This window comes from Rathayibacter sp. AY1F9 (assembly GCF_002932155.1).
GTDB lineage: Bacteria > Actinomycetota > Actinomycetes > Actinomycetales > Microbacteriaceae > Rathayibacter.
In genome coordinates this window covers 111,047-153,483 of the sequence record NZ_PSVA01000006.1, presented here as the reverse complement: position 1 = coordinate 153,483, position 42,437 = coordinate 111,047, and the positions used below count along the sequence as shown (strand labels likewise).

Here is a 42,437-nt window from a genome sequence, read left to right as displayed (position 1 = left end):
ACGTAGCCGGGGTTGGAGTCGGTGGGCTCCGGGGAGGCGGCGGGCGCGCCGGCCCCCGCTGCCGCCGCGCCCGCCGCCTCCCCGGAGCCCACCGACTCCAACCCCGGCTACGTCACCCCGCTCGTGCGCAAGCTCGCCGGCGAGAACGGCATCGACCTCTCCACCCTCACGGGAACCGGAGTCGGCGGCCGCATCCGCAAGCAGGACGTCCTCGACGCGGTCGAGGCCGCCAAGTCGGCTCCGGCCGCCCCGGTCTCGGCGCCCGCCGCCGCAGCCGCCAAGGCCGCGCGCACCCCGCTCGAGACGTCGCCCCTCCGCGGCACCACGCAGCCGATGTCTCGCCTGCGCAAGGTCCTCGCGCAGCGCGCCGTCGAGTCGATGCAGACGAGCGCCCAGCTCACCTCGGTCATCGAGGTCGACGTCACGGCGGTCGCCCGCTTCCGCGACTCGGTCAAGAAGAGCTTCCAGGAGAAGACCGGCGCCAAGCTGTCCTTCCTCCCGTTCTTCGCCCTCGCGGCGGCCGAGGCGCTCAAGGCCTACCCGGTGATCAACTCGACCCTCGACGGCGAGTCGATTGTCTACCCGGACCACGAGAACATCAGCATCGCTGTCGACACCGAGCGCGGCCTGCTGACCCCGGTCCTCAAGAACGCGTCCGAGCTGAACCTCGCGCAGATCGCCTCCACCATCGGAGACCTGGCCGAGCGCACCCGCAACAACAAGCTGAAGCCCGACGAGCTCGCCGGCGGCACCTTCACGCTGACCAACACCGGTTCGCGCGGGGCCCTGTTCGACACTCCCGTCGTGTTCCTGCCGCAGACCGCGATCCTCGGCACCGGCATCGTCACCAAGAAGCCGGCCGTCGTGCAGGTGGACGGTGCTGACGCCATCGCGATCCGCTCGACCGTCTTCCTCGCGCTCTCGTACGACCACCGCACGGTCGACGGAGCCGACGCGGCGCGCTTCCTGGTCGCGATCAAGGAGCGCCTCGAGGAGGGCTCGTTCGAGAACGACCTCGGCATCTGACACGCTCCCCCTGAGCGCGCCTCTCACGAGGTCGCTCCGGTGTAGACGTCGCGGATGAGCCAGCCGGCCTCCGTCCTGATGATCAGGACGGAGGCCGCTGTCGTCCCCGGGGCCGTCCGGAGGTGCACGACCGCCGATGCCCCGTTCACGTCGACGAGGACGGCCGACGCCTCCCCCGTCGCCGGGACAGCGGAGGCGGGGCCGTCCGCTGCGTCGCCGAGCGGCGAGTCCGCCGTGACCAGACCGCGGGCGCACTCCCGGTCCCCGCACGCGCGAACCGCGTCGATCAGCACCTCCGCCGCCTGCTCGGCGTCGAGTGAGGTCGCCGCGACCGGAGCCGGCGGTGCCGCGGTCGCCACCGCCGGCGGAGCCGACCGAGCCGGAACGGGCGCGGCTGCGGTCGACGCCTCCGCATCCTGCACCTGCCGATCGGGCCCGCCCGCGAGCGAACCGGCGAGCACCGCTCCCAGCACGATCGCCGTCCCGACCGAGAGCGGTCCCCGACGCCGGACGACGAACGCCCGGAGGCGGTCCTGCCAGCCGTCGAGCGGATGGACCCGCCGGTGCCGGGCAGTCGGAGCAGGCACCGCCTCCCGACCCCGTGCATCCGCGCCGGACGTCGGCAGCGCCCGCACCGCCTCGCCTATCCCCTGCGGATCCGCGAGTCCGTAGAGGTTGCCCTCCAGCGCCAGCAGGTCGCGGTGCCGCGCGAGGGCGGCGACCGGCAGCTCCGGGCAGAGCATCCCGAGGCGCTCCAGGACCCGCTGCAGCGCGTCGCGCGCCGCACGCGGGGTGTCGACGGCGGGCGTCGTCAGCAGCAGCAGGGGCCGACCCTTCTCCGTCAAGCCGATGTCGTCCGTCGTCGGAGCCAGCCATGCTCCCTCGAGCGCGGCCGAGCGGACCGCGCCCACCACGGGGGCGAGGAGGGTGACCGCGGCGCCGAGTCCGATCCCCCGCTCGACCCGCAGGAACCACTCGAGCGTGGCGACGACGGGAGGGGCGGTCGACACGATGCACCTCCTCGGAGACGACTCCACCCGGACGATGCTCTCGCGGTGGCGGTGCTCGGCGAGCCGAGCCACCGGCGACGCCTGCAGCGCCTCGGCCTCCCGCGGCCGCATCGTCCGCTCGGCCGACGGTGCGGCGTCCGGCGCAGGCGTCCACCGCCTCCCCGTCCGCGCTCCGCCGATCCTCCGGCCCTGGACCGTCCCGCTGCTCGTCATGAGGCGAGCCTGACCGCAGGCCGAGGCGGAGGACGCCCGCCGATCCCGATCGGTGGAGGGATCGGCGCACGTGCCCTCTGTGGAGGAGTCGGATCCGCGTCCGGGGTCCGCCGCCGCGCTCCCGCTCGGTATCCTTGACGTCATGGCACGCAGCACGGAACCGTCGACGAAGGCGGTCAAGGAACCCGGACGTCTCAAGCAGATGTGGCAGGTGTTCCAGATGACCCGCCGCTACGACAGCAGCGCCGTCTGGATCATCCTCCTCGCGCTCCTGCTCCCGATCCTGCTCGGCGTGCTCCTCGGCATCCTGCTCGGCAACGGCAACGGCTTCGTGATCGCGCTGTGGATCATCGTGGGCGTGATGGCCGGCCTGGTCGCCGGACTCGCCGTGCTCTCGCGCCGCGCCGAGCGCGCCGCCTACGGGCAGATCGCCGGGCAGCCCGGCGCGGTCGGCGCCGTCCTGCGCAGCGGACTGCGCGGCACCTGGACCGGCGGGGAGATGCCCGTCGCCGTCAACGGCAAGACCCAGGACGCCGTCTACCGCGCCGTCGGCCGCGGAGGCGTCGTGCTGATCGCGGAGGGCCCCGCCTCCCGGACCAAGCGCATGCTCGAGGACGAGCGGCGCAAGGTGTCGCGGATCCTGCCGAACGTCCCCGTCACCTTCGTGCACGTCGGCTCCGACGCCGATGCGACTCCGCTGCACAAGGTGCCGAGCCGCCTCTCGAAGACGAAGAAGGTCCTCACCAAGGCCGAGGTCCTCGCGGTGAAGAACCGGCTCTCCTCGCTCAACACGTCGCTGCCCATCCCGAAGGGCGTCGACCCCTTCAAGGTGCGCCCTCAGCGATCGCGCTGACGCACGACGCGACAGGCCGGTCGGGATCTCTCCCGGCTGGCCTGTCGCGTCTGCGGCGCGAGTCAGTAGCGGACGAGAACCGTCCCGGCCACCTTGTCGTGGAAGCCGCGCTGGTCCGAGTCCCAGACGAGCGCCGGCACCAGCACGGCCAGCAGCACAGAGCGCACGATCGGGCGCCACACGCCGACCCAGCCCCCGCCGAGACGGATGACGCGCATCCCGAGCAGGCGGTGCCCGATGCTGCCGCCGATGGTGGGGATGAAGACGACCTGCAGCAGGACGAACAGCAGCAGGCTCGCCCAGCGGTCGTAGTCGAAGAACGCGAGCGACAGCAGAGCGGCGACGGCGAAGTCGACGGCCAGGGCGGCGATGCGGCGGCCGGACCGTCCGACCGAGAGGCGGCCCTCTCGGGGGAGGCCGAGACGCTCCCCCGGGTACGAGCTCGGGGCGGCGTCGGCGAAGGTCCTGCGGTCGGCGGCTGGCATCCTCCGATCCTATCCGCGGCGTCTCGGAGCGGACCGAGGAGCGGGTGGTCCGGCAGACGACGTGGAGCCCGACCCCGGACCGGCCCCGTAACATGTCGGAAACAACAGGGACACGGTGGGGAAACCCCCCGTCACTACCCTGGAACGGCTGCGCTCTGCAGCACCCCGTCACGCCATTGGAGACCTTTGCATGTTTAAAGATTCTTCCGAGGTGCTCTCGTTCATCAAGGACACGGACGTCAAGTTCCTCGACATCCGGTTCACCGATCTCCCCGGTGTCCAGCAGCACTTCAACATCCCCGCCTCGACTGTCGATGAGGAGTTCTTCTCCGTCGGTCAGCTCTTCGACGGGTCCTCGATCCGCGGATTCGCGAACATCCACGAATCGGACATGCAGCTGATCCCTGACGTGACCACCGCCTACGTGGACCCGTTCCGCGTCGAGCGCACGCTGATCCTCGTCTTCGACATCTACAACCCGCGCAACGGCGAGATCTACTCCAAGGACCCGCGTCAGGTCGCGAAGAAGGCCGAGAAGTACCTCGCGTCGACCGGCATCGCCGACACCGCGTTCTTCGCCCCCGAGGCGGAGTTCTACATCTTCGACGACGTCCGCTACGAGATCACGCAGAACTCCGCGTTCCACTCCGTCGACTCGGTCGAGGGCGCCTGGAACTCGGGACGCGTCGAGGAGGGCGGCAACCTCGGCAACAAGACGCCCTACAAGGGCGGCTACTTCCCGGTGAGCCCCGTCGACAAGCAGGCCGACCTCCGCGACGACATCTGCCTCAAGCTGATCGACGCCGGCCTCATCCTCGAGCGCTCGCACCACGAGGTGGGCACCGGCGGCCAGGCCGAGATCAACTACCGCTTCGACACGATGGTCCACGCGGCGGACGACATCCTGAAGTTCAAGTACATCGTCAAGAACACGGCCGAGCAGTGGGGCAAGACCGCCACGTTCATGCCGAAGCCGCTCTTCGGCGACAACGGCTCGGGCATGCACACCCACCAGTCGCTGTGGAACGACGGCACGCCGCTCTTCTACGACGAGAACGGCTACGGCGGTCTCTCGGACCTCGCGCGCTGGTACATCGGCGGACTGCTCAAGCACGCCCCCGCCGTCCTCGCGTTCACGAACCCGACGGTCAACTCGTACCACCGCCTGATCCCGGGCTTCGAGGCGCCGGTCAACCTGGTCTACTCGGCCGGCAACCGCTCCGCGTCCATCCGCATCCCGATCACGGGCACGAACCCGAAGGCCAAGCGCATCGAGTTCCGTGCGCCCGACGCCTCCGGCAACCCGTACCTCGCGTTCGCCGCCCAGCTGATGGCGGGCCTCGACGGCATCAAGAACCGCATCGAGCCGCACGAGCCGGTCGACAAGGACCTCTACGAGCTGCCCCCCGAGGAGGCGAAGCTCATCCCGCAGGTCCCCGCGACCCTGGGCGAGGCGCTCGACGCCCTCGAGGCCGACCACGACTTCCTCCTCCAGGGCGGCGTGTTCACTCAGGAGCTCATCGACACCTGGATCGAGTACAAGCGCGAGAAGGAGATCAAGCCCCTCGCGCAGCGTCCTCACCCGTTCGAGTTCGAGCTGTACTACGGGGTCTGATCCCGCAGCACTGCCGAAGGGCCGTTCCTCCTCGGAGGGGCGGTCCTTCGCCGTCCGCGGCGCGCGGGCGTCAGCGGTAGGAGGGAGCGTCTCCCGCGGCCGGCCCGTAGAACAGGCGCTCGAAGACCGCGCGGGAGCGGCGGGTCACGCCGAGGTAGTCGTCCTCTAGTGCCGTCGCGGACCCGGCCGGATACTCGAGCAGGCGCGCGACGCCCTCGAGCTGCCGGCGGTCGGTCGGGAGGACGTCGCTGGTGCGGTTGCCCCAGAGCGTGGTGCCCGAGCGGACACGGGACGCGAGGATCCACGCGGCGCGCAGCCGATCCGCGTCCTGCGGGCCGATCATGCCCTCCTCCTCCGCGACCGCGAGGGCGGTGAGGGTCGAGGTCGTCCGGAGCGCCGGGGTCCGCCGCGCGTGCTGCAGCTGGAGGAGCTGCACCAGCCACTCGACGTCGCTCAGCGATCCGCGGCCGAGCTTGAGGTGACGGCGCGGGTCGGCGCCCTGCGGCAGACGCTCGCTCTCGACCCGTGCCTTGATCCGCTTCACCTCGCGGATGTCACGGTCGGAGACCGCTCCCGGGTAGCGGACCCCGTCGGCCAGCTCCTCGAAGTCCTCGATGAGCGCCTGGTCCCCCGCTACTCCCCGCGCCCGGAGCAGCGCCTGCGCCTCCCACGTCAGCGACCAGCGGGCGTAGTAGGCGCGGTAGGAGTCGAGGGAGCGCACGAGGGGCCCGTTCTTGCCCTCGGGCCGCAGGTCGGCGTCGAGGTCGAGTGGCAGGCGGGAGTCCTCCGTGAGCCGGACCAGCTCGGCGACGACGAACTGCGAGTAGAGCTGGGCCTGGTGCGGCTCGGCGGTGCCGGGTCGCTGGACGTACATCACGTCGGCGTCGGAGCCGAACCCCAGCTCCGCCCCTCCGTACCGGCCCATGCCGATGATCGCGAACTCCGCGTCGGCGCCGGGCCGGGTCGCACTGCCGCGCCGGATGGCGGCGAGCACGCCGCCCAGCAGTGCGCTGATGATGTCGGTGAGGCTGGTCGCGATCTCCTCGATCGAGCTGAGGCCGAGCACGCCACCCATGGCGGTCCGCAGCACCTCGCGCCGGCGCATCGAGCGGAGGACCGAGGCGACCGCGTCGGGCGTCTCGTGCCGGGCGAGCACGGCGCGCACCTCCTCGGCGAGCTGGGCGGCGCTGCGGGGGCGGAGGGCGTCGTCGTCCTCGAGCCAGGCCGCCGACTCCGGGATGCGGTCGAGCAGCTCGCCGACGAAGCGCGATCCGGAGAGCACCGTGGTGAGCCGCTTGGCGGCTCCGGACGAGTCGCGCAGCATCCGGAGGAACCAGGGCGTCCCGCCCAGTGCGTCGCTGAGGCGCCGGAACGCGAGCAGGCCGTAGTCGGGGTCCGGTCCGTCGGCGAACCACTGCAGCATCACCGGCACGAGGTGGCGCTGGATGCTCGCGCGGCGCGAGACGCCCGAGGTCATCGCGGCGATGTGACCGAGCGCCCCGCGGGCGTCCGCGAAGCCGATGGCGGCGAGGCGCGCCTCCGCCTGGCCGGTGGACAGCTCGGCACCGCCGTCGGAGAGCGCGGCGACCGCGGAGAGCAGCGGACGGTAGAACAGGCGCTCGTGCAGGCCCCGGACGCGGTGCTTGATCCCGTTCCAGACGCTCAGCAGCTCCTCCGCCGTGCGGGCGAGCCCGCTGGAGCGGGCGAGGGTCCGCAGCTCGTGCTCGTCCCGCGGCATCAGGTGCGTACGCCGAAGGCGCCGCAGCTGGAGGCGGTGCTCGAGCAGCCGGAGTGCCCGGTAGTCCTGCGCGAACTCCTCGGCGGCGGAGCGGCCGATGTACCCGCGGTCGGCGAGGGCGCCCAGGGCGAGGAGAGTCCCGGGCATGCGGATCTCGTCGTCGGTCTGCCCGTGGACGAGCTGAAGCAGCTGCACCGTGAACTCGATGTCGCGCAGGCCGCCGGGCCCGAGCTTGATCTGGTAGTGGACGTCGTTCTGCGGGATGTTCTCGGTGACCCGCTCCCGCATCCGCTGCACCGACTCGACGAAGTTCTCGCGGGAGGCGCTCGACCAGACCTTGGGCGCGACCGCGTCGACGTACGCCCGCCCCAGCTCCTGGTCGCCGGCGAGCGGACGCGCCTTGAGCAGCGCCTGGAACTCCCAGCTCTTCGCCCACCGGTCGTAGTAGGTGATGTGCGACTCGAGGGTGCGCACGAGCGCGCCCTGCTTGCCCTCCGGGCGCAGGTTCGGGTCGACCTCCCAGAGCTCCGGCTCCATCGCCAGCGCGGAGGTCCCGCGCATGAGGAGCACGGCGAGCCGGGTGGCGACGTCGATCGCACGGGCGTTCGTCAGCTCCTTCTCCGGGTCGCCCTCGGCGACGAAGATCACGTCGACGTCGCTGACGTAGTTGAGCTCGGACGCTCCTGCCTTGCCCATGCCGATGACGGCGAAGCGGGTGGCGGCGACCTCGTCCCGGCCGAAGCGGCCTGGGCCCGTGCCCTCGACCAGCTCGGTCCGCGCCACGGCGAGGGACGCCTCCAGCGCGGCTCCGGCGAGGTCGGCCAGCGCCCTCGTCACCCGGTCGATCGCCGCGACGGGGTCGGCTTGGCTCAGATCGTGGACGACGATCCTGGTGAGGAGGCGGCGGTACCGGACGCGCAGCGCCGTCCAGCCCGCCTCCTCCCGGAGCGACGAGAAGCCGTCGACGGCGCCGACCGACTCGAGCAGCTCGGCCTTCATCTCGGCGCGCCCGGGGAGCGTGCGCACCGGCTCGAGCACGCTGGCCAGCTCGTCGGGCCGGCGCTGGAGGAAGTCGGCGAGGCCGGAGGAGGCCCCCACCACCAGAAGCAGCCGGGTCAGTGCCTCGTCGTCGGCGAGGACCGCGTCCATGCGGTCGCGGTGCCGCCGCAGCAGGTCGATCAGAGCGAGCAGCGCCTCGTCCGGGTCCGCCACCCGGGCGAAGGAGGGCAGCACCGACTCGAGCTGCCGCCCGGCGAGCTCCTCCGCCTCGGCCAGCCGCGCCCCGGTCTCGCCGAGCGCGGCGAAGCCGAGGCGTGCGACATCGCGGAGGGAGCGTTCACGGGGCATGGCCGAGGCGTCAGAGCATCTCGAGATTGCTGCGCAGCTCGTACGGCGTGACCTGGGCGCGGTACTCGGCCCAATCCTTCCGCTTGTTGAGCAGCACGAAGTTGAACACCTGCTCGCCCAGCGTCTCGGCCACGAGCTCGGACTCCTCCATCAGCGAGATGGCGCGGTCGAGGCTGGCGGGCAGAGCGCCGTAGCCGAGCGCCCGGCGCTCCGCGTCCGAGAGGGCCCACACGTTGTCCTCGGCCTCGGCCGGGAGCTCGTAGCCCTCCTCGATGCCCTTGAGCCCGGCCGCCAGGAGCAGCGAGTACGCCAGGTAGGGGTTCGCCGCGGAGTCCAGCGCCCGGTACTCGATGCGCGACGACTGCCCCTTGTTGGGCTTGTAGAGCGGAACGCGCACGAGGGCGGACCGGTTGTTGTGGCCCCACGAGACGTAGCTGGGCGCCTCGTCGCCGCCCCAGAGCCGCTTGTAGGAGTTGACGAACTGGTTCGTCACGGCGGTGATCTCGGGGGCGTGCTTGAGCAGGCCCGCGATGAACTGACGGCCGAGCTTCGAGAGCTGGTACTGGGCGCCCTGCTCGTAGAACACGTTCACGTCGCCCTCGAAGAGCGAGAGATGCGTGTGCATGCCCGAGCCGGGGTGCCCGGAGAGCGGCTTCGGCATGAACGTCGCGTAGACGCCCTGCTCGATCGCCACCTCCTTGATCACGGTGCGGAAGGTCATGATGTTGTCGGCCGTGGTGAGCGCGTCCGCGTAGCGGAGGTCGATCTCGTTCTGGCCGGGGCCCGCCTCGTGGTGGCTGAACTCGACCGAGATGCCCAGATCCTCCAGCATGCGCACGGAGCGGCGGCGGAAGTCGTGCGCCGTGCCTCCGGGGACGTTGTCGAAGTACCCGGCGGAGTCGACCGGCTCCGGACCCTCGGCGCCGAAGGACGACGACTTGAGGAGGTAGAACTCGATCTCGGGGTGCGTGTAGAAGGTGAACCCGCGCTCGGCCGCCTTCGCCAGCGTGCGCTTGAGCACGTTGCGCGGGTCGGCGACGGCGGGCTGGCCGTCGGGCGTCGTGATGTCGCAGAACATCCGCGCCGTCGGGTCGATCTCTCCGCGCCACGGGAGGATCTGGAAGGTCGACGGGTCCGGATGCGCGAGGACGTCGGCCTCGAAGGAGCGGGTGAGGCCCTCGATGGCGGAGCCGTCGAAGCCGAGCCCCTCCGCGAACGCGCCCTCCACCTCGGCCGGCGCGATCGCGACCGACTTCAGCGTGCCGACGACGTCGGTGAACCAGAGGCGAACGAATTTGATCCCTCGCTCTTCAATGGTGCGAAGAACGAAGTCCCGTTGCTTGTCCATCCAGACCCCTCCTGTTTCGACCCTCAGGCTACTGCCTCCGACCGGGGCCCGCGGGGCGCCCGAGGCGCGCCGTAGACTGGCGCCCATGTCAGCGCAGCCCGTGAAACGCGTTCGAACCCGCCACTTCCAGAACGCGAAGGACTCCGGTGTCCGCATCACCGGGCTGACCAGCTACGACCAGCTCACGGCGAAGATCTTCGACGACGCCGGGATCGACTTCCTCCTCGTGGGCGACTCCGCCGGCAACACGGTGCTCGGCTACGACACCACTCTGCCCGTCACCGTCGACGAGCTCATCCCGCTGGCGCGTGCCGTCGCCGGAGCCGTCGAGCGCGCCTTCGTCGTCGCCGACATGCCCTTCGGCTCCTACGAGTCGGGTGCCGACGACGCGCTGCACACGGCGTTCCGCTTCATGAAGGAGACGCACGCGCACGCGGTGAAGCTCGAGGGCGGGGTCCGCTCCGCCGAGCAGATCCGGCGCATCGTCGAGGCGGGCATCCCCGTGATGGCGCACATCGGCTTCACGCCGCAGAGCGAGCACGGGCTCGGCGGCCACATGGTCCAGGGGCGCGGCGAGGGCATCGAGCAGCTGCTCGCCGACGCGCGAGCCGTCCAGGAGGCCGGGGCGTTCGCCGTCGTCCTCGAGATGGTGCCCGCGGACGCGGCACGTCAGGTGACGGAGGAGCTGCGCATCCCGACGATCGGAGTCGGAGCGGGACCGCACGTCGACGGACAGCTGCTCGTGTGGACGGATTTCGCCGGATTCACCACCGGCCGCATCCCCCGCTTCGTGAAGCAGTACGCGGATCTGCGCGGCGTGCTCACCGGAGCGGTCACCGCGTACCGGGACGACGTGGAGTCCGGCGCCTACCCCGGCGCCGAGCACAGCTACGAGTAGCCGCGGTCAGCGGTCCTCGGCGGCGTCCTCCTCGGCCCACTTGCGGCTGTTCTCGTGCAGCCGCTCGAGGGCGTGCTCCGCCTCCTCGCGAGAGGAGAAGGGTCCCACCCGGTCGACGGAGGGGGACACGAATCCCTGCTCCACCGTGCCGGCCTTGAGGTTGTACCACCAGGAGTTCGCGTCGCCGTCAGCCATGCCGCGATCCTACGCCGCAGCCCGCGTCGGTCCGCACCCCCGCCCTTCGCTAGCATGGCCGCTATGACTGCTGCGGCGACCGCCATCGGAATCGACATCGGGGGAACGGGCATCAAGGGGGCCTCGGTGGACCTGGCCGCGGGCACTCTGCTCAGCGACCGGATGAAGCTCGCCACTCCCCCGGGCGGCACGCCGAAGGACATCGTCGCCACCGTCCAGCAGATCCTCGAGAGGATCCCGGACCTGCCCTCGGACACCCCGGTCGGCATCTGCTTCCCCGCCGTCGTCGTCCACGGACGGACGATGTCGGCGGCGAACGTGTCGGACGAGTGGATCGGCCTCGAGGCCGAGAAGCTGTTCGAGGACGCGATCGGCCGGAACATCTTCTTCGTCAACGACGCCGATGCGGCGGGCTACGCCGAGTCGCGCTTCGGAGCGGCGAAGGACAAGGAGGGCCTGGTCATCATGACCACCCTCGGCACCGGCATCGGGACGGCGCAGATCCACGACGGGATCCTCATCCCCAACGCTGAGCTCGGCCACCTCGAGATCCACGGCGGCGACTACGAGAAGAAGGCCTCGTTCGCCGCCAAGGAGCGCGACGACCTCGACTACAAGCACTGGGCGAAGCGCCTGCAGCGCTACTACTCCCACCTCGAGGCGCTGCTCTGGCCCGATCTCTTCATCGTCGGCGGCGGCATCTCCAAGCACCACGACGAGTTCCTCCCGCTGCTCGACCTGCGCACCCCGATCATCCCGGCGGCGCTCCGCAACAACGCCGGCATCCTCGGCGCGGCCGCGCTCGCAGGACGGGGCTGAGTCTTTTTCCTCGGCGGTCCCCGCCCGCCGAGGCGCGGTCGGCCTCGGGAGGTGACGCGTTCCGGGGAGCGGGGTGCGGACGGCTACTACGAAACGCTGGCACGCGTTTCGCCGGTTCGCCTGGTGCGTGGCGCCATGGCGGACGGACGTGATCAGACTTTCAGGGTTCAGCGGTCGCGGTGAGCCAGGACGGGGGCGGGGGCACCTGGTCCTCGGCGGTCGATCCGCAGCGGCGTCTCAGGACCGTCCTCCGGGACCGTCGCCTGCCGGACGCCGTGCTGCGCCGCGCCGTCCGCAGGAGGCAGCGCGAGAGATGGACTGCGCCAGTCTTGACGAGTAGCCGCGCAAGGGTGTGTCGAGACCCCGGAACCGCCACGGCAGGCCGTCGCGCTGCCTGCGGGCGGGAGCGCGAGCTCGGCGACCGGCGGAGACGCGAGATGCCCCGCCGGGGCGGGGCATCTCGTGGCGAAGGGGTCGGCTGATACGCCGGGTTCTGTTCACGCCGCGCCTCTCGGCGGGCGCTGGACGGCCATCTCTCTCGGAGCCACGTCGCCGTGACCCTCCAGCGGTCTACCCGAGGACCCGACGAGCAGCCGCATCGTCCTCTGTCTGACCTTGCTCCGGGCGAGGTTTACCGAGCGGACCGGATCACTCCGGCCCCTGGTGGTCTCTTACACCACCGTTTCACCCTTACCGCCGGCCGGAGCCGACGGCGGTCTGTTCTCTGTGGCACTGTCTCGCGGGTCGCCCCGGGTGGGTGTTGCCCACCGCCCTGCTCTGCGGAGCCCGGACGTTCCTCGGCACCACGGCTCTCGCCGCGGTGACGCGACCGTCTTGCCGGCCCGTTCGCCCGTCCAGTGTACGGCTCAGGCGAGCGTGGACTCCTCGCCGCGCACCAGGATGCAGCCGCTGTCGGGGCAGAGGACGACCTCGTCCGGAGCGGAGGCGCGGATCCAGGAGAGGTCCGACTCGGTGAGGGCCACGCCGCTCCCCTCCGACACCTTCCCGCGGAGGAGGGCCGCGCCGACTCCGTAGCGGGCGCGCTGCTTCTCGTACAGCTCGACCAGGTCCTCCGGAAGGGTCGTCACCAGGTCGGCGCGGTCCCGGGCGAGCGCCTCCTGCTTGTCGCGGAGCTTCTCGGCCTGCGCGTCGCGCTCCTCGGCGAGGGTCCCGAGCGAGGCGACGACCTCGTCGCGCTCGGCCTGAGCCGCGGCGACCTCGGACTCGATGCCCTCGATCCGCTCCATCAGGGTCAGCTCGATGTCCTCGAGGTCTCCCCGTCGCTTCACGAGGGAGGTGATCTCGCTCTCGAGCGCGGCGATGTCCTTGGCCGCGGATGCGGTCTGCAGGCGGTCGCGATCGCGGGTGAGCCGCTTCTCGACCACGCTGACGTCGGACTCGATGCGCCCGAGCTCGGTGCGCACGTCCTCGAGGCGCCCTGTGCGCTCGGCGAGGGAGCGGCGGGTCTCGTTGTCGCGGGCCTGCATCGCCTGGATCCGCGCGATCTGCGGGAGCGTCGCGAGGGCGTGGCGCAGCTGCGCGCCCCTCGTGTCCAGACTCGCCAGAGTCAGGAGTTCGCGCTGGTGTGCGGGGCTGGCTTTCACGTGGCGGTCCTCGTTCCCGGCGCGCAGTACGGGCGCGCCGCGTCCATTCTCCCGTGCCCGCGGCAGGTCAGTGCACGATCGCGAAATCCCACGGGTCGGTGCGGGTCTCGCTCACCTCGACGGTGACCGTGGGCAGGGCGTCCCGCAGCGCGGTCGCGGCGACGTCGAGCCACAGCCACTCGCTCGCCCAGTGCGAGACGTCGATGAGGGCGGGGCCGGTGCCGTGCAGGGCCTTCTCGCGCGCCTCGGAGGCCGGGTGGTGCCGGAGGTCGGCGGTGATGAAGACGTCGCTCGTGCGGACGGCGGGGGCGTCCAGGAGGGAGTCCCCCGCTCCCCCGCAGAGCGACACGCGGCGCACGGGTGTCTCGTAGGCGCCCGCGACCCGCACTCCCCCCGCGGTGGCCGGCAGGAGCTCGGCCACGGCTCCGGCCAGGCGTCCGAGCGTCACCTCCTCGGGCAGATCGCCCACCCGGCCGAGCCCGACCGACGGGTCGGCGCCCGGGACGATCGGAGTCGTGCCGGTCAGGCCGAGGCGGGTCGCGATCACGTCCGAGACGCCGTCCGCGACGATGTCGGCGTTCGTGTGGGCCGAGATCAGTGCGCAGCCGCCCCGGACGAGGTCCGCGAGCAGGCGGCCCTTGTAGCCGTCCTCGGCGATCGAGGTGACGCCGCGCAGCAGCAGCGGGTGGTGCGCGACCAGGAGCTGGTATCCGCCGTCGACGGCCTCCGCGACGGTGTCGGAGACCACGTCGACCGTGAGCAGGATCCGCTCCACCGCGGCGTCGGGGTCGCCGGTGACCAGGCCGGGCGCGTCCCAGCTCTCGGCGGCCGCCTCGGGCCAGAGACGGTCGATGACGGCGTGGACGTCGCGCAGTGAGGGCATGCGTCCAGGGTAGGGCCGCTCAGGGCGGGTGGTCGGTCTCCACGGCGCGGATCCCGGCGTCGGCCGCCGCGTCCAAGTCGGCTCGCGGGTGGTCGTCCGACTCCAGCAGGAGGAGGGTGATGCCGCCGTACCGCTCGATCTCGATCAGGCCCGCGACTCCGGAGGCGGCGAGCACGTGGCCGCCGATCCCGCCGGTGGTGTCGACGACGTGCGTGTGCAGGCCGGCGACGCTGATCCCCTGGAACGGCTGCGGGCCGACGAAGCCCAGCAGCGTGCCCTCGACGCCGGTCAGCCGGACCTCGTGCTGGTCGCGCATCGCGTCCGCCAGGCGGCGGTAGGGCTCCGCCTGCGCGATCGGCCGGCGCAGGGTCGGCGTCTCCACCGCGCGCGCAGGCGGACGCCGACGAAGACGTCCGGACAGGGCACGAGCGAGCGCACCGCGGCCGGTCCGCCGAGCGGCGCGATCGGGAGCCGTCGCGGCGCACGGTCGGTGGTCCGTGCTTGCCTGGGGACCATGAACGAGTACCTCCCCTGGGCCGTCGCGGCCGCCCTGCTCCTGGCCCTTCTCATCACGGTCGTCGCCGGCCGCCGACGGCGCACTGCGGCGAGAGCGGCGGCGGAGCAGGCCGCGGAGGAGGCCTCGGAGGAGCACCAGCGCACGATCGCCGAGCGCGACCGGAGCCACGAGGCGGCGCTCAAGGCATTGACGCGCGCGCGCGACGCCGAGCGCGACCTCAGTCGGACCGAGCTCGAGACGGCGCAGGAGGAGGTCGAGCAGACCCGTGACGCGCTCGCCAGGACCTGGAGCAGCGAGGCCGTCTCGCACACCCTGATCCGGGAGGCGTGCGCCTCGGCGGGGCTGTCCGGCGTCCTCGCCACGAACGTCGTCTTCGTACCGGTCGAGGCGCGCACGACGCGCCGCTTCCTCGCGCAGATCGACCATCTGCTGCTCACCCGGCACGGCGCGCTCATCATCGAGGCCAAGTACTGGCAGGGGGTCGTCTTCGACGGCGTGCGACCCGGTACCGTCCACCCCTCCTACGGCGTCCTCCTCGACGAGGACGCCCTGCCCGAGGCCTTCGCGGTTCAGATCGCACCGGGGACGGTGTCGCGGTGGACGGTGCGCACGCATGTCGAGCAGCACGTCCCCGCCCGGCAGGTCCGGATCCAGGCCGCGAGACTCAAGGAGCACCTGGCCCTGAACGGTCTGCCCACGCCGTGGTTCGAGACGGCCGTGCTCTACAGCCACCCCGACGTCAGGACGTACGCGCCCGGATGGCAGGGCACGGGAGCGGCACGGACGAGGATCCTGACGGGAGTCGACGAGCTGACGGACGCTCTGGCCGATCTCGCACGGCGCCCGGGCACCACGATCGGGGAGGACGCCTGGGGCGAGCTCTCCGGATTCCTCGCCGGATGCGGCGGCCATGTGGAGCCGGTCGGGCCGACCCGTGCGTGACCAGCAGGGGGACCCGGTGGCCGGACGGGCACGGTCATGGCTGGCCGCGCCGGCCTGAGCCGGACAGGACGGCGCCGGACAGGACGACGCCGGACCCTGTAACGCCGGGAACGACAAAGGTCCGCACTCCCGGAGGAGTGCGGACCTGTTCGGTGGATCCGAGGGGATTCGAACCCCTGACCCCCTGCATGCCATGCAGGTGCGCTACCAGCTGCGCCACGGACCCATGTTCTGTTCTGTCTTGCTTCGTGCTGTCCTGCGCTGTCTCCGCCCGGCGGAAGCAACTCGAATAAACTACAACACGATTCGCGTGAAGTGAAATCGAGCGCTGTCGCCGGGCGTGTTCGTCAGTTCGAGGACGTCGACGAGTCGACGGCGACAGGCTGCTCGAGGGTGAACGGCACCGTTGGGCAGTCCTTCCAGAGGCGCTCGAGCGAGTAGTACATGCGGTCCTCCTCGTGGAAGACGTGCACGACGAGGTCGCCGAAGTCGAGGAGGATCCAGCGGCCCTCCGCACGGCCCTCGCGGCGCAGCAGCTTGGCGCCGGAGTCGTTCAGGCGGTCCTCCACCTCGTTCGCGATCGCGACCACGTTGCGCTCGGAGCGGCCGGTGGCGAGGAGGAAGATGTCGACCAGCGGCAGCGGACCCGAGACGTCGAGGGCGACGAGGTCCTCACCGCCCTTGGAGTCGGCGGCGGTGGCCGCGAGCTGGAGCAGGGCGCGGGCGGAATCGGTCGCAGTCATGAAGCCTTCAGTGTCGGTGGTGGAGATCAGAAGATGTTGAGCACGAAGCCGCCGATGAACAGCGCGATCGCGCCGACCAGCAGGACGGCCGCGGTGATCGCGAGGACCACCGGGACGCTCACGCCGGCGCGCTTCTGCGGCGCGATCATCGAGGTGCCGGCGGCGTGCGTGGAGACGGCGCTGGACGCCCGGACCGGCTCGGACTCGCCGGCGGGCTGCTCGCGGTCGATGCGGTCGACATAGCGGTCCACATCGGGCGAGTCGTAGAGGTTCGGGTGCTGGCCCGTGGAGCCGAGGCTGCGCGGGAGGTCGAACGAGCCGGTGACGAGGATCTCCCCCGTGTCCGTGCCGACGGTCGCGCCGGGGCCCGTGGTCGGCAGGATCAGCGCGTTGGTGGTGGTGACGGCACCGGTGGCGGCGACTCCGCTCGCGATGAGGGAGTCGAACGAGGCGTCCACCTCCTCCTTCGACTTGCTGTCGAGCTCCTCGGTGATGGCGAGGTGCTCGATCGGCGGCTCGAAGCTCCCGGTGATCTCGGTGGCCTTCTCGTCGGCGATGTCGAGGGATCCGCCCACCGACGCGAAGAGCGCGGTGTTCAGGTGCGGCTGCTCGGGCTGCTCGCCGGCCGTCGGCTGCTCGTCGTCCGCGTCCCGCTCGTCGGAGGCGTCCGCGGACGGCGTCTCGTCGTCGGAGGAGGAGCTCTCGATCTCGGCCTCGTGCACCTCGGCCGCGTCGGCCTCGTCGGCGTCCGCGGTCGCATCGGTGGCGGACTCGTCCGCCTCCTCCTCGGACGCCTCGGGGGCGTCCTCGGTGACGACGTCCTCGTCGCCCTCCGGCTCCTGCTCCGCTGCGCCCTCGGGCACCGGCTCCGCATCACGGGACTCGTCGGCCGCCTCGATCACGGGGACCGCCCCGGTCGGCGGGAGCGCCGAGGCGCGCTCGAGGGCGCCCTCGACGTAGTCGGAGCGCTCGTCGTCGGACCGCTCCTCGTCGGCGGGCGGCTCCGCCTCCGGTGCGGCGGCGACCTTCTCCGCCTGCTGCTGCGCCAGCAGTGCGCGCAGCTCCCGACGGGTCAGCTGGCGGCCCGTGGCGTTCTCGGTGGCGACGATCTCCATCGAGGAGGTGCGCAGGTCGGGCTCGCTCGCGGGGCTCGGCTCGACGGGAGTGATCCGCAGGGCCTGGGTGGGGGTCAGCACCGGCATGTCGCCGGCGGTGGTGGCGGTCGCGGTGGCAGCTCGGCGGGACGTCGTCGGAACGGCGGCGGTCGTGGCCGCACCGGCCTCGCGCCTCTCGCGCTCGCGGATCTCGCGCCGGGTGAGCGGCTTCTCCTCGGGCTGAACTGTCATGACGTGCTCCGATACAGGTGGTGCTTCGAGATGTACTGGACGACACCGTCGGGAACCAGGTACCAGACCGGATGACCCCGGTTGACGCGGCTCCGACAGTCGGTCGAGGAGATCGCCAGTGCCGGAATCTCCAACAAGGATACGTCCTGGGCCGGCAATCCCGAAACGTTGAGGACGTGCCCCGGCCGGCTGACGGCGACGAAGTGGGCCAGCTCCCACAGCTCGTCGTAGTCCTTCCAGCTCAGGATCTGAGCGACCGCGTCCGCGCCGGTGATGAAGAACAGCTCGGCGTCGGGGTGCGCGGCGTGGATGTCCCGCAGGGTGTCGATCGTGTAGGTCGTGCCGATCCGGTCCACGTCGACGCGGCTGACGGTGAAGCGCGGGTTCGACGCCGTCGCGATCACCGTCATCAGGTACCGGTGCTCGGCGGAGGTCACCGTCTTCTTGTGCCACGGCTGGCCGGTGGGCACGAAGACGACCTCGTCCAGGTCGAACGACTGGGCCACCTCGGAGGCGGCGACCAGGTGACCGTGGTGGATCGGGTCGAAGGTGCCGCCCATCACGCCGATGCGCGGACGCCGCGGGCCTCCGCTCGCGGCGGACGTCACGATCGCTGGGCTCCCCGCCTAGTGTCCGTGACCGTGCTGGTCGTGGGAGCCGGCGCCGGTCTTGTGCGAGTGGCGGTTCGCCACGTCGCGGTAGCTCCAGGTGACGAAGCCGAGGGCCGTGAAGGCGACGGCGGCAATCAGGCCGAAGACGATCGGGGGGAACGGCAGCTCCGTGTGGGCCGCTGCTTCGGCGAGGACGGTCGTCGCGAGGGACATGCAGTGCTCCTTGGAGGTCGTGGTCGCCCCGGCGGGGCTCCGACGAGTCTACCCGGACGCCGCTCGACGGCGGATCGCCGGTCCGGGCGCTAGGCGCGGACCTGTCCCGCGCCGCGCAGCAGCCACTTCGTGCTGGTCAGCTCGGGAAGGCCCATGGGGCCCCGAGCGTGCAGCTTCTGCGTCGAGATGCCGACCTCGGCGCCGAACCCGAACTCCCCGCCGTCGGTGAAGCGGGTGGAGGCGTTGACCATCACGACCGCGGAGTCGACCTCGGCGAGGAAGCGCTCGGCGCTCCGGAGGTCGTTCGTCACGATCGACTCGGTGTGGTGGGTGGAGTACCGGTCGATGTGGGCCATCGCGGCGTCGAGGTCGTCGACGATAGCGACGGCGACGTCGAGCGAGTAGTACTCCGCGGACCAGTCCTCATCGGTGGCGGGCACCGCGTCGGGCCAGAGCGCCGCGACGCGCTCGTCGCCGTGCACGGTCACTCCCGCTTCCGCGAGCCGGCCGAGCACGGGCGGGAGGAGGCGCTCGGCGGCGTCGCGGTGGACGAGGAGGGTCTCGAGGGCGTTGCAGGTGCTCGGACGCTGCACCTTGGCGTTGTGGACGATGTCCACGGCCCACTGCTCGTCGGCACTGGCGTCGAGGAAGACGTGGACGACTCCGGCGCCCGTCTCGATGACGGGGACCGTCGACTCCGTCACGACCGACTCGATGAGGCCGGCGCTCCCCCGCGGCACCAGGACGTCGACGTAGCCGCGCGCTCGCATGAGGGCCTTCGCGCCCTCGCGGCCGTGGTCGTCGACCGTCTGCACCAGCTCGGCGGGCAGGCCGACGGAGGCGACGGCCTCCTGCAGCAGCTCCACCAGGACGCGGTTCGTGTTCTCCGCGGCCGTGCCTCCACGCAGGATCACGGCGTTCCCGCTCTTGAGGGCGAGCGCCGCGATGTCGATGGTGACGTTCGGGCGCGCCTCGTAGATCGCTCCGACGACGCCGAACGGGACCCGCACCTGGGTGAGGGAGGCGCCGTTGGGCAGGTTCGATCCCCGCACCGTCTGCCCGACCGGATCGGTGAGCCCGACGACCGCGACGACGGCGTCGGCGAGGGACCCCAGGCGCGCCGCATCGAGGCGGAGGCGGTCCTGCAGGCCCGCGCTCATCCCGCTCTCGCGACCCCGCTGGAGGTCGAGCTCGTTCGCCGGGACGACGCGCGCGGCGCTCGAGCGCACCGCGTCGGCGATGGCGAGCAGAGCCCGGTTCTTGAGGTCGGTGGTCGCACTGCGGAGGGAGCGCGACGCGGCACGGGAAGCGGCGAACCGCTCGGTCAGCGCACTGCTGTCGGGGGTCGTCTGCGGCATCCGGCCAGTGTAGAGGCAGACGACCCCGGCGGCGGGAGTCAGCTCTCCTCGCCGGCCTCCGTGCCGTCGCCCTCGTCGGCGACGCGCCAGACGCCGCCCTGGCGCTCGCGCTCGAGCTCCGCGCGGGCCTCGGCCTTGGCGTCCATCCGCTCGAAGTAGTCCTCGCGACGCTCGTTGCGGGTCTTGCGCCGGTTGTCCTCGAGGCGGAGGTCCGTTCCGCGGGGCGCGGTGATGAGCTCGGCCGTCGAGGTGAGGGTCGGTTCCCAGTCGAAGACGACGCCGTCGCCGGGGCCGATGACGACGGTGGAGCCGGCGACCGCTCCAGCCGAGAACAGGCCGTTCTCGACTCCGAGCTTGGCCAGGCGGTCGGCGAGGAAGCCGACGGCCTCGTCGTTCGTGAAGTCGGTCTGCGCGACCCAGCGCACGGGCTTGGTGCCCAGGACCCGGTACACGTTGCCGTACGAGCCGCCCTCGACCCGGATCTCGAAGTCCTTCTCGTCCACGGCGCGGGGGCGGATGGTGATGCGCTCCACCCGCGGCACGGCGGCGAGCTCGAGGCGGTGCTTCTCGACGATCTCGGCGAGGGCGAACGTCAGCTGGCGGAGTCCCGAGTGGCTGACCGTCGAGATCTCGAACACGCGGTAGCCGCGGCCCTCGAGGTCGGCCCGGACGAAGTCGGCCAGCTCCTGGGCCTCGGGCACGTCGACCTTGTTGAGCGCGATCAGCTGCGGCCGCTCGATCAGCGGCACCTGTCCGTCGCCGACGGGGTACGCCGCCAGCTCCCCGAGGATGATGTCGAGGTCGGTCAGCGGGTCGCGGCCGGGCTCGAGCGTGGCGCAGTCGAGCACGTGGACGAGCGCGGTGCAGCGCTCGACGTGGCGGAGGAACTCCAGACCCAGGCCCTTGCCCTCGCTCGCGCCCTCGATGAGACCGGGCACGTCGGCGACGGTGAAGCGCGATTCCCCCGCCTGCACGACGCCGAGGTTGGGCGCGAGGGTCGTGAACGGGTAGTCCGCGATCTTCGGCTTGGCCGCCGAGATCGCCGCGACGAGGCTCGACTTGCCCGCCGAGGGGAATCCGACGAGCGCGACGTCCGCGACGGTCTTCAGCTCGAGGACGACGTCGCCCTCCCAGCCCGGCGTGCCGAGCAGCGCGAAGCCGGGCGCCTTGCGCTTCGTGGTGGCGAGCGAGGCGTTGCCGAGCCCGCCCTGCCCGCCCGGAGCGATGACGAACCGGAGGCCGGGCTCGTCCATGTCGATCAGCTGGTCGCCGTCCGGCGACTTGACGACCGTGCCGACCGGGACGGGGAGCTCCATGAGCTCGCCGTTCCCGCCCGCGCGGTGGTCGCCCATGCCGGGACCGCCGTTCTCGGAGCTGCGGTGCGGGTGGCGGTGGTAGGCGAGCAGCGTCGTCGTCTGCGGGTCGGCGACGAGGACGATGTCGCCCCCGTGCCCGCCGTTGCCGCCGTCGGGGCCGGCGAGCGGCTTGAACTTCTCGCGACGGACGGAGACGCAGCCGTTGCCGCCGTGGCCGGCACGCAGATGCAGCGTGACGTTGTCGACGAAGGTGACCATGGTGTGAATCCGTCCGTGAGTGCGTGCGGCGCCGGGATGCCGGCGCCGGGGGGCTGTGCCCCGGTAAACGCGCAAGGGGCGAGCCGAAGCCCGCCCCTTGCGTCCTGTGCCTGTGCGGCCGAGGAGGTCGACCCTACTGGGCGGCCGCCACGATGTTGACGACCTTGCGGCCGCCCTTGCTGCCGAACTCGACAGCGCCCGCCGAGAGGGCGAACAGGGTGTCGTCGCCACCGCGTCCGACGTTCGCGCCGGGGTGGAAGTGGGTGCCGCGCTGGCGGACGATGATCTCGCCCGCGTTCACGACCTGGCCGCCGAAGCGCTTGACGCCGAGACGCTGCGCGTTCGAGTCGCGACCGTTGCGAGTGGAGCTCGCGCCCTTCTTGTGTGCCATTTCTCATCTCCTCGAGACCGGGGGGCCGTAGCCCCGTGCTGTTGCCCTGCAGGGCGATGGCTCGCTCCGCAGGTCAGCTCAATTCCTTTGCAGGACTACTTGATGCCAGTGACCTTGACGCGCGTGAGGTCCTGACGGTGCCCCTGGCGCTTCTTGTAACCGGTCTTGTTCTTGAACTTCTGGATGATGATCTTCGGACCACGGAGGTCCTCGAGCACCTCGGCGGTGACGGTGACGCCCGCGAGGGTCGCCGCGTCCGAGGTGATCGACTCACCGTCGACGAGCAGCACGGCAGGAAGCTGCACGGTGCCGTTCTCGTCGGCCTTGACGCGGTCCATCGTCACGATGGTGCCGACCTCGACCTTCTCCTGCCGACCGCCGGCGCGCACAACTGCGTAAACCACTTCTCGTACCTGTTTCTCGTCTGGACGGAGCGGAGGCCTCGTCCGGGGCTTGTAGGGACGGGGCTGAGCCCCGGTCTTCCGGTTCGTACCCGTCTCCTCACGACACGAGGGAACCGGCACCGCGGCCCGCGCCCCGTGAGGGGCGGAGCGACAACGGAAATCTGCGTGAGCACATGGATCGCGCCACACCAACGGTCAAGAGTACGGGATCCGCGCTCCACGGTCAAACGCACACGACTGCGAAGCCGTGTCCACCCGACCGGCGACCCCGTCACGATAGTCGAGGAGGAGGCACGTGGACGGACGGCGCGCCGCCTACGATCGGGGAATGGCCATCCTCGTCGACGCCGCGCGCTGGCCGGCGCACGGCCGGCTGTGGGCGCACCTCGTGAGCGACGTCTCGCTCGAGGAGCTCCACGACTTCGCGCGCCGTCTCGGCGTGCCCGAGCGCGGCTTCGACCTGGACCACTACGACGTGCCCGACGAGCGGATCGACGAGCTCGTCGCCGCGGGCGCGGTCCCCGTCGGCGCGCGGGAGCTGGTCGAGCGGCTGAGGCGGAGCGGGCTCCGCGTCCGCGGGCGCGACCGGGACGCCGAGAGGGCCCGGCGCCGGCTCTCGCCGGGCACCGGGCCCTCCTGACACCGGGTCGCGCTACTGGTCGGCGCGGCGCGGGGTCTGCTCGGGGATGACCGCGACTCCGGTGAGCGCGGCCGTCGTGACGCGACGGCTCTTCGCACGGCCCTGGCCGGGCTGCTTCGGGGCCGGCAGAGCGTCGAGCACGGAGTCGAGCAGGTGCTCGGCGACCTCGCTGCGGACGCGGCGCGGAGGCGTGACCGGCGCGATCGGGATGTCGAGGATCGGCGCGGCAGCGGCCGGCTCGATCTCCTTCTCGACCGGGGTCTCAACGGGAGCCGGCTCGACGGTCGCCGTCTCGGCGGCCTCCTGGCGCGGCTCGCGGTCGCGGCTGCGACGACGGCGCTCGCCCCGGGCGGGACGCTCGCCGCGACGGCTCGGCGCGGACGGCTGCTCCTCGGGTGCCGTGGCGGACTCCTCCGGCGCCATGGCCTCGACGGTCTCGGCGGCGTCCTCGACCAGCGCGGCCGCCTCCTCCGCCGCCTGGCGCACGGCCTGGGGGTGGATGGTGCTGGCGGCGATCTGCGCGAGCGCGTTCTTCGCGTCGTCCGTGATGGCGTGGGTGCTGACCGGCTTGGTCGCCGGCGCGCCCTGCCCGTTCTGCCCGCCGTTCGAGCGCCCGGAGGCGGCGGGCTGCTGCTCGCCGCCCTTGCCCCGGCGGCGCTGCTCCTGCTGCGGAGCGGCGGTCGACCGGTGCTTGAGCACGGGGTCGTGGTGGACGATGACGCCGCGTCCGGCGCAGATCTCGCAGTTCTCGCTGAAGGTCTCGAGCAGTCCCAGGCCCAGCTTCTTGCGGGTCATCTGCACGAGGCCGAGCGAGGTGACCTCGGCGACCTGGTGCTTCGTCCGGTCGCGGCTCAGGCACTCGACCAGGCGGCGGAGCACGAGGTCGCGGTTGGACTCGAGCACCATGTCGATGAAGTCGACGACGATGATGCCGCCGATGTCGCGCAGGCGCAGCTGGCGGACGATCTCCTCGGCCGCCTCCAGGTTGTTCTTCGTGACCGTCTCCTCGAGGTTCCCGCCCGAGCCGACGAACTTGCCGGTGTTGACGTCGACCACCGTCATCGCCTCGGTGCGGTCGATCACGAGCGAGCCGCCGCTGGGCAGCCACACCTTGCGCTCCAGCGCCTTCTCGATCTGCTCCGTGATGCGGAACTCGTCGAACGCGTCCTTCTCACCCGTGTAGACCTCGACGCGCTCGAGCAGATCGGGTGCGACCTGACTGAGGTAGAGCTCGATGGTCTCGCGGGCGTCGTCGCCGGCGATGACCATCTTCTCGAAGTCCTCGTTGAAGACGTCGCGGACGATCTTGATCAGCAGGTCCGGCTCGCTGTGCAGGAGAGCGGGAGCCTGCCCGGTCGCGGCCTTCGCGCTGAGAGCCGTCCACTGCGCGGTCAGGCGCTCGACGTCGACGGTCAGCTGCTCCTCCGTGGCGCCCTCGGCCGCGGTCCGGACGATGACGCCCACGTTCTCGGGCAGCACCTCCTTGAGGATCTTCTTCAGGCGGGCGCGCTCGGTGTCCGGGAGCTTCCGCGAGATGCCGTTCATCGAGCCGTTGGGCACGTAGACGAGGTAGCGGCCGGGGAGCGAGATCTGGCTCGTGAGACGGGCGCCCTTGTGGCCGACGGGGTCCTTCGTGACCTGGACGAGGACCCGGTCGCCGGGCTTGAGCGCGAGCTCGATCCGGCGGGGGCCCCCGGCGTTGTTCGCGGCGTCCCAGTCGACCTCGCCGGAGTAGAGCACGGCGTTGCGCCCGCGTCCGATGTCGACGAAGGCGGCCTCCATGCTCGGGAGGACGTTCTGCACGCGGCCGAGGTAGACGTTGCCGATGAGCGACGCCTCCTGCGAGCGGGCGACGTAGTGCTCGGCGAGGACGCCGTCCTCGAGCACGCCGATGCGGATGCTGTCCTCCTTGGAGCGGACGACCATGACGCGGTCGACGGCCTCCCGGCGGGCGAGGAACTCGGACTCGGTGACGACCGTGCGGCGCCGGCCGGCGTCGCGGCCGTCGCGGCGGCGCTGCTTCTTGGCCTCGAGGCGGGTCGAGCCCTTGATGCGCTGCGGCTCGGTGATGAGCTCGGGCTCGCGGGCCTCGCGCTGCTCGCGCGGCTGGCGGACCCGGACGACGGTGTTCTCGGGGTCGTCGGAGCCGGACCTCTCGCTCTCGCCGCTGCGGCGGCGCGAGCGGCGGCGGACGGAGCCCTGCTCCTCGGCCGGGCTCTCGCGCTCCTCCTGGACGCCCAGCGGCGCACCGCGGGGAGGCAGCGGAGCCAGCTCGACGTAGTCGGGCAGGACCGGCGCCTGGAACAGCAGCGACGGGCTCGGCAGTGCGGGCCGTCGCGGCTCCTCCTGGTCGGCGCCCGGGGTCTGCGGGAGGGCGTTGAAGAACACCGCGCCCGTCGACGTCGACGGCTCGGCCGCCTCCGCGGCGCTCCCGGTCTCGGGCAGCTCGGTGCCCTCGGCTCCGGTCTGGTCGGTCTCGTTGCTGTCGATGATCGTCTCCCCTGTCGCTGGCGCGCTCGACTCGGTCCGCCGGCTCGCCCGGCGGCCACCGAAGAGGCGGCTGATCTTCCTGGCCCCGCTGCGGGGCCCGTCGCGGTCCGGATCGGATCCGCTCGTACTGTTGTCTTCCACCATTCCTGGTGCACTCCTCGGCCGGGTCGTCCGCCGCGTCGTCTTCCCGGATGCTTCTCTCGTGCGAGGGGCCTCGGCCCGCCGCGAATCCTTCCGCTCCCCCGGTCCCGTCGCGCTCGTGGCGCGGGACTCCGGTTGCAGCTGCACTCTCGGAACTGACTATCCGACACGCGCTCCTCCGCGGTGCGACCTGCGGTCGACTCCCGGCGGAGCGGAGATCCGGCGCGTCCATTCGCGGAACGCTGTCGATCTCCTGTGGCCCGGTGCTCGCCCGGTAAACCTTCTTCGCGTCGATGCGGGGTCCCCCGGACCGACGGCTCCGATTATCGCACGCATTCCCAGAGGCGCCGATCCGGCGCGTGCCATAATCCCCCGGTGTCCAGCGATCCCGGGGTGCGCGACGCCCCCATGCAGCAGCGCCCCGTCCTCTTCGCCGTCCTGCTGATCGTCCTCGGCGTGATCGGCTGGACCGCCGCCTTCGCCCTCACGAACGACAAGTTCGCCGCTCTCGAGAACCCCGATGCGGGCCTCGGCTGCGACTTCAGCCTGCTCGTGCAGTGCAGTGCGAACCTGAACTCGGCGCAGGGCGCGGTCTTCGGCTTCCCGAACCCCCTCATCGGCCTGGCGGCCTGGATCGCGCCGATCGTGGTGGGGCTGGGCCTGCTCGCGGGCGCCCGGTTCGACCGGTGGTTCTGGGCGGCCTTCAACGTCGGCTTCCTGCTGGCCCTGGTGTTCGTGGGCTGGCTCATCGCGACGAGCGTCTTCGCGCTCGGAACGCTCTGCCCCTGGTGCATGGTCACCTGGGCCGTCGTCATCCCGGGCTTCTGGCTGGTGACGCTCCGCAACCTCCGTGAGGGCGTGTTCCCCGTCCGCGCCGGGGTGCGCCGCTTCGCCGGTGCCGCCTACGGCTGGGTCCCGTTCATCACGCTGCTCTGCTACCTGCTGATCGCGGTGATCGCGCAGGTGAGGCTGAACGTGCTCGCCTACCTCTGACGGACGTCGTCAGAGGCAGGCGGCCGAGCGGCTCAGGCGAACCAGAGGCCGAGCTCGCGCGCGGCCGACTCCTCGGAGTCGGACCCGTGCACGAGGTTCTGCTGGACCTTGAGGCCCCAGTCGCGGCCGAGGTCGCCGCGGATGGTGCCGGGAGCGGCCGTGGTCGGGTCGGTGGTGCCGGCGAGGGCGCGGAAGCCCTCGATCACGCGGTCGCCCGCGATGCGCAGGGCGATGATCGGGCCGCTCTCCATGAACTCGACGAGCGGCTCGTAGAAGGGCTTGCCCTCGTGCTCGGCGTAGTGGGCGGCGAGCAGCTCGCGGTCGGCCTCGACGAGCTTCACGTCGACGAGGGAGTAGCCCTTCGCCTCGATGCGGCGGAGGATCTCGCCGGTGAGGTTGCGGGCGACGCCGTCGGGCTTGACGAGGACGAGGGTCTCCTGGGTGGCCATGGTTCAGCGGTCTCCTTCGGTGGGGTCGGTGGGCTCCGCCGCCCGGCGCGTCTGAGCGTCGAGGCGGGTGCCGGTCACCATGCAGTACGTCCACAGCGCCACGAAGGCGGCGCCGATCACGTACATGATCGGGACCAGCAGGCCCGAGGCCACGATAACGAACTGGAGCACCCAGCCGATGCGGAAGCCGACCGGCCGGTTCAGCAGGCCCAGAGTGGCGACGAGCGCGAGGCAGACCACCGCTCCCCCGACCAGCACGACCACGGGGTCGGCCGCCTTCAGCCCGAAGGCCACCAGGGTGGCGAGGAAGACGATGACCGCCTCGAAGCCGAGCACGATCGAGCCGAGGCTCTCCCGGACGGTCCGCGAGCGCCGCGGGCGTCCGGCCCTCACGCGCCCAGCCAGTTCTCGTCGCGGGCCGCGGTGATCGTGCGGCCGACGAGGGTGATCGAGCCCGTGACCAGCAGGGCGCCCTTGTCGGTGCGCGCCGCGAGGACGCGACCGGCCGTGAGAGCACCGAGCGGGTCGTCGGCGACGCGGACCGCCTCCTCCGGGAACACGGTGCGGGCGAGTGCGGCGAGCTCCTCGGCGGGCATCGCCCGATCGCTCGGCGCCGTGGTCACGATCAGCTCGTCCACCACGGGGCGGAGCTCCCGGAGGATCCCCTCGGCGTCCTTCTCGGCCAGCACGCCGAGGACGGCCGTCACGCGGTCGAAGTCGAAGTAGCGGCCGAGAGCGGCGGCGAGGGACGCGGCACCGTGCGGGTTGTGCGCCGCGTCGACGACGGTGCGCGGAGCGAGTCCGACGAGCTGCAGGCGGCCCGGGGAGGTCGCGGCGGCGAAGCCCTCGTCGAGGACGTCGCCGGTGAGCTCCTGCGTCCCGCCTCCCAGGAACGTCTCGACCGCGGCGACGGCCACGGCGGCGTTCTCGGCCTGGTGGTCGCCGAAGAACGGCAGCAGCAGCTGCTCGTACGTGGTGACGAGTCCCCGGACGGTGACGACCTGGCCGCCGACGGCGACGGTCGTCGACTCGACGTCGAACTCCGCCCCCTCGACGACGATCGTCGACTCGGTGGCCTCGGCCGCGTGCCGCAGCACCGCCTCCGCCTCCGGGACCTGCCTCGCGGAGACCACCGAGGCGAGCGGCTTGACGATGCCCGACTTGGTGCGCGCGATCTCCTCGATCGTCGAGCCGAGGCGGTCGATGTGGTCGAGGGCGATCGGCGTGAAGACGGCGACCTGCGCGTCGGCGACGTTCGTCGAGTCCCACTCGCCGCCCATCCCGACCTCGACGACGGCCACATCGACCGGCGCGTCGGCGAAGGCCGCGTAGGCCAGGACGGTGATCGCCTCGAAGAAGGACAGCGGCGCCTCGCCCTGCTCGGCCAGCTCGGCGTCGGTCATCCGCAGGTACGGCTCGACGTCCTGCCAGTTGTCGGCGAGGCTCCGGTCCGAGATCGGCTCTCCGTCGATGACGATGCGCTCGTTGAAGCGCTCGAGGTGCGGACTGGTGAACAGGCCCACCCGCAGCCCGTGGGCGCGCAGCAGGCTCTCGATCATCCGGCTGGTCGAGGTCTTGCCGTTGGTTCCGGCGATCTGGATCACCGGGTAGGCGCGCTGCGGGTCGCCGAGGATCTCGACGGCGCGCCGGGTCGGAGCGAGGCGCGGGCGGACGCTCGCCTCGCCCAGGCGCTCCAGCAGCGCGGCGTAGACGGCGTCGGCGGCCGCGCGGTCGGCGTCGTCCGGCTCGAACGGATCAGACATCGGCGGCCTCGACCTTCTCGACGCGGATGATGGCGGTGCCCGCGGGGCCGAAGGCGATCGCGCCCTCGCCGCCCTCGAGAGCCGTGGTGAGCGGAGTGAACGCGCATCCGGTCGCGAGGGTCTCCTCCGCGATCCAGAGCGCGTGCGGCTCGAGCGCCTGCAGGCTCGGCTCGTCGAGCACGACCTCCAGGACGATCCGGTCGCTGACCTCGAACCCGGCCGCCTTGCGGGCGTCCTGCACCGCGCGGATGAGGTCGCGGGCGAGCCCCTCCGCTTCGAGCTCGGGGGTGGTCGCCGTGTCGAGGAGCACGAAGCCCCCGCGCGGGAGCAGGGCGATGGCGCGGTCGTCGCCGGCCGAGCCGCCGACCTCGAGCGTGAGCTCGTACTCGCCCTCGACCAGCTCGACGCCGCCGGCGGTGACGACGCCGTCCGTCTCGCTCCAGTCGCCGGCCTTGGCGGCCCTGATCACGGTCTGCACGCCCTTGCCGAGCCGGGGCCCGGCGGCGCGCGCGTTGACCGCGAGACGGGAGGTGACGCCGTAGTCGGCGGCGCTGGAGTCGACCAGCGGCACCAGCGACACCTCCTTCACGTTCAGCTCGTCGCGGAGGATCGCCTCGAACGGCGCGAGCTCGGCGGCGTCGGCGACCACCACGGTCAGGCGCGCGAGCGGCAGGCGGACGCGGAGCCCGGCCTGCTTGCGGAGGGAGAGCGCGGTGGACGAGATGCCGCGGACCGCGTCCATCGCATGCACGAGCGCCGGGTCGGCGGGGAACTCGTCCGCCTCCGGCCAGTCGGTGAGGTGGACGCTGCGGCCGCCGGTCAGGCCCTGCCAGATCTGCTCCGTGACGAGAGGCAGGAGCGGGGCGGCGACGCGGCACACGGTCTCGAGGACCGTGTAGAGCGTGTCGAACGCCTCCGATCCGCGGCCGTCCTCGTCGACGCCCTGCCAGAAGCGGTCGCGGGAGCGGCGCACGTACCAGTTCGTGAGCACGTCGCTGAAGTCGCGGAGCGCGGCGGCCGCGAGCGTGGAGTCCAGCGCCTCGAGCCGGCCGGTCACGTTCTCGACCAGATCGCGGGTCTTGGCCAGCAGGTAGCGGTCGAGGACGTCCTCGGAGCCGGTGCGCCTGGTCGCCTCGTAGCCGCCGCCCGCCGAGGCGTTGGCGTAGAGGGAGAAGAAGTACCAGGTGCTCCACAGCGGCAGCAGCACCTGGCGGACGCCCTCGCGGATGCCCTCCTCCGTCACGACGAGGTTGCCGCCCCGGAGGACCGGGCTCGACATCAGGAACCAGCGCATGGCGTCGGAGCCGTCGCGGTCGAAGACCTCGGCCACGTCCGGGTAGTTGCGCAGCGACTTGGACATCTTCTGCCCGTCGTTGCCCAGCACGATGCCGTGGCTGACCACGTTGCGGAACGCCGGGCGGTCGAAGAGCGCGGTGGAGAGCACGTGCAGCGTGTAGAACCAGCCGCGCGTCTGCCCGATGTACTCGACGATGAAGTCCGCCGGGTTGTGGGTGTCGAACCAGTCCGCGTTCTCGAACGGGTAGTGCACCTGGGCGAAGGGCATCGATCCGGAGTCGAACCAGACGTCGAGGACGTCGCTGATCCGGCGCATCGTCGAGCGCCCGGTCGGGTCGTCGGGGTTCGGGCGGGTCAGCTCGTCGATGAACGGCCGGTGCAGGTCGTCCGGGCGCACGCCGAAGTCGCGCTCCAGCTCGTCCAGCGAGCCGTAGACGTCGATCCGCGGGTACTCCGGGTCGTCGCTCTTCCACACCGGGATCGGCGAGCCGAAGTAGCGGTTGCGGCTGATGGACCAGTCGCGCGCGCCCGAGAGCCACTTGCCGAACTGGCCGTCCTTGACGTTCTCGGGGACCCAGGTGATCTCCTGGTTGAGCTCCTCCATGCGGTCGCGGATCGCGGTGACGCGGACGAACCAGCTCGAGACCGCCTTGTAGATCAGCGGGTTGCGGCAGCGCCAGCAGTGCGGGTACGAGTGCTCGTAGCTCGCCTGGCGGAGCAGCCGGTGGCCCGCGCGCAGGAGCTGCGTGAGGGGCTTGTTCGCGTCGAAGACCTGGAGGCCGGCGACCTCGCTGATCTGCGGCAGGAAGCGGCCGCCGTCGTCGACCGAGATGATGACGGGGATGCCCGCCGCCTCGCAGACCTTCTGGTCGTCCTCGCCGTAGGCGGGCGCCTGGTGCACGATGCCGGTGCCCTCGCTGGTCGTCACGTAGTCGGCGACGAGGATGCGCCACGCGTTCTGCGTGCCCCAGGCCTCGGTGTCCGCGTAGTGGTCCCAGAGGCGGTCGTAGCTGATCCCCTCGAGCTCGGAGCCGCGGTGCGTGCGCGAGACGGCGGCCAGGGCCGACTCCGCGTCCGGATAGCCGAGGTCCTTCGCGTAGGCGCCGACCTGGTCGATGGCGAGCAGGTACTCGGCCGAGAGCTCGCGCTCCTCGGGCTCGCCCCTGCCGTCGGCCGCGCCGTTCGGGCCGGCGGGGACGACCGCGTACTCGATGTCGGGCCCGACGGCGAGCGCGAGGTTCGTCGGCAGCGTCCACGGCGTCGTCGTCCACGCGAGAGCGCGGACCGCCGTCAGCTGGAGCGCCTCCGCCGTCTCGCCGACCAGCGGGAAGGTGACGGTGACCGTCTGGTCCTGGCGCATCTTGTAGACGTCGTCGTCCATCCGCAGCTCGTGGTTCGAGAGCGGCGTCTGGTCGCGCCAGCAGTACGGCAGCACGCGGTGGCCCTCGTAGGCGAGGCCCTTGTCGTAGAGCTGCTTGAACGCCCAGATCACCGACTCCATGAAGGTGGGGTCGAGCGTCTTGTAGTCGTCGTCGAAGTCGACCCAGCGCGCCTGGCGGGTGACGTAGTCCTGCCACTCCCCGGTGTAGCGCAGCACCGACTCCTTCGCGGCGGCGTTGAAGGCCGCGACGCCCATCTCCTCGATCTGGGACTTGTCGGTGATGCCGAGCTGCCGCTCCGCCTCGAGCTCGGCGGGCAGGCCGTGGGTGTCCCAGCCGAAGCGGCGGTGCACCTGCCGTCCGCGCATGGTCTCGAAGCGGGGGAAGACGTCCTTGGCGTAGCCGGTGAGGAGGTGCCCGTAGTGCGGCAGGCCGTTGGCGAACGGCGGGCCGTCGTAGAAGACCCACTCCGGCGCTCCCTCGCGCTGCCGGATCGACTCCTGGAAGGTGTCGTCCGCCTTCCAGTACGCGAGCACGCGCTCCTCGATCTCGGGGAAGCGCGGCGACGGGGACACGCCCCGGCCGAACGCGGAGCCCTCGGCGGGCTCGGCTCCGTGCGGGGTGGGCGGGGTCAGGGGGTAGGTCACGTGCGGTCTCCTGGCAGTGCTGCTGGTCTGCACGAGGACGGCCCGCCCGGATCTCAGACCCCGGGCCGGGTCGCGGTACCACCTCGCTTGGACCGGTCGGCCGGTCGCTCCCGGAGGAGTGCCCGCTGACGCGTTCCCACTCGATCGGCTGTCACGGGCCGCACCCGTCCGGGTCTACTGGGCGCAGGCCGGAGCCGGCGCCGTTCTTCCGGAGACTCACCGGTGATGGCCGGGTCGAAGTCGTCCGGCGCTATCCTAGCGCGTCGGGGGAAGCGGAGCAGGAGCGGTTCATGGTGCGAGGAGTGCAGCGCGGACGGCCCCGCGCGTCGTCGCGCTCCATGCTCGAGGACGCTGCACTGGACCTCTTCGTCGAGCAGAGCTACGCGGGCACGACGATCGAGCAGATCGCCCAGCGGGCGGGGGTCTCGCGCAACACCTTCTTCAACTACTTCGAGTCCAAGAGCGACGTCTTCTGGGTGCTGGTCGACGACCGGCTGGCCGAGCTCCCGGAGGCGCTGGCCGAGACGGCGGCAGAGGCGCCGGTGATGGACGCGCTCGGCGACGCACTGCTCGCGATCGGCTCCGGCTTCGGACCCGCGACGGTGCCGTGGGTGCTCACCCAGTCCGAGATGATCGGCAGCGTCCACGAGCTGCAGGCGTCGGCCCTCGGCCGCCTCGCCCGGCAGGCGGCCGTGATCGCCCGCTTCGTGGAGGAGCGGAGCGCGCGCCCGCTGCCCTCGCACCTCTCGCGCGCCATCGCCTACGCGAGCGTCGGAGCCGCGGTGGCGGCCGTGCAGGCGTGGGCCGCGGCGGGCCCCACCCGCGGCGAGCTCGTGCCCTATCTCGACGAGGCGCTCGCGCCCGTCCGCGCCGGCTTCACCTCCGTCGTCGACTGACCCGGCTCCCGCCGCTCCGGTAGAATCGTCGCGGCCGGCGGGCGACTCGCCCCGGAGCCCCCATCCAGGCACCATCACCACCGACACGGTGCCGCCCATAGCGAACCGGAGCATCATGACCCTCGCCGACCGCCTCCCCGCGAAGCCCGCCCTCGAGGGCCTGGAGGGCACGTGGGGCCTCCGCTGGCAGACCGACGGGACCTACCGGTTCGACCGCACCGGCCTCACCCGCGCCGACGTCTACTCGATCGACACCCCGCCGCCCACCGCGTCCGGGTCGCTGCACATCGGGCACGTCTTCTCCTACACGCACACCGACGTCGTCGCGCGGTTCCAGCGGATGCGCGGCAAGAGCGTCTTCTACCCGATGGGCTGGGACGACAACGGCCTGCCCACCGAGCGCCGCGTGCAGAACTACTACGGTGTGCGCTGCGACCCGACGCTCCCCTACGAGCCCGGCTTCACGCCTCCGTTCGAGGGCGGCGACAACAAGAGCAGCAAGGCCGCCGACCAGAAGCCGATCTCGCGCCGCAACTTCGTCGAGCTGTGCGAGCGCCTCACCGTCGAGGACGAGAAGCAGTTCGAGGACGTCTGGCGGACCCTCGGCCTGTCCGTCGACTGGTCGCAGAGCTACCGGACCATCGGCGACGAGTCGCAGGCCGCCTCGCAGCGCGCCTTCCTCCGCAACCTCGCCCGAGGCGAGGCCTACCAGGCGCAGGCCCCGACGCTCTGGGACATCACCTTCCGGACCGCCGTCGCCCAGGCGGAGCTCGAGGACAAGGACCAGCCCGGCGCCTACCACCGCCTCGGCTTCCACCGCGAGGGCGGCGAGGACGTCTTCATCGAGACGACCCGTCCCGAGCTGCTGCCGGCCTGCGTCGCCCTCGTCGCGCACCCCGACGACGAGCGCTACCAGGCGCTGTTCGGCACCACCGTCCGCACGCCGCTCTTCGACGTCGAGGTCCCGGTGCTCGCGCACCACCTCGCGCAGAAGGACAAGGGCTCGGGCATCGCGATGATCTGCACCTTCGGCGACATCACGGACGTGGTCTGGTGGCGCGAGCTCGACCTGCCCAACCGCGCGATCATCGGCTTCGACGGCCGCCTGATCTCGGAGGCGCCCGCCGCGATCACGAGCGACGGGGGCCGCGCCGCGTACGAGCAGCTCGCCGGCAAGACCGTCTTCTCCGCGAAGCAGGCCGTCGTGGCGCTGCTGAAGGAGTCCGGCGAGATGGTCGGCGACCCGCGCCCCATCACCCACCAGGTCAAGTTCTTCGAGAAGGGCGACAAGCCGCTCGAGATCGTGTCGACCCGCCAGTGGTACATCGGCAACGGCGCTCGCGACGCGGTGCTCAAGGAGCGCCTGCTGGAGCTCGGCCGCGACGTGCGCTTCGTGCCGGAGTTCATGCGCGTCCGCTACGAGAACTGGGTGAACGGCCTCTCCGGCGACTGGCTGATCTCGCGCCAGCGCTTCTTCGGCGTGCCGATCCCGGTGTGGTACCCGCTCGACGGCGACGGCAACCCCGTCTTCGACTCCCCGATCGTGCCGGACGAGGCGGCGCTGCCGGTGGATCCCTCCAGCGACCCGGCCCCCGGCTACTCGGAGGACCAGCGCGGAGCGGCGGGCGGCTTCCAGGGCGAGCTCGACGTGATGGACACCTGGGCGACCTCCTCGCTGACCCCGCAGCTCGCGGGCGGCTGGGAGCGCGACGACGAGCTCTGGCAGCTGGTCGCTCCCTACGACCTGCGCCCGCAGGGCCAGGACATCATCCGCACCTGGCTCTTCTCTACCCTCCTGCGCTCGCAGCTCGAGGACGGCCGCGCCCCGTGGAGCACGGCGACCGTGTCCGGCTTCATCGTCGACCCCGACCGCAAGAAGATGTCGAAGTCGAAGGGCAACGTGGTCACTCCCGCCGCGATGCTCGAGCAGCACGGCTCGGACGCGGTCCGCTACTGGGCCGCCTCCTCGCGCCTGGGCACCGACGCGGCCTTCGACCCGCAGAACCCGACGCAGATCAAGATCGGCCGCCGACTGGCGATCAAGATCCTCAACGCGGCGAAGTTCATCCACGGCTTCCCTCTCGCCGAGGGCGCCGAGGTCACCGACCCGCTCGACCTCAGCATGCTGGCCACCCTCGACACCGTGGTCGCCGACGCGACGACGGCGCTCGAGAACTACGACCACGCCCGCGCCCTCGAGACGACGGAGGCGTTCTTCTGGACGTTCTGCGACGACTACCTGGAGCTGGTGAAGGAGCGCGCGTACAGCGAGGACGGCGCGTCCGCCGCGGCCGCCCTGCACCGGGCGCTCGACGTCCTCCAGCGCCTGTTCGCGCCGTTCCTGCCGTTCGCGACGGAGGAGACCTGGTCGTGGTCGCACGACGACTCGGTGCACCTGCGCCCCTGGCCGACCGTCGAGGGCCTGGGCGGCGACCCCGCCGTCCTGGCCGCGGCGAGCTCGGTCCTCACGGCCATCCGGCGCGCGAAGACCGATGCGAAGGCCTCGCAGAAGACGCCGGCCCGCTCCGCCCTGGTGACGGCGCCCGCCGAGCTCGTCGCGTCCCTCCGGCTCGCCGCGGGAGACCTCGCGGCCGTCGGCAGGATCGCGGCGCTCGACTTCGCCGAGGGCGACGCCCTCACAGTCGGCATCGAGCTCGAGACCGAGGCGTAGCGCCGCCCCCGGGAGGCGGGAACCGTCCCGCCTCCCTCCCCACCGTCGAGAGGACCCCTCCCATGCAGCTCGGAACCCGCTGGTCGGTAGGCAAAGTGCCGCCGCAGACCCTCCCCGAGATCGTCGTCACCGCCATCGGCGACGTCGAGGGCGAGCTCGCCGCGGCCGGCACGGCGACCGCCGACTGGCGCTGGACGCTCACCTGGCTCGAGGGCAGGCCCGTCCTCGAACTCGACGACGGCACGACGATCACCCACCGTCCCGACGAGGACGCTGCCTACATCACGCAGCCGCAGGGCCGCGTGGAGGGGGAGGACGACGACGACGACTGGGGCTGACGCCCCTTCGCGGCGCGGTCGCCGAGCCCGGTGAGCGCGCGTCCTGCGATCCTGAGCCGGAGCCCGCTCCCCCGCTCGAGCTCTAGGCTCGCAGGATGAGCGCTCCCGATCCCGTCGCCGTCTTGCTCGAGCCGAGCGGACTCCCCCACGGGCTCCCCGACTTCGCCGCCGTCGACCCCGAGGCCTACCGCCCGGCGTTCCTCGAGGCCCTCCGCCGGCACCGCGCCGAGATCGACGCGATCGCCGGCGCCTCCGAGCCGCCGACCGTCGAGAACACCCTCGTCGCCCTCGAGCGGGCGGGGCGCGAGCTGCGCCGGGTGAGCGCCGTCTTCTTCACCGTCGCCGCCTCCGACCGCACTCCGCTCACCGACGCTCTGAAGGCCGAGCTCGCTCCGCTGCTCTCGGCCCACAGCGATGCGATCAGCCTCGACCCGCGCCTCTTCGCGCGGCTCCGCGCTCTCGCCGAGCAGTCGACGGAGCTCGACCTCGACGCCGAGACGGCCTACCTCCTCGAGCGGAGGATCACCGGGTTCGAGCGCTCCGGTGCGCTCCTCGACGACGTGGGGAAGGCACGGCTCGGCGAGCTGAACGAGCAGCTCTCGACCCTGACCACGCGTTTCGAGAAGGACCTGCTCGCCGAGTCGAACGACCGGGCGGTCCTCCTCGAGGACGTCGCCGGCCTCGACGGGCTCGACGAGTCCGACGTCTCGGCCGCCGCGCGCGCCGCCGCCGACCGCGGCGTCGACGGCTGGCTGATCACCCTGCCCCTCTACTCCGGCCACCCCTGGCTCGCGCGTCTGCGCGACCGCGGCGTCCGCGAGCGCGTCCTGCGCGCCTCTGTCGGCCGCGGTGCGGAAGGCGGGCCGCACGACACCACCGCGACTCTGCAGCAGATCGTCGCGCTGCGGGCCGAGCGCGCAGCTCTGCTGGGCGCGGCCTCGCATGCCGATTTCGTGATCTCGGGCCAGACCGCGGGCTCGCCGGAGCGCGTCCTGTCGCTGCTGCGCGAGCTCGCCGCTCCCGCCGCCCGGAACGCGAGGATCGAGCTCGAGCGGATGCAGGCCTCCGCCGACGCCGAGCAGGACGCCGCCGGAGCGCCGCGCTTCACGATCGAGGCGTGGGATCGCGCCTACTACGAGGAGCGCGTGCGGTCGGAGAGCTACTCCGTCGACTCCAGCGCACTGCGTCCCTTCTTCGAGCTGGAGCGGGTGCTCCGCCGCGGCGTGTTCGCCGCCGCCACCGGTCTCTACGGCGTCCGCTTCTCGGAGCGGAGCGACCTGGCCGGCTACAGCGAGCACGTCCGCGTGTTCGAGGTGCACGAGGAGGACGGGACCCCGCTGGGCCTGTTCCTGCTCGATCCCTTCACCCGCGACTCGAAGCGCGGCGGGGCGTGGATGAACTCCCTCTCCAGCCGCACGTCGCTGCTCGGTGACTCCGCCGTCGTCGTGAACAACCTGAACCTGTCGGCTCCGGGCCCGGGCGAGCCCGCCCTTCTCAGCCTCGACGAGGTGGAGACGCTGTTCCACGAGTTCGGGCACGCCCTGCACGGCCTGTTCGCGAGCACGCGGTACCCGCGCTTCGCCGGTACCGCGGTGTTCCGGGACTTCGTCGAGTTCCCGAGCCAGGTGAACGAGACGTGGGTGCGCCGCCCCGGGCTCCTCGCCGAGTACGCCCGCCACGTCGAGACCGGCGAGGCCCTGCCCGCGGGGACCGTCGAGCGCCTCGAGGCGTCCGCGCTGTGGGGCGAGGGCTTCGCGACGAGCGAGTACCTGGCGTCCGCCCTGCTCGACCTCGCCTGGCACTCCCTGGCGGCCCCGGTCGAGCCGCGCGACGCAGCCGCCTTCGAGCGCGACGTGCTCGACGGCGCGGGCCTCCTCCTTCCCGCCGTGCCGCCCCGCTACCGCAGCACGTACTTCGCGCACGTCTTCTCCGGCGGCTACTCCGCGGGCTACTACTCCTACATCTGGAGCGAGATCCTCGACGCGGACACGGTCGAGTGGTTCGAGGAGAACGGCGGCCTCGACCGCTCGGCGGGCGAGCGCTTCCGCCGCGGGGTGCTCGAGCTCGGCGGCTCCCGCGATCCGCTCGACGCGTACCGCGCGTTCCGCGGGCGGGATGCGCGGACCGAGCCGCTGCTCGCGCGCCGCGGCCTCCTCTAGCGGCGCCGGGGGACGAGCCAGGCGAGGAGGACGAGTCCCACGACCAGGCCCCAGAACGCCGATCCGATCCCCGCGATGGTCGTGCCGGAGGCGGTGACCAGGAGCGTCGCCGCCGCCGGCAGCCGCAGCCGCGCGTCCTCCACAGCGGCCTGCACCGCCGACACGAACACCCCCAGCAGCGCCAGACCGGCGACCGCCTCGATCAGCAGCGGGCTCGCGGAGGACACCAGCGCGGCGGCCGCTCCGGCGAACACGCCCAGCACGAGGTAGGAGGCGCCCGCCGAGACCGAGGCGACCCAGCGCTGCTCCGGCCGCGGCGAGGCCTCGGGACCCGCGGTCAGCGCGGCGCTGAGCGCGGCGTAGTTGATCGGCACTCCGCCGAAGACCGCCGAGACCCCGGAGAGAGCGCCGGTCGAGACGATCCCGGGACGCGAGTGGGCCGCGAAGCCGAAGCTCGACAGCACCGCGATGCCCGGGATGTTCTGCCCGGCCATGGTGACCACGTAGAGCGGCAGGCCGATCCCGACCATCGCTCCGATTTCGAACACCGGAGCGACGAACTGCGGCACGGGGAGCAGCGGCGCACCGGCGAGTGCCGCGCCGTCCGTCACGATCAGCAGCACGATCGCCAGGGCGATCGCGGCCGGCACCGCCCAGCGGGGCAGGAGCCGCAGGAGCAGCAGCCAGAGCAGGATCACCGGCAGCGCGAGCGCGGGGATCTCGACCGCCGCGCGCACCGGCGCCAGGACGAGCGGGAACAGGATGCCCGCGAGCATGGCGTTCGCGAGCGGCCGCGGGATGCGCGCGACGAGCCTCCCGAGCGCCGGCCACAGCCCGGTGACCACCAGCAGAGCGGAGGCGACCAGGAACGCCCCGACCGCGCGGTCGAAGCCGCCGGGGAGCGTCGCGGTCGCGGCCAGCAGGGCGGCGCCCGGCGTGCTCCAGGCGAAGGTCATCGGCACGCGGTAGCGGATGCTCAGCACGATGCAGAGGACCCCCTGCAGCACGCAGACGGCGAGGAGGCCCGACGCGGCCTGCACGTCGGTGGCGCCCACCGCGACCACCCCGGCGAGCACGATCGCGAACGAGCTCGAGAAGCCGGTCAGGGCGGCGACGATCCCGGCGAGCAGCGGCTGGACGATGGCGGAGCCTCCCGGAGGATCGACCGGCACCGAGGCGACCGGACGCGCCGTCGACGCGCTCCGCCAGGTTAGGGAAGCGGGAGCGCCTCGCCCGACGATCCGCCGGGCCAATCGCGGTGAACTGGCAGAGCGGGGCGGGGAGCGACTAGGCGCTCTTCTCCTGGCGACGGGGAGCGTGGGGCACGATCGTCGGGGCCGCGTTGTCGAGCACCGCGGCGCGGGTGACGACGACGCGCGCCACCTCGTCCGAGGAGGGCACCTCGAACATGATCGGGCCGAGCACCTCCTCGAGGATGGCGCGCAGTCCGCGAGCTCCGGTCTGGCGGAGGACCGCCAGGTCCGCGATGGCCTCGAGAGCGCCCCGGTCGAACTCGAGCTCGACGCCGTCGATCTCGAACATCCGCTGGTACTGCTTCACGAGCGCGTTGCGCGGCTCGGTGAGGATCTGCATGAGCGCGACCTGGTCGAGCTGCGTGACCGTCGTGACGACGGGGAGGCGCCCGATGAACTCGGGGATCAGCCCGAACTTGTGCAGGTCCTCCGGGAGGACCTCGCTGAAGATGTTGATCTCGTCTTCCTTGTTGTGCAGCGGGGCGCCGAAGCCGATGCCGCGCTTGCCCGCCCGCGACGAGATGATGTCCTCGAGTCCGGCGAAGGCGCCGGCGACGATGAAGAGGACGTTCGTCGTGTCGATCTGGATGAACTCCTGGTGCGGGTGCTTCCGCCCGCCCTGCGGGGGCACGGAGGCGACGGTGCCCTCGAGGATCTTGAGCAGCGCCTGCTGCACTCCCTCGCCCGAGACGTCGCGCGTGATCGAGGGGTTCTCGGCCTTCCGCGCGATCTTGTCGACCTCGTCGATGTAGATGATGCCGGTCTCGGCACGCTTGACGTCGTAGTCGGCGGCCTGGATGAGCTTGAGGAGGATGTTCTCGACGTCCTCGCCGACGTAGCCCGCCTCGGTGAGGGCCGTGGCGTCCGCGACGGCGAAGGGCACGTTGAGGCGCTTCGCGAGGGTCTGGGCGAGGTAGGTCTTCCCGCAGCCCGTGGGGCCGATGAGCAGGATGTTGCTCTTGGCGATCTCGACCTCGTCGTGGATCGCGTCGGCGGCGGTGATGGTGTTGCGGGCCCGCACGCGCTTGTAGTGGTTGTACACGGCGACGGCGAGGGCCTTCTTGGCCTGCTCCTGCCCGATCACGTACTCCTCGAGGAAGCCGAAGATCTCCTTCGGCTTCGGGAGGTCGAACTCGTGGCTCGTCTCCTCGCTCGACTCGGAGAGGCGCTCCTCGATGATCTCGTTGCAGAGCTCGACGCACTCGTCGCAGATGTAGACGCCCGGTCCCGCGATGAGCTGCTGGACCTGCTTCTGGCTCTTGCCGCAGAAGGAGCACTTCAGCAGGTCGGCGCTTTCGCCAATACGTGCCACGGGGATGCCCCACTTCCTTGTCGTGCGTCTGTCGTGCGTCGGTCGGTCGTGCAACGGAGCCCGGAGCTCCGGCCGGTGCGAGCGGGACGAGCCCCCTGACACTGCTCCGAGCCTAGCCGCTGAGCCGCGAGGGCTCGGCAGGCGGGCCGGATTCGCCGTGCCTTGCGCCTCGTGTGGCGCTTTGCTACGGCGACGGAGGACGCAGAGAGGGGCCGGGCGGCGGATCGCTCCGCCACCCGGCCCCTCCTGGACGCCCTACGCCGTGAGAGCCGGGAGGCTCTTGCGGCTGGTGAGCACCTGGTCGATCAGCCCGTACTCGAGCGCGTCGCTCGCGCCGAGGATCTTGTCGCGGTCGATGTCCTTCTTGACCTGCTCGATCGAGCGGTTCGAGTGGTGCGACAGCGTCTCCTCGAGCCACTCGCGCATGCGCATGATCTCGGCGGCCTGGATCTCGATGTCCGAGGCCTGGCCCCCGCCCTGCTGCACGGCGGGCTGGTGGATGAGGATGCGCGCGTTCGGCAGCGCGAGGCGCTTGCCGGGCGTTCCCGCGGCGGTGAGCACGGCGGCGGCCGAGGCGGCCTGGCCGAGCACGACCGTCTGGATGTGCGGGCGGATGTACTGCATCGTGTCGTAGATCGCCGTCATCGCGGTGAAGGAGCCACCGGGCGAGTTGATGTACATGACGATGTCGCGGTCCGGGTCCTGGCTCTCGAGCACGAGGAGCTGGGCCATGATGTCGTCCGCGGAGGCGTCGTCGACCTGGACTCCGAGGAAGATGATGCGGTCCTCGAAGAGCTTGGCGTACGGGTCCTGGCGCTTGTAGCCGTAGGCCGTGCGCTCCTCGAACGTGGGGAGGATGTAGCGCGAGGACGGTGCGGCTCCGGAGCCGAACGCCGTTCCGCCGAAGGTGGGTGTGGTCATTGTCTGTTCCTGATCTCTCGGCGCGTTCGCTGGACTACTCGTCGATGGCGGTTCCGCCACCGCCGGCCACGTCGGTCGCCGACGAGCGGATGTGGTCCACGAAGCCGTAGGCGAGGGCCTCCTCGGCGCTGAACCAGCGGTCGCGGTCACCGTCCTCGTTGACCTGCTCGACGGTCTTGCCGGTCGCCTTGGCGGTGATCTCGGCGAGGCGCTTCTTCATGTCGAGGATGAGCTGCGCCTGGGTCTGGATGTCGGAGGCCGTGCCGCCGAAGCCGCCGTGCGGCTGGTGGAGGAGCACCCGCGCGTTCGGGGTGATGTAGCGCTTGCCCTGGGTTCCGGCGGTGAGGAGCAGCTGGCCCATGGAGGCCGCCATCCCGATGCCCACGGTCACGATGTCGTTCGGGACGAACTGCATCGTGTCGTAGATCGCCATGCCCGCGGTGATGGAGCCGCCGGGCGAGTTGATGTAGAGGTAGATGTCCCGCTCGGAGTCCTCGGCTGCCAGGAGCAGGAGCTTCGCGGCGATCTCGTTCGCGTTCTCGTCGCGCACCTCGGAACCGAGCCAGATGATCCGGTCCTTGAGCAGGCGGTCGAAAACACTGTTGGGCATAACCATGTCGGCCATGTATTGCTCCGTTTCAGTTGTCGCTTCGGAGGCGAATCTATCGGACGCCGCCAGGCCGATCCGGCCGTGTTCGCCCGGGGCGGAGCGGGAGTCGCCCGTGTTCGCCCGGGGCGGACCGGAGCCCCCCCCCAACGAGAGGAGCCGCCCTCCGACGGATCGGGGGGCGGCTCCTGACGTGCTCGCGGCGACTACTCCGCGGCCGGGGTCTCCTCGGCGGGAGCGGCGGCCTTCTTCTTGGCCGGCGCGCGCTTCTTCTTGGGGGCCGGGGCGGGCTCCTCCTCGGCGGCGGGCTCCTCGGCGACGGGCTCGGCGGGGACCTCGGCGTCGGCGT

Annotated in this window: 38 protein-coding genes, 1 tRNA gene, 1 other RNA gene and 1 pseudogene (1 of these 41 cut by a window edge); 13 read left to right on the top strand and 28 right to left on the bottom strand. The window is 71.7% G+C overall.

The genetic code is table 11. The features are described from left to right. Positions 1-36: 36 nt before the first annotated feature. Positions 37-1,026, top strand: a pseudogene (gene sucB / locus C5C37_RS06415) (2-oxoglutarate dehydrogenase, E2 component, dihydrolipoamide succinyltransferase); the annotation flags it as partial. A gap of 23 nt (positions 1,027-1,049) precedes the next feature. On the opposite strand, the gene C5C37_RS06410 reads toward sucB, so the two are convergent. Continuing rightward, positions 1,050-2,036, bottom strand: a complete 987-nt coding sequence (locus C5C37_RS06410) for a hypothetical protein (RefSeq protein WP_104338663.1) — start codon at positions 2,034-2,036, stop codon at positions 1,050-1,052. Between the two features lies 1 nt (position 2,037). Between C5C37_RS06410 and C5C37_RS06405 the strand changes: the two genes are divergently transcribed. Both C5C37_RS06405 and C5C37_RS06400 read left to right on the top strand, forming a co-directional pair. After that, positions 2,038-2,262, top strand: a complete 225-nt coding sequence (locus C5C37_RS06405) for a hypothetical protein (protein WP_146083008.1) — start codon at positions 2,038-2,040, stop codon at positions 2,260-2,262. A 129-nt stretch (positions 2,263-2,391) separates the two neighbouring features. Continuing rightward, positions 2,392-3,102, top strand: a complete 711-nt coding sequence (locus C5C37_RS06400; protein WP_104223728.1) for a DUF4191 domain-containing protein — start codon at positions 2,392-2,394, stop codon at positions 3,100-3,102. Between the two features lie 62 nt (positions 3,103-3,164). Here C5C37_RS06400 and C5C37_RS06395 read toward each other — a convergent pair whose 3' ends face one another. Beyond that, positions 3,165-3,587, bottom strand: a complete 423-nt coding sequence (locus C5C37_RS06395; protein ID WP_104223667.1) for an RDD family protein — start codon at positions 3,585-3,587, stop codon at positions 3,165-3,167. A gap of 190 nt (positions 3,588-3,777) precedes the next feature. On the opposite strand from C5C37_RS06395, the gene glnA reads away from it, so the two are divergent. Then, complete coding sequence (gene glnA, locus C5C37_RS06390; RefSeq protein WP_104223668.1) at positions 3,778-5,202, top strand: type I glutamate--ammonia ligase; 1,425 nt, start codon at positions 3,778-3,780, stop codon at positions 5,200-5,202. A gap of 70 nt (positions 5,203-5,272) precedes the next feature. Here glnA and C5C37_RS06385 read toward each other — a convergent pair whose 3' ends face one another. Beyond that, complete coding sequence (locus C5C37_RS06385; RefSeq protein WP_104335685.1) at positions 5,273-8,287, bottom strand: bifunctional [glutamine synthetase] adenylyltransferase/[glutamine synthetase]-adenylyl-L-tyrosine phosphorylase; 3,015 nt, start codon at positions 8,285-8,287, stop codon at positions 5,273-5,275. 10 nt (positions 8,288-8,297) lie between these two features. Beyond that, positions 8,298-9,635, bottom strand: a complete 1,338-nt coding sequence (locus C5C37_RS06380) for a glutamine synthetase family protein (protein ID WP_068253236.1) — start codon at positions 9,633-9,635, stop codon at positions 8,298-8,300. Between the two features lie 85 nt (positions 9,636-9,720). Between C5C37_RS06380 and panB the strand changes: the two genes are divergently transcribed. Next, positions 9,721-10,533, top strand: coding sequence for a 3-methyl-2-oxobutanoate hydroxymethyltransferase (gene panB, locus C5C37_RS06375; protein ID WP_104226711.1), 813 nt, complete (start codon positions 9,721-9,723; stop codon positions 10,531-10,533). 6 nt (positions 10,534-10,539) lie between these two features. Here the strand turns inward: panB and C5C37_RS06370 are convergent, their stop codons facing one another. After that, the gene (locus C5C37_RS06370) at positions 10,540-10,728 is read right to left on the bottom strand and encodes an SPOR domain-containing protein (protein WP_104223671.1); all 189 of its coding nucleotides are present in this window, start codon (positions 10,726-10,728) and stop codon (positions 10,540-10,542) included. Between the two features lie 63 nt (positions 10,729-10,791). Here C5C37_RS06370 and ppgK point away from each other — a divergent pair, with 63 nt between their 5' ends. Beyond that, the gene (gene ppgK / locus C5C37_RS06365) at positions 10,792-11,547 is read left to right on the top strand and encodes a polyphosphate--glucose phosphotransferase (protein WP_104267216.1); all 756 of its coding nucleotides are present in this window, start codon (positions 10,792-10,794) and stop codon (positions 11,545-11,547) included. 466 nt (positions 11,548-12,013) lie between these two features. On the opposite strand, the gene rnpB is transcribed toward ppgK, so the two are convergent. The 4 genes from rnpB to C5C37_RS17425 form a co-directional block, all read right to left on the bottom strand. Beyond that, positions 12,014-12,392: RNase P RNA component class A (rnpB, locus tag C5C37_RS06360), an RNA gene on the bottom strand. Between the two features lie 21 nt (positions 12,393-12,413). Then, the gene (locus C5C37_RS06355; protein WP_104226713.1) at positions 12,414-13,151 is read right to left on the bottom strand and encodes a zinc ribbon domain-containing protein; all 738 of its coding nucleotides are present in this window, start codon (positions 13,149-13,151) and stop codon (positions 12,414-12,416) included. Positions 13,152-13,218: 67 nt separating this feature from the next. After that, positions 13,219-14,034, bottom strand: a complete 816-nt coding sequence (locus tag C5C37_RS06350) for a Nif3-like dinuclear metal center hexameric protein (RefSeq protein WP_104288255.1) — start codon at positions 14,032-14,034, stop codon at positions 13,219-13,221. A 19-nt stretch (positions 14,035-14,053) separates the two neighbouring features. After that, a complete protein-coding gene (locus C5C37_RS17425) occupies positions 14,054-14,416 on the bottom strand; it encodes an acetolactate decarboxylase (RefSeq protein WP_181127382.1) in 363 nt (120 codons plus the stop codon). Between the two features lie 132 nt (positions 14,417-14,548). On the opposite strand from C5C37_RS17425, the gene C5C37_RS06345 reads away from it, so the two are divergent. Further along, on the top strand, positions 14,549-15,493 hold the full coding sequence (locus C5C37_RS06345) for a nuclease-related domain-containing protein (RefSeq protein WP_146084321.1): 945 nt from the start codon (positions 14,549-14,551) through the stop codon (positions 15,491-15,493). A 153-nt stretch (positions 15,494-15,646) separates the two neighbouring features. Here C5C37_RS06345 and C5C37_RS06340 read toward each other — a convergent pair. From C5C37_RS06340 to rplU, 9 genes are all read right to left on the bottom strand, one after another. Further along, a tRNA-Ala gene (locus C5C37_RS06340) sits at positions 15,647-15,719 on the bottom strand. Positions 15,720-15,840: 121 nt separating this feature from the next. Further along, positions 15,841-16,236, bottom strand: a complete 396-nt coding sequence (rsfS, locus tag C5C37_RS06335; protein ID WP_104223676.1) for a ribosome silencing factor — start codon at positions 16,234-16,236, stop codon at positions 15,841-15,843. 26 nt (positions 16,237-16,262) lie between these two features. After that, positions 16,263-17,582 (bottom strand): hypothetical protein, encoded by a 1,320-nt coding sequence (locus C5C37_RS06330; RefSeq protein WP_104338661.1) that lies wholly within the window; start codon positions 17,580-17,582, stop codon positions 16,263-16,265. After that, positions 17,579-18,190 (bottom strand): nicotinate-nucleotide adenylyltransferase, encoded by a 612-nt coding sequence (gene nadD, locus C5C37_RS06325; RefSeq protein WP_104223678.1) that lies wholly within the window; start codon positions 18,188-18,190, stop codon positions 17,579-17,581. The genes C5C37_RS06330 and nadD overlap by 4 nt, the downstream gene beginning before the upstream one ends. A gap of 18 nt (positions 18,191-18,208) precedes the next feature. Next, positions 18,209-18,406 carry a hypothetical protein gene (locus C5C37_RS06320; protein ID WP_104223679.1) on the bottom strand — a complete coding sequence of 66 codons (198 nt, stop codon included), beginning with the start codon at positions 18,404-18,406 and terminating at the stop codon, positions 18,209-18,211. Positions 18,407-18,495: 89 nt separating this feature from the next. Next, positions 18,496-19,764 (bottom strand): glutamate-5-semialdehyde dehydrogenase, encoded by a 1,269-nt coding sequence (locus C5C37_RS06315; RefSeq protein WP_104288252.1) that lies wholly within the window; start codon positions 19,762-19,764, stop codon positions 18,496-18,498. Positions 19,765-19,802: 38 nt separating this feature from the next. Beyond that, positions 19,803-21,338 carry a GTPase ObgE gene (obgE, locus tag C5C37_RS06310; protein WP_104223681.1) on the bottom strand — a complete coding sequence of 512 codons (1,536 nt, stop codon included), beginning with the start codon at positions 21,336-21,338 and terminating at the stop codon, positions 19,803-19,805. Positions 21,339-21,471: 133 nt separating this feature from the next. Next, on the bottom strand, positions 21,472-21,729 hold the full coding sequence (gene rpmA, locus C5C37_RS06305) for a 50S ribosomal protein L27 (protein WP_068209107.1): 258 nt from the start codon (positions 21,727-21,729) through the stop codon (positions 21,472-21,474). Positions 21,730-21,824: 95 nt separating this feature from the next. Continuing rightward, complete coding sequence (gene rplU / locus C5C37_RS06300) at positions 21,825-22,133, bottom strand: 50S ribosomal protein L21 (protein ID WP_104223682.1); 309 nt, start codon at positions 22,131-22,133, stop codon at positions 21,825-21,827. 328 nt (positions 22,134-22,461) lie between these two features. Between rplU and C5C37_RS06295 the strand changes: the two genes are divergently transcribed. Beyond that, entirely contained in the window at positions 22,462-22,773 is a 312-nt protein-coding gene (locus C5C37_RS06295; RefSeq protein ID WP_104254915.1) for a DUF4031 domain-containing protein, read from the top strand. A 12-nt stretch (positions 22,774-22,785) separates the two neighbouring features. Here C5C37_RS06295 and C5C37_RS06290 read toward each other — a convergent pair whose 3' ends face one another. Further along, complete coding sequence (locus tag C5C37_RS06290) at positions 22,786-25,407, bottom strand: Rne/Rng family ribonuclease (protein ID WP_104338660.1); 2,622 nt, start codon at positions 25,405-25,407, stop codon at positions 22,786-22,788. 405 nt (positions 25,408-25,812) lie between these two features. Here C5C37_RS06290 and C5C37_RS06285 point away from each other — a divergent pair, with 405 nt between their 5' ends. Further along, positions 25,813-26,397, top strand: a complete 585-nt coding sequence (locus tag C5C37_RS06285) for a vitamin K epoxide reductase family protein (RefSeq protein ID WP_104338671.1) — start codon at positions 25,813-25,815, stop codon at positions 26,395-26,397. 32 nt (positions 26,398-26,429) lie between these two features. Here C5C37_RS06285 and ndk read toward each other — a convergent pair whose 3' ends face one another. The 4 genes from ndk to ileS are packed head-to-tail and all read right to left on the bottom strand — an operon-like array spanning position 26,430 to position 31,931. Beyond that, positions 26,430-26,846 (bottom strand): nucleoside-diphosphate kinase, encoded by a 417-nt coding sequence (gene ndk / locus C5C37_RS06280; protein WP_104267223.1) that lies wholly within the window; start codon positions 26,844-26,846, stop codon positions 26,430-26,432. Positions 26,847-26,849: 3 nt separating this feature from the next. Next, positions 26,850-27,239: a DUF4233 domain-containing protein gene (locus C5C37_RS06275; protein WP_104262805.1), complete on the bottom strand. Its 390-nt coding sequence runs from the start codon at positions 27,237-27,239 to the stop codon at positions 26,850-26,852. Beyond that, the gene (locus C5C37_RS06270; protein WP_104338659.1) at positions 27,236-28,609 is read right to left on the bottom strand and encodes a folylpolyglutamate synthase/dihydrofolate synthase family protein; all 1,374 of its coding nucleotides are present in this window, start codon (positions 28,607-28,609) and stop codon (positions 27,236-27,238) included. Before C5C37_RS06270 ends, C5C37_RS06275 begins: the two co-directional genes overlap by 4 nt. Next, positions 28,602-31,931 (bottom strand): isoleucine--tRNA ligase, encoded by a 3,330-nt coding sequence (gene ileS / locus C5C37_RS06265; protein WP_374954038.1) that lies wholly within the window; start codon positions 31,929-31,931, stop codon positions 28,602-28,604. The genes C5C37_RS06270 and ileS overlap by 8 nt, the downstream gene beginning before the upstream one ends. 290 nt (positions 31,932-32,221) lie before the next feature. Between ileS and C5C37_RS06260 the strand changes: the two genes are divergently transcribed. The 4 genes from C5C37_RS06260 (at position 32,222) to C5C37_RS06245 (ending at position 37,995) form a co-directional block, all read left to right on the top strand. After that, complete coding sequence (locus C5C37_RS06260) at positions 32,222-32,827, top strand: TetR/AcrR family transcriptional regulator (protein ID WP_104338658.1); 606 nt, start codon at positions 32,222-32,224, stop codon at positions 32,825-32,827. A gap of 115 nt (positions 32,828-32,942) precedes the next feature. After that, positions 32,943-35,498, top strand: a complete 2,556-nt coding sequence (gene valS / locus C5C37_RS06255) for a valine--tRNA ligase (protein WP_104338657.1) — start codon at positions 32,943-32,945, stop codon at positions 35,496-35,498. A gap of 62 nt (positions 35,499-35,560) precedes the next feature. Beyond that, positions 35,561-35,836, top strand: coding sequence for a hypothetical protein (locus tag C5C37_RS06250; RefSeq protein WP_104338656.1), 276 nt, complete (start codon positions 35,561-35,563; stop codon positions 35,834-35,836). A 95-nt stretch (positions 35,837-35,931) separates the two neighbouring features. Next, positions 35,932-37,995 (top strand): M3 family metallopeptidase, encoded by a 2,064-nt coding sequence (locus tag C5C37_RS06245; RefSeq protein WP_104338655.1) that lies wholly within the window; start codon positions 35,932-35,934, stop codon positions 37,993-37,995. On the opposite strand, the gene C5C37_RS06240 is transcribed toward C5C37_RS06245, so the two are convergent. The 5 genes from C5C37_RS06240 to tig form a co-directional block, all read right to left on the bottom strand. Beyond that, the gene (locus C5C37_RS06240; RefSeq protein ID WP_104309938.1) at positions 37,992-39,167 is read right to left on the bottom strand and encodes a benzoate/H(+) symporter BenE family transporter; all 1,176 of its coding nucleotides are present in this window, start codon (positions 39,165-39,167) and stop codon (positions 37,992-37,994) included. The genes C5C37_RS06245 and C5C37_RS06240 overlap by 4 nt on opposite strands. 115 nt (positions 39,168-39,282) lie before the next feature. Next, positions 39,283-40,560, bottom strand: a complete 1,278-nt coding sequence (gene clpX, locus C5C37_RS06235; RefSeq protein ID WP_104223693.1) for an ATP-dependent Clp protease ATP-binding subunit ClpX — start codon at positions 40,558-40,560, stop codon at positions 39,283-39,285. A 255-nt stretch (positions 40,561-40,815) separates the two neighbouring features. Continuing rightward, a complete protein-coding gene (locus tag C5C37_RS06230; RefSeq protein ID WP_068253282.1) occupies positions 40,816-41,481 on the bottom strand; it encodes an ATP-dependent Clp protease proteolytic subunit in 666 nt (221 codons plus the stop codon). A 34-nt stretch (positions 41,482-41,515) separates the two neighbouring features. Beyond that, positions 41,516-42,106, bottom strand: a complete 591-nt coding sequence (locus C5C37_RS06225; protein ID WP_097165884.1) for an ATP-dependent Clp protease proteolytic subunit — start codon at positions 42,104-42,106, stop codon at positions 41,516-41,518. Between the two features lie 188 nt (positions 42,107-42,294). After that, positions 42,295-42,437 carry the final stretch of a trigger factor gene (gene tig / locus C5C37_RS06220; protein WP_104338654.1) on the bottom strand. Its footprint extends 1,354 nt past the window's final position, so 143 of the gene's 1,497 nt are visible here — the last part of the coding sequence; its start codon lies beyond the right edge, outside the window; the stop codon is at positions 42,295-42,297.

Coding starts and splice junctions, on each gene's coding strand:
- C5C37_RS06400 (WP_104223728.1), top strand. CDS start 2,392: ATGGCACGCAGCACGGAACCGTCGACGAAGGCGGTCAAGGAACCCGGA.
- C5C37_RS06245 (WP_104338655.1), top strand. CDS start 35,932: ATGAGCGCTCCCGATCCCGTCGCCGTCTTGCTCGAGCCGAGCGGACTC.
- C5C37_RS06315 (WP_104288252.1), bottom strand. CDS start 19,764: ATGCCGCAGACGACCCCCGACAGCAGTGCGCTGACCGAGCGGTTCGCC.
- C5C37_RS06270 (WP_104338659.1), bottom strand. CDS start 28,609: ATGTCTGATCCGTTCGAGCCGGACGACGCCGACCGCGCGGCCGCCGAC.
- C5C37_RS06295 (WP_104254915.1), top strand. CDS start 22,462: ATGGCCATCCTCGTCGACGCCGCGCGCTGGCCGGCGCACGGCCGGCTG.
- valS (WP_104338657.1), top strand. CDS start 32,943: ATGACCCTCGCCGACCGCCTCCCCGCGAAGCCCGCCCTCGAGGGCCTG.
- C5C37_RS06330 (WP_104338661.1), bottom strand. CDS start 17,582: ATGACAGTTCAGCCCGAGGAGAAGCCGCTCACCCGGCGCGAGATCCGC.
- C5C37_RS06385 (WP_104335685.1), bottom strand. CDS start 8,287: ATGCCCCGTGAACGCTCCCTCCGCGATGTCGCACGCCTCGGCTTCGCC.
- C5C37_RS06260 (WP_104338658.1), top strand. CDS start 32,222: ATGGTGCGAGGAGTGCAGCGCGGACGGCCCCGCGCGTCGTCGCGCTCC.
- glnA (WP_104223668.1), top strand. CDS start 3,778: ATGTTTAAAGATTCTTCCGAGGTGCTCTCGTTCATCAAGGACACGGAC.
- C5C37_RS06320 (WP_104223679.1), bottom strand. CDS start 18,406: ATGTCCCTCGCGACGACCGTCCTCGCCGAAGCAGCGGCCCACACGGAG.
- ppgK (WP_104267216.1), top strand. CDS start 10,792: ATGACTGCTGCGGCGACCGCCATCGGAATCGACATCGGGGGAACGGGC.
- C5C37_RS06370 (WP_104223671.1), bottom strand. CDS start 10,728: ATGGCTGACGGCGACGCGAACTCCTGGTGGTACAACCTCAAGGCCGGC.
- C5C37_RS06405 (WP_146083008.1), top strand. CDS start 2,038: ATGCACCTCCTCGGAGACGACTCCACCCGGACGATGCTCTCGCGGTGG.
- C5C37_RS06230 (WP_068253282.1), bottom strand. CDS start 41,481: ATGACCACACCCACCTTCGGCGGAACGGCGTTCGGCTCCGGAGCCGCA.
- C5C37_RS06380 (WP_068253236.1), bottom strand. CDS start 9,635: ATGGACAAGCAACGGGACTTCGTTCTTCGCACCATTGAAGAGCGAGGG.
- ndk (WP_104267223.1), bottom strand. CDS start 26,846: ATGGCCACCCAGGAGACCCTCGTCCTCGTCAAGCCCGACGGCGTCGCC.
- C5C37_RS06290 (WP_104338660.1), bottom strand. CDS start 25,407: ATGGTGGAAGACAACAGTACGAGCGGATCCGATCCGGACCGCGACGGG.
- C5C37_RS06225 (WP_097165884.1), bottom strand. CDS start 42,106: ATGGCCGACATGGTTATGCCCAACAGTGTTTTCGACCGCCTGCTCAAG.
- C5C37_RS06345 (WP_146084321.1), top strand. CDS start 14,549: ATGAACGAGTACCTCCCCTGGGCCGTCGCGGCCGCCCTGCTCCTGGCC.
- C5C37_RS06395 (WP_104223667.1), bottom strand. CDS start 3,587: ATGCCAGCCGCCGACCGCAGGACCTTCGCCGACGCCGCCCCGAGCTCG.
- panB (WP_104226711.1), top strand. CDS start 9,721: ATGTCAGCGCAGCCCGTGAAACGCGTTCGAACCCGCCACTTCCAGAAC.
- rsfS (WP_104223676.1), bottom strand. CDS start 16,236: ATGACTGCGACCGATTCCGCCCGCGCCCTGCTCCAGCTCGCGGCCACC.
- C5C37_RS06285 (WP_104338671.1), top strand. CDS start 25,813: ATGCAGCAGCGCCCCGTCCTCTTCGCCGTCCTGCTGATCGTCCTCGGC.
- C5C37_RS06250 (WP_104338656.1), top strand. CDS start 35,561: ATGCAGCTCGGAACCCGCTGGTCGGTAGGCAAAGTGCCGCCGCAGACC.
- obgE (WP_104223681.1), bottom strand. CDS start 21,338: ATGGTCACCTTCGTCGACAACGTCACGCTGCATCTGCGTGCCGGCCAC.
- C5C37_RS06350 (WP_104288255.1), bottom strand. CDS start 14,034: ATGCCCTCACTGCGCGACGTCCACGCCGTCATCGACCGTCTCTGGCCC.
- rpmA (WP_068209107.1), bottom strand. CDS start 21,729: ATGGCACACAAGAAGGGCGCGAGCTCCACTCGCAACGGTCGCGACTCG.